The 56,536-nt window shown below is 71.5% G+C and carries 47 protein-coding genes; 30 read left to right on the top strand and 17 right to left on the bottom strand.

The features are described 5' to 3' along the window. Position 1 precedes the first annotated feature (1 nt). Both DY218_RS19010 and hemW read left to right on the top strand, forming a co-directional pair. A complete protein-coding gene (locus tag DY218_RS19010; protein ID WP_128557268.1) occupies positions 2 to 1,843 on the top strand; it encodes a SpoIIE family protein phosphatase in 1,842 nt (613 codons plus the stop codon). Between the two features lie 61 nt (positions 1,844 to 1,904). Beyond that, complete coding sequence (hemW, locus tag DY218_RS19005; protein WP_128557267.1) at positions 1,905 to 3,137, top strand: radical SAM family heme chaperone HemW; 1,233 nt, start codon at positions 1,905 to 1,907, stop codon at positions 3,135 to 3,137. A 100-nt stretch (positions 3,138 to 3,237) separates the two neighbouring features. Here the strand turns inward: hemW and DY218_RS19000 are convergent, their stop codons facing one another. Continuing rightward, on the bottom strand, positions 3,238 to 4,062 hold the full coding sequence (locus DY218_RS19000; RefSeq protein ID WP_128557266.1) for a DUF3097 domain-containing protein: 825 nt from the start codon (positions 4,060 to 4,062) through the stop codon (positions 3,238 to 3,240). A 91-nt stretch (positions 4,063 to 4,153) separates the two neighbouring features. Further along, positions 4,154 to 4,945 (bottom strand): MBL fold metallo-hydrolase, encoded by a 792-nt coding sequence (locus DY218_RS18995; protein ID WP_128557265.1) that lies wholly within the window; start codon positions 4,943 to 4,945, stop codon positions 4,154 to 4,156. Positions 4,946 to 5,096: 151 nt separating this feature from the next. Between DY218_RS18995 and hrcA the strand changes: the two genes are divergently transcribed. The 8 genes from hrcA to DY218_RS18955 all read left to right on the top strand — a co-directional run bounded on the left by hrcA (position 5,097) and on the right by DY218_RS18955 (position 15,105). Next, the gene (gene hrcA, locus DY218_RS18990) at positions 5,097 to 6,113 is read left to right on the top strand and encodes a heat-inducible transcriptional repressor HrcA (RefSeq protein ID WP_128557264.1); all 1,017 of its coding nucleotides are present in this window, start codon (positions 5,097 to 5,099) and stop codon (positions 6,111 to 6,113) included. Beyond that, positions 6,114 to 7,247 carry a molecular chaperone DnaJ gene (dnaJ, locus tag DY218_RS18985; RefSeq protein ID WP_128557263.1) on the top strand — a complete coding sequence of 378 codons (1,134 nt, stop codon included), beginning with the start codon at positions 6,114 to 6,116 and terminating at the stop codon, positions 7,245 to 7,247. 165 nt (positions 7,248 to 7,412) lie between these two features. Then, positions 7,413 to 8,486 carry a nitronate monooxygenase gene (locus tag DY218_RS18980; RefSeq protein ID WP_128557262.1) on the top strand — a complete coding sequence of 358 codons (1,074 nt, stop codon included), beginning with the start codon at positions 7,413 to 7,415 and terminating at the stop codon, positions 8,484 to 8,486. After that, positions 8,483 to 9,220, top strand: a complete 738-nt coding sequence (locus tag DY218_RS18975) for a 16S rRNA (uracil(1498)-N(3))-methyltransferase (RefSeq protein WP_128557261.1) — start codon at positions 8,483 to 8,485, stop codon at positions 9,218 to 9,220. Before DY218_RS18980 ends, DY218_RS18975 begins: the two co-directional genes overlap by 4 nt. 109 nt (positions 9,221 to 9,329) lie before the next feature. Further along, positions 9,330 to 12,614 (top strand): S41 family peptidase, encoded by a 3,285-nt coding sequence (locus tag DY218_RS18970; RefSeq protein WP_128557260.1) that lies wholly within the window; start codon positions 9,330 to 9,332, stop codon positions 12,612 to 12,614. A 139-nt stretch (positions 12,615 to 12,753) separates the two neighbouring features. Next, positions 12,754 to 13,113, top strand: a complete 360-nt coding sequence (locus tag DY218_RS18965) for a histidine triad nucleotide-binding protein (RefSeq protein ID WP_128557259.1) — start codon at positions 12,754 to 12,756, stop codon at positions 13,111 to 13,113. A 48-nt stretch (positions 13,114 to 13,161) separates the two neighbouring features. Then, positions 13,162 to 14,070: a ribonuclease Z gene (locus tag DY218_RS18960; RefSeq protein ID WP_128557258.1), complete on the top strand. Its 909-nt coding sequence runs from the start codon at positions 13,162 to 13,164 to the stop codon at positions 14,068 to 14,070. 12 nt (positions 14,071 to 14,082) lie between these two features. Next, the gene (locus DY218_RS18955; protein ID WP_128557257.1) at positions 14,083 to 15,105 is read left to right on the top strand and encodes an adenosine deaminase; all 1,023 of its coding nucleotides are present in this window, start codon (positions 14,083 to 14,085) and stop codon (positions 15,103 to 15,105) included. A gap of 27 nt (positions 15,106 to 15,132) precedes the next feature. Here the strand turns inward: DY218_RS18955 and DY218_RS18950 are convergent, their stop codons facing one another. After that, positions 15,133 to 15,555, bottom strand: coding sequence for a hypothetical protein (locus DY218_RS18950; protein WP_128557256.1), 423 nt, complete (start codon positions 15,553 to 15,555; stop codon positions 15,133 to 15,135). 160 nt (positions 15,556 to 15,715) lie between these two features. After that, positions 15,716 to 17,026, bottom strand: coding sequence for a family 4 glycosyl hydrolase (locus tag DY218_RS18945; protein ID WP_128557255.1), 1,311 nt, complete (start codon positions 17,024 to 17,026; stop codon positions 15,716 to 15,718). Positions 17,027 to 17,147: 121 nt separating this feature from the next. Between DY218_RS18945 and DY218_RS18940 the strand changes: the two genes are divergently transcribed. The 4 genes from DY218_RS18940 to DY218_RS18925 all read left to right on the top strand — a co-directional run bounded on the left by DY218_RS18940 (position 17,148) and on the right by DY218_RS18925 (position 21,396). Then, positions 17,148 to 18,341 (top strand): PfkB family carbohydrate kinase, encoded by a 1,194-nt coding sequence (locus DY218_RS18940; RefSeq protein WP_128557254.1) that lies wholly within the window; start codon positions 17,148 to 17,150, stop codon positions 18,339 to 18,341. Between the two features lie 160 nt (positions 18,342 to 18,501). Continuing rightward, positions 18,502 to 19,554 (top strand): PhoH family protein, encoded by a 1,053-nt coding sequence (locus DY218_RS18935; protein ID WP_128557275.1) that lies wholly within the window; start codon positions 18,502 to 18,504, stop codon positions 19,552 to 19,554. A gap of 31 nt (positions 19,555 to 19,585) precedes the next feature. Next, the gene (gene ybeY, locus DY218_RS18930) at positions 19,586 to 20,083 is read left to right on the top strand and encodes an rRNA maturation RNase YbeY (protein ID WP_128557253.1); all 498 of its coding nucleotides are present in this window, start codon (positions 19,586 to 19,588) and stop codon (positions 20,081 to 20,083) included. Beyond that, entirely contained in the window at positions 20,080 to 21,396 is a 1,317-nt protein-coding gene (locus DY218_RS18925; protein ID WP_128557252.1) for a hemolysin family protein, read from the top strand. The genes ybeY and DY218_RS18925 overlap by 4 nt, the downstream gene beginning before the upstream one ends. A gap of 85 nt (positions 21,397 to 21,481) precedes the next feature. Here DY218_RS18925 and DY218_RS18920 read toward each other — a convergent pair whose 3' ends face one another. Then, the gene (locus tag DY218_RS18920; RefSeq protein WP_128557251.1) at positions 21,482 to 22,933 is read right to left on the bottom strand and encodes an MFS transporter; all 1,452 of its coding nucleotides are present in this window, start codon (positions 22,931 to 22,933) and stop codon (positions 21,482 to 21,484) included. Positions 22,934 to 23,086: 153 nt separating this feature from the next. On the opposite strand from DY218_RS18920, the gene DY218_RS18915 reads away from it, so the two are divergent. From DY218_RS18915 to era, 4 genes are all read left to right on the top strand, one after another. After that, the gene (locus tag DY218_RS18915) at positions 23,087 to 23,980 is read left to right on the top strand and encodes a helix-turn-helix transcriptional regulator (RefSeq protein WP_233521704.1); all 894 of its coding nucleotides are present in this window, start codon (positions 23,087 to 23,089) and stop codon (positions 23,978 to 23,980) included. Between the two features lie 27 nt (positions 23,981 to 24,007). Next, positions 24,008 to 24,361 (top strand): cytidine deaminase, encoded by a 354-nt coding sequence (locus DY218_RS18910; protein WP_128557250.1) that lies wholly within the window; start codon positions 24,008 to 24,010, stop codon positions 24,359 to 24,361. 416 nt (positions 24,362 to 24,777) lie between these two features. After that, positions 24,778 to 25,254, top strand: a complete 477-nt coding sequence (locus DY218_RS18905) for a hypothetical protein (RefSeq protein WP_128557249.1) — start codon at positions 24,778 to 24,780, stop codon at positions 25,252 to 25,254. Positions 25,255 to 25,443: 189 nt separating this feature from the next. After that, entirely contained in the window at positions 25,444 to 26,400 is a 957-nt protein-coding gene (era, locus tag DY218_RS18900; protein ID WP_128557248.1) for a GTPase Era, read from the top strand. 26 nt (positions 26,401 to 26,426) lie between these two features. Here era and DY218_RS18895 read toward each other — a convergent pair whose 3' ends face one another. Continuing rightward, entirely contained in the window at positions 26,427 to 26,693 is a 267-nt protein-coding gene (locus DY218_RS18895) for a protealysin inhibitor emfourin (protein ID WP_128557247.1), read from the bottom strand. 50 nt (positions 26,694 to 26,743) lie between these two features. Beyond that, positions 26,744 to 27,817, bottom strand: coding sequence for a M4 family metallopeptidase (locus DY218_RS18890; RefSeq protein WP_128557246.1), 1,074 nt, complete (start codon positions 27,815 to 27,817; stop codon positions 26,744 to 26,746). A gap of 295 nt (positions 27,818 to 28,112) precedes the next feature. On the opposite strand from DY218_RS18890, the gene leuA reads away from it, so the two are divergent. The 6 genes from leuA to DY218_RS18855 all read left to right on the top strand — a co-directional run bounded on the left by leuA (position 28,113) and on the right by DY218_RS18855 (position 36,606). Further along, a complete protein-coding gene (leuA, locus tag DY218_RS18880) occupies positions 28,113 to 29,843 on the top strand; it encodes a 2-isopropylmalate synthase (RefSeq protein ID WP_128557245.1) in 1,731 nt (576 codons plus the stop codon). 265 nt (positions 29,844 to 30,108) lie between these two features. Next, positions 30,109 to 30,819: a TerB family tellurite resistance protein gene (locus DY218_RS18875; protein ID WP_407703655.1), complete on the top strand. Its 711-nt coding sequence runs from the start codon at positions 30,109 to 30,111 to the stop codon at positions 30,817 to 30,819. Positions 30,820 to 30,980: 161 nt separating this feature from the next. After that, positions 30,981 to 33,107 carry an MMPL family transporter gene (locus DY218_RS18870; RefSeq protein ID WP_128557244.1) on the top strand — a complete coding sequence of 709 codons (2,127 nt, stop codon included), beginning with the start codon at positions 30,981 to 30,983 and terminating at the stop codon, positions 33,105 to 33,107. An 89-nt stretch (positions 33,108 to 33,196) separates the two neighbouring features. Continuing rightward, complete coding sequence (locus tag DY218_RS18865; RefSeq protein ID WP_128557272.1) at positions 33,197 to 34,507, top strand: sensor histidine kinase; 1,311 nt, start codon at positions 33,197 to 33,199, stop codon at positions 34,505 to 34,507. Further along, entirely contained in the window at positions 34,504 to 35,172 is a 669-nt protein-coding gene (locus DY218_RS18860; RefSeq protein ID WP_128557243.1) for a response regulator, read from the top strand. The genes DY218_RS18865 and DY218_RS18860 overlap by 4 nt, the downstream gene beginning before the upstream one ends. A gap of 198 nt (positions 35,173 to 35,370) precedes the next feature. Beyond that, on the top strand, positions 35,371 to 36,606 hold the full coding sequence (locus tag DY218_RS18855) for a sialidase family protein (RefSeq protein ID WP_128557242.1): 1,236 nt from the start codon (positions 35,371 to 35,373) through the stop codon (positions 36,604 to 36,606). 92 nt (positions 36,607 to 36,698) lie between these two features. On the opposite strand, the gene DY218_RS18850 is transcribed toward DY218_RS18855, so the two are convergent. Genes DY218_RS18850 through DY218_RS18830 form a run of 5 tightly spaced genes read right to left on the bottom strand, consistent with a single transcriptional unit; the run spans position 36,699 to position 43,339 of the window. Next, entirely contained in the window at positions 36,699 to 37,634 is a 936-nt protein-coding gene (locus DY218_RS18850) for a dihydrodipicolinate synthase family protein (protein ID WP_128557241.1), read from the bottom strand. Further along, positions 37,631 to 38,689: an oligopeptide/dipeptide ABC transporter ATP-binding protein gene (locus tag DY218_RS18845; protein ID WP_128557240.1), complete on the bottom strand. Its 1,059-nt coding sequence runs from the start codon at positions 38,687 to 38,689 to the stop codon at positions 37,631 to 37,633. Before DY218_RS18845 ends, DY218_RS18850 begins: the two co-directional genes overlap by 4 nt. Then, a complete protein-coding gene (locus DY218_RS18840; protein ID WP_128557239.1) occupies positions 38,686 to 40,716 on the bottom strand; it encodes a dipeptide/oligopeptide/nickel ABC transporter permease/ATP-binding protein in 2,031 nt (676 codons plus the stop codon). The genes DY218_RS18845 and DY218_RS18840 overlap by 4 nt, the downstream gene beginning before the upstream one ends. Next, positions 40,716 to 41,675 carry an ABC transporter permease gene (locus DY218_RS18835; RefSeq protein ID WP_128557238.1) on the bottom strand — a complete coding sequence of 320 codons (960 nt, stop codon included), beginning with the start codon at positions 41,673 to 41,675 and terminating at the stop codon, positions 40,716 to 40,718. Before DY218_RS18835 ends, DY218_RS18840 begins: the two co-directional genes overlap by 1 nt. Before the next feature lie 38 nt (positions 41,676 to 41,713). Beyond that, a complete protein-coding gene (locus tag DY218_RS18830) occupies positions 41,714 to 43,339 on the bottom strand; it encodes an ABC transporter substrate-binding protein (protein WP_233521703.1) in 1,626 nt (541 codons plus the stop codon). 339 nt (positions 43,340 to 43,678) lie between these two features. Between DY218_RS18830 and DY218_RS18825 the strand changes: the two genes are divergently transcribed. Then, the gene (locus tag DY218_RS18825) at positions 43,679 to 44,446 is read left to right on the top strand and encodes a FadR/GntR family transcriptional regulator (protein ID WP_128557237.1); all 768 of its coding nucleotides are present in this window, start codon (positions 43,679 to 43,681) and stop codon (positions 44,444 to 44,446) included. After that, complete coding sequence (locus tag DY218_RS18820) at positions 44,443 to 46,365, top strand: beta-galactosidase (RefSeq protein WP_233521702.1); 1,923 nt, start codon at positions 44,443 to 44,445, stop codon at positions 46,363 to 46,365. Before DY218_RS18825 ends, DY218_RS18820 begins: the two co-directional genes overlap by 4 nt. An 18-nt stretch (positions 46,366 to 46,383) precedes the next feature. Here DY218_RS18820 and DY218_RS18815 read toward each other — a convergent pair whose 3' ends face one another. Next, positions 46,384 to 47,337, bottom strand: coding sequence for an ArsR/SmtB family transcription factor (locus DY218_RS18815; RefSeq protein WP_233521701.1), 954 nt, complete (start codon positions 47,335 to 47,337; stop codon positions 46,384 to 46,386). A gap of 180 nt (positions 47,338 to 47,517) precedes the next feature. Between DY218_RS18815 and DY218_RS18810 the strand changes: the two genes are divergently transcribed. The 3 genes from DY218_RS18810 (at position 47,518) to DY218_RS18800 (ending at position 51,370) form a co-directional block, all read left to right on the top strand. After that, positions 47,518 to 49,362 carry a helix-turn-helix domain-containing protein gene (locus DY218_RS18810; RefSeq protein ID WP_128557234.1) on the top strand — a complete coding sequence of 615 codons (1,845 nt, stop codon included), beginning with the start codon at positions 47,518 to 47,520 and terminating at the stop codon, positions 49,360 to 49,362. Positions 49,363 to 49,733: 371 nt separating this feature from the next. Further along, positions 49,734 to 50,522, top strand: a complete 789-nt coding sequence (recO, locus tag DY218_RS18805; RefSeq protein ID WP_128557233.1) for a DNA repair protein RecO — start codon at positions 49,734 to 49,736, stop codon at positions 50,520 to 50,522. 32 nt (positions 50,523 to 50,554) lie between these two features. Beyond that, on the top strand, positions 50,555 to 51,370 hold the full coding sequence (locus DY218_RS18800; protein ID WP_128557232.1) for an isoprenyl transferase: 816 nt from the start codon (positions 50,555 to 50,557) through the stop codon (positions 51,368 to 51,370). Positions 51,371 to 51,499: 129 nt separating this feature from the next. Here the strand turns inward: DY218_RS18800 and DY218_RS18795 are convergent, their stop codons facing one another. The 4 genes from DY218_RS18795 to DY218_RS18780 form a co-directional block, all read right to left on the bottom strand. Beyond that, entirely contained in the window at positions 51,500 to 51,904 is a 405-nt protein-coding gene (locus DY218_RS18795) for a Fur family transcriptional regulator (protein WP_128557231.1), read from the bottom strand. A 122-nt stretch (positions 51,905 to 52,026) separates the two neighbouring features. Then, positions 52,027 to 52,923, bottom strand: a complete 897-nt coding sequence (locus DY218_RS18790) for a metal ABC transporter permease (RefSeq protein WP_128557230.1) — start codon at positions 52,921 to 52,923, stop codon at positions 52,027 to 52,029. Continuing rightward, positions 52,923 to 53,705 (bottom strand): metal ABC transporter ATP-binding protein, encoded by a 783-nt coding sequence (locus tag DY218_RS18785; protein ID WP_128557229.1) that lies wholly within the window; start codon positions 53,703 to 53,705, stop codon positions 52,923 to 52,925. The genes DY218_RS18790 and DY218_RS18785 overlap by 1 nt, the downstream gene beginning before the upstream one ends. 41 nt (positions 53,706 to 53,746) lie before the next feature. Further along, complete coding sequence (locus tag DY218_RS18780) at positions 53,747 to 54,775, bottom strand: metal ABC transporter substrate-binding protein (protein ID WP_128557228.1); 1,029 nt, start codon at positions 54,773 to 54,775, stop codon at positions 53,747 to 53,749. Positions 54,776 to 54,967: 192 nt separating this feature from the next. Between DY218_RS18780 and DY218_RS18775 the strand changes: the two genes are divergently transcribed. Continuing rightward, positions 54,968 to 56,347, top strand: a complete 1,380-nt coding sequence (locus tag DY218_RS18775; RefSeq protein ID WP_128557227.1) for a glycine--tRNA ligase — start codon at positions 54,968 to 54,970, stop codon at positions 56,345 to 56,347. Positions 56,348 to 56,536: the final 189 nt, after the last annotated feature.

Genomic DNA, 56,536 nt, shown 5'->3' with positions numbered 1-56,536 from the left:
CGTGCCCGGCGGCCTCACCGGCGCCCCGGCCGAATCGCCCGCGGCTCCGGAGGCGGAGCCCACCGAAGGGTCGCCGGGTCCGCACGGCGCGGGCCGGCCGTTCGCCGGCCCGGTCGCGGAGTCGCTCCTCGACGACGCCGCCGTGGTCGTCAGTGAGTTGGTCACCAGCGCCGTCGTGCACGCGGGCACCACCGTCGACCTCACCTTCCGGGTCGAGACGGCGGCGGTGCCGGCCGGTGCCCCGGAGCCGCCGCACGTCGCAGGAGCACCCGGGCCCGTCCTCGTCGTCGAGGTGACCGGTCGCCACCCGGCACGCGCCGTGCACCAGGCCGACACGCCCCAACAGGCCGACGACGAGGCCGAGTTCGGGCGTGGTCTGCCTTTCGTCGCGGCCCGCTGCGACTCCTGGGGCACCACCTGCCGTACGGGCTCCAGGACCGTCTGGGCCAGGCTGCCCATGAGCGGGCCGCCGTACCTGGAAGGAGAGGCCGATCCCCGCGTGCCCGGGACCGAGACCGTCGCGCCGCCCCCGTACCCGGCCGGTGGCGCCCAGGGCGACGACGCATGGGACGCCCGCGCGGCACTCGGCCTGCTCGCCGAGGCCTCCGATCTGCTCGCCGGACAGCTCGACGAGGACATGGTCGCCGCCGTCGCCGGACAGCTCCTGGTGCCCGGCCTCGCCGACTGGTGCGCCGTATGGCTGCACGGCGACGGCGGACGCGGTGCCGCACCCCGCCTCGCCCGCGTCCGGCACCGCAGCGAGGACCGGCACGACGCACTGCGGCAGGCCCTCGAGAAGGACCCGCCGAGCCCCTCCGCACCGCCCGCCGGGACCCCCGTACCCATCCCCTGGCCCGACGACGGCTCGGCCGGGACCACCGGCGCGGCCCTGTCCTGCCGGCTCGTCGCCGACGGCTGCGAACTGGGCACGCTGCTCCTCGGCCGCGCAGGGCCGGCCGGCTTCCCGCCCGGGGCGATCGACCTGCTGCGGGACTTCTCCCGGCGGGTCGCCCGCGCCGCAGACACCGCCCGCCGGTACACCCGGCAGGCCACCATCAGCCGCATCCTGCAGCGCGGCCTGCTGCCCGCCTCGGTCGCCGAGGTCCCCGGGGTCGAGACCGCCCTCGTCTACGAGCCGCGGGACAAATCCCTGGCCGGCGGCGACTTCTACGACGTGTTCCCGGCCGGCGACGGCCGTTGGTGCTTCGCGCTCGGCGACGTCTGCGGCAAGGGCCCGGAGGCCGCGGTCGTGACCGGCCTCGCCCGGCCCTGGCTGCGGCTGCTCGCGCGTGAGGACCGTCCCGTCGCCGACGTGCTCGACCGGCTCAACCGCGCCCTGATCGAGGACGCCCTCGAAGCCGCGGAGTCCGCGGCCCGTGCGGTCGCGGCCGCGGGCGTGCCCGGCCTCGCCGCGGCCGCCGACGCCTCGCCCGCCCGCTTCCTGTCCCTCCTCTACGGCGAGCTGGTGCCCTCCGCCGCCGGGATCCGGTGCACCCTGGCCTGCGCCGGGCATCCCCTGCCGCTGCTGCTCGACACCGCCGGCCGGGTGCGTCCCGCGGCCGAGTCACAGGTGCTGCTCGGCATCGTCGACGACGCCGCGTACCGCGCCGAAACCTTCGTGCTCGGCGCCGGCGAGACCCTGCTCTGCGTCACGGACGGGGTGACCGAGCGGCGCTCCGGGAGCCGCCAGTTCGACGACGCCGACGGGCTGTCCCGGGCGCTCGCGGACTGTGCGGGCCTCGACGCGGAGCGGATCGCCGACCGCATCCGCCGGCAGGTGCATGCCTTCTCCGACCTGCCGCCGGACGACGATCTCGCGCTGCTCGTGCTGCGGGCGACCTGAGGGTGCGGGCGGCGGTACGGCCGGGCGGTGGGCACCGTCCGAGGTGCAGGACAATGGCTGCATGCCCTCCGTACTCCCTGACGGTGAACCCGTGCCCGACGACGGGTCGCTGCCCGCATCGGCCCTGGACGGTGCCGCCGGACGGCCCCTCGGGTTCTACCTGCACGTGCCGTACTGCGCGACCCGCTGCGGCTACTGCGACTTCAACACCTACACGGCGAGCGAGCTGCGCGGCCGCGACGGCGCACTCGCCTCCCGCGACACCTACGCCGCGCATCTGATCGAGGAGATCCGGCTCGCCCGCAAGGTTCTCGGCGACGATCCGCGCGCGGTCCGTACCGTGTTCGTCGGAGGGGGCACCCCGACCCTGCTGCCCGCGGCGGACCTGGTGCGGGTGCTCGGGGCGGTGCGGGACGAGTTCGGGCTCGCCCCGGACGCGGAGATCACCACCGAGGCGAATCCGGAGTCCGTCGATCCGCGCTATCTCGCCGAGCTCCGCGAGGGCGGCTTCAACCGCGTCTCCTTCGGCATGCAGAGCGCGCGGCAGCACGTCCTGAAGGTTCTCGACCGTACGCATACGCCGGGGCGGCCCGAGGCGTGCGTCGCCGAGGCGCGGGCGGCCGGCTTCGAGCACGTCAACCTCGATCTGATCTACGGCACCCCGGGGGAGTCCGACGACGACTGGCGGGCCTCCCTTGACGCCGCGCTCGGTGCGGGGCCCGACCATGTGTCGGCGTACGCCCTGATCGTCGAGGAGGGTACGCAGCTGGCCCGGCGGATCCGGCGCGGTGAGGTCCCCGCGACGGACGACGATGTGCACGCGGACCGGTACCTCATCGCCGACGAGGCGTTCCGGGCGGCGGGGTTCTCCTGGTACGAGGTGTCCAACTGGGCGGCCTCCGAGGCCGCGCGGTGTCTGCACAACGAGCTGTACTGGCGCGGGGCGGACTGGTGGGGGGCGGGGCCGGGTGCGCATTCGCACGTCGGGGGCGTGCGGTGGTGGAACGTGAAGCATCCGGGCGCGTATGCCCAGGCCCTGGTGGGTGGGCGGTCGCCGGGGGCGGGGCGTGAGGTGCTCTCCGCCGAGGATCGGCGGGTTGAGCGGATCTTGCTCGAGCTGCGGCTGCGGGAGGGGGTGTCCTTGTCGCTGCTGCGGGCTGCGGGGCTTGGTGCTGCGGATCGGGCGGTGCGGGACGGGTTGCTTTCGGCGGGGCCCTATGAGGAGGGGCGGGCCGTACTCACCCTGCGGGGGCGGTTGTTGGCGGATGGGGTGGTGCGGGATCTGGTCGACTGACGGTATCGGAGTTCCCCAGCCCGCCCCTTCCCGAAAGTCCTGCCGGACGGGCTCCTCAAGCGCCGGAGGGGCTGAAAGATGTCCTGCCGGACGGGCCTCCTCAAGCGCCGGAGGGGCTTGAAGGGGGTGCCGTCACGAAGTCGATCAGTTCTTCCACGCGGCCCAGGAGTTCCGGCTCCAGGTCTCGGAAGGTGTGGACTCGGCCGAGGATGTGCTGCCAGGCGGCGCCCGTGTTCTCGGGCCAGCCGAGGGCGCGGCACACGCCCGTCTTCCAGTCCTGGCCGCGTGGTACCCGCGGCCACGCGCGGATACCGACCGAGGACGGCTTCACCGCCTCCCAGATGTCGATGTAGGGGTGGCCGACGACGAGGGTGTGCTCGTCGGTGACCGCGGCGGCGATCCGGGACTCCTTGCTGCCGGGCACCAAGTGGTCGACGAGCACCCCGAGCCGGGCGTCGGCCGCCGGCCCGAACTCCCCGACGATCGCGGGCAGATCGTCCACGCCCTCCAGGTACTCGACGACGACACCCTCGATGCGCAGGTCGTCGCCCCACACCCGCTCCACCAGCTCTGCGTCGTGCCGGCCCTCCACGTAGATCCGCCCCGCACGTGCGACCCGGGCCCGCGCCCCGGGCACGGCGACCGAGCCGGAGGCCGTGCGGGTGGGGCGGGCAGGTGCGTTGCCCGTGGGGCGTACGAGGGTGACCACGCGGCCCTCGAGCAGGAAGCCGGACGGCTCGAGCGGGAAGACCCGGTGCTTGCCGAACCGGTCCTCGAGGGTCACGGTGCCGGCCTCGCAGCCGATCACCGCACCGCAGAAGCCGGTCGAGGCCTCCTCGACGACCAGGTCGCGGTCGGCGGGGACCTCGGGGACGGCGGCCTGCTTCTTCCAGGGGGGTGTGAGGTCGGGGGAGTACTCACGCATACGCGGGCCCGAAGGGCCTTCGTTGGAAGGGTGGTGGCGGGAGACGGGTGGGCGCATTCGGCCGACGATAGGAGAAGCCGACGACCAGCGGTTACGACACGCCGAACTGGGCGGCGAGGCGGTCGCGTTGGGCGCGGACAAAAGCCGCATCCACCACCGATCCGTGCCCGGGCACGTACCGCGCCTCCGGTCCGCCGAGCGCGAGCAGTCGGTCGAGTGCGGCCGGCCAGCGCGAGCGCACCGCGTCCGGTCCTGCCTGGGGTTCGCCGGACTCCTCGACCAGGTCCCCGCAGAAGACGGTCGCCGGGGAGGACGGGACGAGTACGGCCAGATCGTGGCCGGTGTGCCCCGGGCCGACGTTGACCAGGACCACCTGCAGGCCGCCGCCGAGGTCGACGGTCCACTGGCCGGAGACCTCGTGCCGTGGCCGTACGACGAGTTCGGCCGCCTCGGCCGCGGCGGCGGGGTCCGCGCCGTGCCGTACCGCGTCCGCGGCGAGCGCCTCGCGGCCCCCGGCGAGCACGTCGCCAAGGCCGACCGCGCCGTAGACCTCCGCACCGGCGAACACCGCGCCGCCGAGTACATGGTCGAAGTGCGGGTGGGTGAGTGCGAGATGTGTCACTCGCCGGCCGCCGAGCAGCTGCTCGGCCCGGCGCCGCAGCTCGGCGCCCTCACGCAGCGAGGATCCCGCGTCGATCAGGAGCGCCGCACCGTCGCCCACCACGAGCCCGGCCGTGCAGTCCCAGACCGGGAGCCTGCACCGGCCCACGGAGGCGACGGCCGTGGCCGGACGCACCGGCCCGGCCACGCGCTCCCAGCCGGCCTGTTCCCACGTGATGCCCGAAGTGACGCCCGCTGCCGCGGCGTCGGAAGTGATGCCCATGGGCAGACGCTAACGGCGCCGACCGGCCACGGCCCGGCACCACCCTTGCCGGAGTCGCACCCGACCGCCGTACACTGGGCGCGGCAATGCTGGCACTCACGACCGGTGAGTGCCAGGAGGGCGGCAGCCGGGACGACAGGGAGGTGCGCGGATGCTCAGCGAACGCAGACTCGAGGTGCTGCGCGCCATCGTCCAGGACTATGTCGGCACGGAGGAGCCCGTCGGCTCCAAGGCCCTCACCGAGCGCCACCACCTCGGCGTCTCACCGGCCACCGTGCGCAACGACATGGCGGCGCTCGAGGAGGAGGGCTTCATCGCCCAGCCGCACACCAGCGCGGGGCGCATCCCCACGGACAAGGGGTACCGCCTCTTCGTCGACAGGCTGGCCGGGGTCAAGCCCCTGTCCTCGCCGGAGCGCCGCGCCATTCAGAACTTCCTCGACGACGCCGTCGACCTCGACGACGTGGTCGCGCGTACGGTACGGCTGCTCGCGCAGCTGACCCGGCAGGTCGCCGTCGTGCAGTACCCCTCGCTGACCCGCTCGACGGTGCGCCATGTCGAGCTGCTCTCGCTCGCGCCCGCCCGCCTGATGCTCGTGGTGATCACGGACACCGGACGGGTCGAGCAGCGGCATGTCGACTGCCCGGCGCCGTTCGGCGAGACCTCGCTCGCCGATCTGCGGGCGCGGCTCAACAGCCGGGTCGCCGGACGCCGCTTCTCGGACGTCCCGCTGCTCGTGCAGGACCTCCCCGAGTCCTTCGAGCAGGAGGACCGGGGTACGGTCTCGTCCGTGCTCGCCACTCTCCTCGAAACCCTCGTCGAGGAGACGGAGGAGCGGCTGATGATCGGCGGTACGGCCAATCTGACCCGCTTCGGGCATGACTTCCCGCTGGTCATCAGGCCGGTGCTGGAGGCGCTCGAGGAGCAGGTGGTGCTCCTCAAGCTGCTCGGCGAGGCGAAGGATTCGGGCATGACCGTACGCATCGGTCACGAGAACGCCCACGAGGGCCTCAACTCCACGTCCGTCGTCTCGGTCGGCTACGGTTCGGGCGGCGAGGCAGTCGCCAAGCTCGGCGTGGTCGGACCGACCCGCATGGATTACCCCGGAACGATGGGAGCGGTACGCGCAGTGGCACGTTACGTCGGACAGATCCTGGCGGAGTCGTAAGTGGCCACGGACTACTACGCCGTACTCGGCGTGCGCCGCGACGCATCACAGGACGAGATCAAGAAGGCCTTCCGCCGCCTGGCGCGTGAACTCCACCCGGACGTCAATCCGGACCCGAAGACGCAGGAGCGCTTCAAGGAGATCAACGCGGCCTACGAGGTGCTCTCCGACCCGCAGAAGAAGCAGGTCTACGACCTCGGCGGCGACCCTCTGCAGGGGGCCGGCGGCGGCGCCGGGGGATTCGGGGCCGGCGGCTTCGGGAACTTCTCGGACATCATGGACGCGTTCTTCGGTTCGGCGTCCCAGCGCGGCCCGCGCTCGCGCACCCGCCGCGGTCAGGACGCGATGATCCGGCTCGAGATCGAGCTGGACGAGGCCGCGTTCGGCACCACCAAGGACATCCAGGTGGACACGGCCGTCGTGTGCAACACCTGTGCGGGCGAGGGCGCGGCGCCCGGCACCTCCGCGCAGACCTGTGACATGTGCCGCGGCCGCGGCGAGGTCTCCCAGGTCACCCGCTCCTTCCTCGGCCAGGTCATGACGTCCAGGCCCTGCCCGCAGTGCCAGGGCTTCGGCACCGTGGTGCCCACTCCGTGCCACGAGTGCGCGGGCGACGGCCGCATCCGCTCCCGCCGCACCCTGACGGTGAAGATCCCGGCGGGTGTGGACAACGGCACCCGGATCCAGCTGGCCGGCGAGGGCGAGGTCGGCCCCGGCGGCGGCCCGGCCGGCGACCTCTACGTGGAGATCCACGAACTCCCGCACACCGTCTTCCAGCGGCGCGGCGACGATCTGCACTGCACGGTGACCATCCCGATGACCGCGGGCTCGCTCGGCACCAAGGTGCCGCTCGAGACACTCGACGGCATGGAGGAGGTCGACATCCGGCCCGGCACCCAGTCCGGTCAGTCGATCCCGCTGCACCAGCGCGGCGTCACACATCTGCGCGGCGGCGGCCGCGGCGACCTCATCGTGCACGTCGAGGTGCTCACCCCGACCAAGCTCGACGCCGAGCAGGAGCGGCTGCTTCGCGAGCTGGCCAAGCTGCGCGGCGAGGAGCGTCCGACCGGACAGTTCCAGCCCGGTCAGCAGGGCCTGTTCTCCCGCCTGAAGGACGCCTTCAACGGCCGCTGAGGCACTTACTGGGGCGTCTTGCCCTCGTGCCTCAGCCCTCTCCACACCCCGCCGCGCCCGCTCTGATCCTCACGGACAGTGCGGGCGCGGCTCCGCTACGTCGGGGCACATGCCAGGCGGAATCGCCGATTCGGAGGTCATTCCGCGACGTGGCACGATGCGTTCATGCCCACCGTGCTGACGGATCTCTGCCCCTTCCCGATCGTGCAGGCCCCCATGGCCGGCGGCGCTTCCTGCCCCGCGCTCGCGGCCGCCGTCAGCGAGGCGGGCGGCCTCGGTTTCCTCGCCGCCGGGTACAAGACCGCCGACGGCATGTACGAGGAGCTGAAACAGCTGCGCGGGCTCACCCAACAGCCCTTCGGCGTCAACTTGTTCCTGCCGCAGCCGGCCTGCTCCGACCCCGCCGCCGTCGCCGTCTACGCCGAGCAGCTGGCCGGCGAGTCCGCCTGGTACGAGACACCGCTCGGCGACCCCGACACGGGGCTCGACGACGGCTACGAGGCGAAGCTGGCGATCCTCCTCGAACACCCGGTGCCGGTGGTCTCGTTCACCTTCGGCTGCCCCACCCGCAACGTCCTCGACTCGTTCGCCCGGGTCGGCACGGTGACCGTCGTGACGGTCACCACGCCCGAGGAGGCCAGGACGGCCGAGCGGGCCGGGGCCGACGCCGTCTGTGTGCAGGGCGTGGAGGCCGGCGGGCACCAGGGCACCTTCCGCGACAACCCGGAGAACGACGGCTCGGGCCTCGGCCTGCTCACCCTCGTCACCCAGGTCAGGGAGACCGTGTCGGTGCCGGTCGTCGCGGCCGGCGGACTGATGCGCGGCGGTCAGCTGGCCGCGGTGCTCGCGGCGGGCGCGGACGCGGGACAGTTCGGCACCGCCTTCCTGCCCTGTCCCGAGTCCGGGGCGCACGCACTCCACAAACAGGCCCTGACCGACCCGCTGTTCGCCCGTACCGCACTCACCCGCGCCTTCTCCGGCCGCCCCGCCCGCGGCCTGGTCAACCGCTTTCTGCGCGAGCACGGCCCGTACGCGCCTCCGGGCTATCCCCAGATCCACCACCTCACCAGCGGACTGCGCAAGGCCGCCGCGAAGGTCGGTGACGCGCAGGGCATGGCGCTCTGGGCCGGGCAGGGGCACCGGCTCGCCAGGGAGCTGCCCGCCGGGCAGCTCGTCGAGGTGCTCACGGCCGAACTCGACGCCGCCCGCGCCGAGTTGGCGCAGGGAGGTGCCGCGTGACCGCGCCGGTGTTCGTCGTCGACGAGGTCCCCGTGGGGGAGTCGTACGTACTCGAAGGCGCCGAGGGGCGGCACGCGGTGACCGTGAAGCGGCTGCGCCCCGGCGAGGAGCTCGTGCTCACCGACGGCCGAGGGCAGTGGGCCGCGGGTGTCGTCGACGGCACCGAGGGCAAGGACCGCCTGATCGTCTCGGGACTCGGCGGCGTACGGCAGGAGCCCGAGCCCGAGCCGCACATCACCGTGGTGCAGGCGCTGCCCAAGGGCGACCGCGGCGAACTCGCCGTGGAGACCATGACGGAGACCGGCGTCGACCGCGTCGTCCCCTGGTCCGCCTCGCGCTGTGTCACCCAGTGGCGCGGCGACCGCGGCCTCAAGTCGCTCGGCAAATGGCGGGCCACCGCCCGCGAGGCCGGCAAGCAGTCGCGGCGGCCGCGCTTCCCCGAGGTCGCCGATGCGGCGACCACCAAGCAGGTGGCCGCGCTGCTCGCCGGCGTCGACTTCGCCGCCGTACTGCACGAGGAGGGCAGCTCCCCGCTGGCCTCGGCGAAGCTGCCCGACCGCGGCTCGATCGTGCTCGTCGTCGGGCCCGAAGGGGGCGTGTCCCCCGAGGAGTTGGCGGCCTTCGAGGAGTCGGGTGCCGCTCCGTACCGCCTCGGCCCTTCGGTCCTGCGCACCTCCACGGCGGGTACGGCAGCGGTGGCGCTGCTGCTGGGGCGTACCGGGCGCTGGGGCTGAACCGGGGGATCCGCGGAGTGCCCGAGCAGCGTGCCCGATCAGCGTGTCCCGGGGGAGCAAGTGATCGAAAGAGCTGTGCGTGTGCGGGAGTTGAGCTTAGGGTGACGGGGTGACGCAGACTGCCTATCTCCGGTATCCGCATCCGAGGGGCGAGTTGATCGCCTTCACCGCCGAGGACGACGTCTGGGTCGCCCCGCTGGACGGCGGACGCGCCTGGCGCGTCAGCGCCGACAACATGCCGGTGAACCACCCCCGTATCTCGCCCGACGGCACCCATGTCGCCTGGACCTCCACCCGCGACGGCGCCCCCGAGGTGCATGTCGCGCCGGTCGACGGCGGACCGTCCCGGCGGCTCACCCACTGGGGGAGCGGCAGGACCGCCGTGCGCGGCTGGACCCCGGACGGCTCGGTCCTTGCGATCACCACCCACGGCCAGGCCTCACTGCGCCGCAGTTGGGCGCACGCCGTACCGCTCGACGCCGGCCCCGCCACGGTCCTGCCGTACGGCCCGGTCGGCGACGTGGCGTACGGACCGGCCGGCGAGGTGCTCCTTCAGTCGGTCACGATGGGCCGCGAGGCCGCGTACTGGAAGCGCTACCGCGGCGGCACGGCGGGCAAGCTGTGGATCGCCACCGAGGCGCCCGCGCAGCCGGCCGGCGAGGGCGGCGCCGACGACGGCGCCGAGGTCCGACAGCCCCTCGTACCACCGGAGTTCACCCGCCTGCACGCCGAACTCGACGGGAACATCGAGTACCCGCTGTGGGTCGGCGACCGGATCGCCTTCCTCAGCGACCACGAGGGCGCCGGCGCGCTCTACTCCTCCGCACCCGACGGCAGCGGCCTGCGCCGCCACACCCCACTCGGCGAGCCGGACACCGAGCCCGGCTTCTACGCCCGCCACGCGGCCACCGACGGCACCCGCGTCGTGTACACCCGCGTCGGCGAACTCTGGATACTCGACGACCTCGACGGCGCCGAACCCCGCCGCCTCGACGTCCGCCTCGGCGGACAGCGCGCCGACCTCCAACCGCACCCCGTACGCGCCGACCGCAACCTCTCCGCCGCCGTACCCGACCACACCGGCCGCGCCGGAGCCGTCGCCGTACGCGGCTCCGTCCACTGGGTCACCCACCGCGACGGCCCGGCCCGCGCCCTCGCCGCCGAACAGGGCGTCCGCGCCCGCCTCCCGCGCACCTTCCGAGTCGACGGTGAGGAACACGTCGTCTGGGTCACCGACTCCGAGGGCGACGACGCGCTCGAGTTCGCCCCGGCCGCCGGCGTCGCCCCCGGCGGATCCGTGCGCCGGGTCGCCGCCGGCCGGCTCGGCCGCGTCCTGTCCCTCGCCATGGCTCCCGACGGCAGCCGCGCCGCCGTCGCCTCGCACGACGGCCGGGTCCTGCTCGTGGAGCGCGACTCGGGCGAGGTCCGCGAGGTGGACCGCAGCGAGCACGGCGACGCCTCCGGCCTGGTGTTCTCCCCGGACTCCGGCTGGCTGGCCTGGTCGCACCCGGGACCCGTACCGCTGTCGCAGATCAAACTCGCCAACACCGCCGACCTGACGGTGTCCGAGGCCACCCCGCTGCGCTTCCGCGACTTCTCGCCCGCCTTCACCCTGGACGGAAAGCACCTCGCCTTCCTCTCCGAGCGGGCCTTCGACCCGGTCTACGACGTGCACGTCTTCGACCTGGCCTTCGTCGGCGCCTGCCGGCCGCACCTGGTCACCCTGGCCGCCACCACCCCTTCGCCGTTCGGGCCGCAGCGGCACGGCCGGCCCTTCGAGAGCTCCGAGAAGTCCTCCGAGGTCGCCGGCGACGACGCCCCCGTCACCCGTATCGACCTCGACGGCCTCGCCGACCGGATACTCGCCTTCCCCGTCGAGGCCGCCCGCTACACGACGCTGCGCGCCGCCCGGGACGGACTGCTGTGGCTGCGCCACCCCGTGCGCGGCGCCCTCGGCGTCTCGAGCGCCACCCCCGACGCACCCGGCCCCAGCACCTCCCTCGAACGCTACGACCTCGTACAACAGCGCATCGAGGAACTCGCCCCCGACGCCACCGGGTTCGCCGTCAGCGGTGACGGCAAGCGGGTCCTCCTGCGCACCGACAACACCCTCAAACTGGTCCCCAGCGACCGCCGCCCCGCGCACGACGACGACAGCGACAGCAACATCACCGTCGACCTCGACCGCATCCGCCGGATCGTCGAACCGGCCGCGGAATGGCGGCAGATGTACGACGAGGCCGGCCGCGTCATGCGGGACAACTTCTGGCGCGCCGACATGTCGGGCGTCGACTGGGACGGCGTACTCGACCGCTACCGCCCCGTCCTCGACCGCATCGCCACCCACGACGACCTGGTCGACCTGCTCTGGGAAGTACAGGGCGAACTCGGCACCTCGCACGCCTATGTCACACCCCGCGGCGGCGGCTCGGGCGACCAAAGGCAGGGCTTCCTCGGCGCCGACCTCTCCCGCCACCGGGACGGCCTCTGGCACATCGACCGCATCCTGCCCTCCGAGACCTCCGACCCGCACGCCCGCGCACCGCTCGCCGCACCCGGCGTCGCGGTCCGCCCCGGCGACGCGGTGCTCGCCGTCGACGGCCGCCCCGTCGACCCGGTCACCGGCCCCGCCCCGCTGCTCGCCGGCTCCGCGGGCAAGCCCGTCGAACTCACCATCTCGCCCGCGGGCGGCGGCGATCCGCGGCACGCCGTCGTCGTCCCGGTCGACGACGAGGAGCCCCTGCGCTACCACGCCTGGGTCGCCGACCGGCGGGCCTACGTCCACGAGCGCTCCGGCGGCCGGCTCGGCTATCTCCACGTACCCGACATGCAGGCGCCCGGCTGGGCGCAGATCCACCGCGACCTGCGTATCGAGGTCGCCCGCGAGGGCCTGATCGTCGACGTACGGGAGAACCGCGGCGGCCACACCTCCCAACTGGTCGTCGAGAAGCTCGCCCGCCGCATCGTCGGCTGGGACATGCCGCGCGGCGAACGGCCGCACAGCTACCCCACGGACGCACCTCGCGGCCCGGTCGTCTCCGTCGCCAACGAGTTCTCCGGCTCCGACGGCGACATCGTCAACGCGGCCATCAAGGCACTCGGCATCGGCCCCGTCGTCGGCACCCGCACCTGGGGCGGCGTCATCGGCATCGACAGCCGCTACCGGCTCGTCGACGGCACCCTGGTCACCCAGCCCAAGTACGCCTTCTGGCTGGAGGGCCCGGGCTGGTCGGTCGAGAACCACGGCGTCGACCCGGACGTCGAAGTCGTCACCACGCCCCAGGACCACGCCTCGGGACGCGACCCGCAGCTGGACGAGGCCTGCCGGATCGCGCTCGCCGCGCTCGCCGAGAACCCGGCACGGACCGCGCCCGAACTGCCCGCACTCGACTGACCGGAGCCGCGTGCGCCGGTGCCCCGGGCCCCGTGCACGGGGCCGGATACCATGCCCCACGTACTGATCTTCGCAAGGCGCCGTCCCGCACCCGGCGGGCGCGGGACGGCGCCTCGCAGGCTGTGAGGGAGGCCGCCGTATGGCAGGCGAACCGCAGGCGGACTGCCTGTTCTGCAAGATTGCCGCAGGGGAGGTGCCGGCCACCGTCGTACGCGAGAGCGAGACGACCGTCGCCTTCCGCGACATCAACCCCCAGGCACCCACCCACGTCCTGGTCATCCCCAAGGCGCACTACCCGGACGCCGCCTCGCTCTCCGCCGCCGAGCCCGGCATCGCCGCCGACGTGCTGCGCGAGGCCGGCGAGGTCGCCGCCGGCGAACAGGTCGACGGCAACGGCTACCGCATCGTCTTCAACACCGGCGCCGGCGCGGGACAGACCGTCTTCCACGCCCACGCCCATGTACTCGGCGGCCGCGGCCTGCAGTGGCCCCCCGGATAACGAGCCCCCAGACGAGCCCCCAGACAACGAGCCCCCGGATAACCAGCCTTGTCCACACGCGAACTGGTGGTGCTCGGCACCGCGAGCCAGGTGCCGACCCGCCACCGCAACCACAACGGCTACCTGCTGCGCTGGGACGGCGAAGGCATCCTCTTCGACCCCGGTGAAGGCACCCAGCGGCAGATGCTCCGGGCCGGCGTGGCCGCCCACGACATCAACCGCATCTGCGTCACCCACTTCCACGGCGACCACAGCCTCGGCCTCGCCGGAGTGATCCAGCGAATCAACCTCGACCGCGTCCCGCACCCCGTCACCGCCCACTATCCGGCGAGCGGACAGCGCTTCTTCGACCGCCTGCGGTACGCCACCGCCTACCGCGAGAACGTCCGGCTCACCGAAGCCCCCGTGGCCGCCGACGGCCCTCTCGTCAGCTCCGGCCCCTACACCCTGCGCGCCGCGAAGCTCTCGCACCCCGTCGAGTCCTACGGCTACCGGCTCGAAGAACCCGACGGCCGCCGCATCCTGCCCGAACGGCTGCGCGCCCACGGCATCAGCGGCCCCGACGTCGGCCGACTGCAGCGCGAGGGCGTACTCGACGGCGTCACCCTCGAAGAAGTCAGCGCCCCCAGACCCGGACAGCGCTTCGCCTTCATCATGGACACCCGCCTCTGCGACGGCGTCCACGCACTCGCCGAAGGCTGCGACCTCCTCGTCATCGAGTCCACCTTCCTCGACGCGGACGCCCGACTCGCCGCCGACCACGGGCACCTGACGGCCACTCAGGCCGCCACGGCGGCCCGCGACGCCGGCGTCCGGCACCTCGTCCTCACCCACTTCTCGCAGCGCTACCCGGACCCCGAGGCCTTCGAGCGTGAAGCCCGCGCCGCCGGCTTCACCGGCGAACTCACCGTCGCCGCCGACCTGTTGCGCATCCCCGTACCCTCCCGCACCCCCTGAGCGAGCCCTCCCATGAACCAGCCGACCGACCGCACCACCGGCAACCTCCCCAAGGCCGAACTCCACCTGCACATCGAAGGCACCCTCGAACCCGACCTCGCCTTCACCCTCGCCGCACGCAACGGCGTCCGACTGCCCTACGCCGACACCGAAGAGCTGCGCCGCGCCTACCTCTTCGAGGACCTGCAGTCCTTCCTCGACCTGTACTACGGACTGATGGCCGTCCTGCACACCGAGCAGGACTTCGAGGACCTCGCCGACGCCTACCTCGCACGCGCCGCCGCCCAGGGCGTACGGCACGCCGAGATCTTCTTCGACCCGCAGGCCCACACCGCACGCGGCATCCCCATCGCCACCGTCGTCGAAGGCCTCTCCCGCGCCCTCGAACGCAGCGAGGAACGGCACGGCATCTCCACCCGCCTCATCATGTGCTTCCTGCGCGACCAGTCCGCCGAATCCGCCCTCGCCACCCTCGAGGCCGCCCGGCCCCATCTGCACCGGATCACCGCCGTCGGCCTCGACTCCGCCGAAGTCGGCCACCCGCCCGCCAAGTTCCGCGAGGTGTACGAGGCCGCCGCCGCCCTCGGCCTGCGCCGGGTCGCACACGCCGGCGAGGAGGGCCCGCCCGCGTACATCACCGAGGCCCTCGACGTACTCGGCGTCGAACGCATCGACCACGGACTGACCTGCATGCAGGACCCCGGGCTCGTCGACCGCCTGGTCCGCGAGCGCATCCCGCTCACCCTCTGCCCGCTGTCCAACGTGCGCCTGCGCGCCGTCGACGTCCTCGAGGACCACCCGCTGCCGCAGATGATGGCCGCCGGCCTGCTGTGCACCGTCAACTCCGACGACCCCGCCTACTTCGGCGGCTACGTCGGCGACACCTACCACGCCGTCCACGAGGCCCTCGGACTCGACGAGGAGCAGCTGCGCGCACTCGCCCGCAACTCCTTCACCGCCGCCTTCCTCGACGACGACGAGGAACGGCGCCGCCGCTACCTCGCCGAAGTCGACGCGTACCGCTTCGACACCTGACATCTGACACCTGACACCGCCCGCCCGCTACCGCGGTGTGCGGAGCCTGCGCACCCCCGTCGCGCAGACCCCGCACACCGCGCCCCACAGGGCATTGACCACGAACAGCGGGACGATCGCGAACGGTTGGGCCAACGGCCCCCGCAACTCGCCCGCCACCAGCGGCGACAGAACCCCGCTGAGCACCAGCACGGCCACCGCATAGCCCACCCCGGCCGCCACTGCCGTGAGCAGCGGATCCGCCGCACGGCTCAGGCCGACCACCACGATCCAGACCACCGAGATGCCGAACGTGAGCAGCAGCGGCGTCGCCGGCTTGCCGAGCGCCTCGCTCCAACCGGCCATCGAGAACAACGGCCGCACCAGGGCCACGGCCACCAGGAAGGCGACCAGGCGACGATCGAGACCCCGCAGACGCACGGCGAGCGGTACAGAAGCTTCAGACGACATACGGCCATGCTCGGCCGCCCGAACCGCCCCCGGCATCCGACCACCGCGGACACCTGCACTACCCCCTCGGTTGCGCCTCCCTGCCACCCCGTACCCCAGCAGTTGCGCCCACGGCACGCCGACTCCATCGCACGAAGGAGACACCCGCCCCCCCGGGGGGTCACGCCTCCGCCGACGCCACCCGCTCCAGAATCCGAGCAGCCACCGCGGGCGAATCCACCAGCGGATGCAGCGCAAGCGCCCGCAGCGCCGCATCCCGGTCCTTGAACACCGCCGCCTCCACCGTCGCCCGCTCCACCGCCTTCACCTGCAGCATCAACCCCAACTCCGCCGAGCCCAACGGCTCCGCCGGCAACGGCCGCGCACCCGAGCCGTCCACCTCGCACACCGTCTCCACCACCGCGTCCGCCGGCAGCTCCGGCACCGTCCCGCCATTGCGCACATTCAGGATCAGCCGCGTCCGCTCGCCCGAGGCGATCGCCCGCATCAACGCAAGCGCCACCCCGTCGTACCCGCCCCCCTCCAGATCACCGGCATCCCGCTGCCAACCACCCGACGCCGCACGACTGTCCGCCATGTACGTCTCCTCGCGCTCCCGCCGCGTCGCCTCCCACAACTCGTACGCCCGACCCGGCTCCGCCGCCGCCCGCTCGAAGAACCCGCCCTGCTGCGCAGCCAGGAACTCACCCCGCGTCTCCGCCGCATCCCGCACCGCGGCCAGCGTCTCCCGGCGGAAGTAGTAGTAGTGCAGATACTCGTTCGGCAGCGAGCCGAGCGTGCGCAGCCACTGCGCACCGAAGAGCCGCCCCTCCTCGAACGAACCCAGCGCCGCCTCGTCCGCAAGCAGACCCGGCAACAGCTCACGCCCGTCCGGCGCCGTCAACGACCGCAGCCAGCCCAGGTGGTTGAGCCCCACATAGCCGTACCCCACCCCATCCGGATCCGCCCCCGCCGCCCGCGCCGCACGCCGCACCAGACCCACCGGCGAATCACAGATCCCGATCACCCGGTCACCGAGCACCGACGCCATCGCCTCGGTCACCGTCCCCGCCGGATTGGTGAAATTGATGACCCACGCGCGCGGCGCCAACGCCGCCACCCGCTCCGCGATCCGCAGCGCCACCGGCACCGTCCGCAGCCCGTACAGAACCCCGCCCGCACCCACCGTCTCCTGACCCAGCACACCCTCGGCCAGCGGCACCCGCTCATCCCGCACCCGGCCCGCCGTACCACCCACCCGGATCGCCGAGAACACGAAATCCGCGCCACGCAACGCCTCGTCCAGACCCTCCGCCACCCGCACCACCGGCCCCGGACCGTCCACCGGCAGCCCCGCAAGCACCGACCGCATCACCCCGAGCCGCACCGGATCCGTGTCGTACAGCGTCAGCTCCGCGATCGGTGAACCCACCAGAGCCCGGTACACCAGCGGCACCCGGAAACCGCCCCCGCCGAGAATCGTCAGCCTCATGCCGCGGAAGCTACCCCATCACGCCCCCGGCAGGCATGATGCACACTGTCCTGACCTGCACGCACCCACACCCGCCAGCACCCCACGCACCCGCACACCCACCCCCGGTGATGGAACCGCGATGAGCACGGAACCCGAGCTGCCCGAGCAGCCGCTCGACACCACCCGCCCCGGCGAACACCGACCGGACCACTCCGGGTGCCTCGATCCCCTCGCCGCCAGGCGCACCCCCGACGACCCGCCCTGGGACGTCCTCCTCACCGGCACCGTCTTCCTCGACATCATCTTCACCGGTCTCGACTCCGCCCCCGTACGCGGCACCGAATCCTGGGCCCGCGGCATGGGCTCGAGCCCCGGCGGCGTCGCGAACATGGCCACCGCCCTCGCCCGCCTCGGCCTGCGCACCTCACTCGCCGCCGCCTTCGGCGACGACCACTACGGCGAATACTGCTGGGACACCCTCGCGCACGGCGAAGGCATCGACCTCAGCCGCTCCCGCACCGTCCCCGGCTGGCACTCACCCGTCACCGTCTCCATGGCCTACGAAGGCGAACGCACCATGGTCTCGCACGGCCACGAAGCACCCGCCGACACCGACGGCGCCCACACCGCCGACACCTCCACCGACACGGCGGCCGACGACACCCTCACCCGCCCCCCACGCGCACGCAGCGCCATCGCCCCCCTCACCCCCGGCGCCCCCGAACCCTGGATCGCCCAGGCCGCCCGCCAGAACACCCTCCTCTTCGCCGACGTCGGCTGGGACGACACCGGCCGCTGGGACCTCAGCGGCCTCAGCGACCTCGCCCACTGCGAGGCCTTCCTGCCGAACGCCGAAGAAGCCATGCGCTACACCCGCACCGAAAGCCCCCGCGCCGCCGCCCACGCCCTCACCGAACACGTCCCCGTCGCCGTCGTCACCCTCGGCGCCGACGGCGCCTACGCCGTCGACAGCCGCACCGGCGAAACCGCCGAGGTCCCCGCCATCGCCGTCGAAGCCCTCGACCCCACCGGCGCCGGCGACGTCTTCGTCGCCGGCTTCGTCACCGGCACCCTCGCCGGCTGGCCACTCGCCGACCGCCTCGCCTTCGCCGGACTCACCGCCGCACTCTCCGTCCAGGAATTCGGCGGCTCACTCTCCGCACCCGGCTGGGTCGAGATCGCCTCCTGGTGGCAACGCGTCCGCACCCTCCCCGCCCAGGACCTCGCCGCACTGCGCCGCTACGCCTTCCTCGAACCCCTGCTCCCCGAAGCCACCCGCCCCTGGCCACTGCGCCGGGCCGTCCCCACCATCGGCTTCGGCTCCGGCCGGTGACCGCACGGGCACGCACCGCCCACCGGAGCGCCCCACCCGCCCCGCTCCGACGGAAAAGCTCTCGGCGATGTCCGACCCCCGACGTACGCTGGAACCCACAGAGGCAGCCACGCTGCAGGCGCCCGCGCACAAGGAGGACGAGCAGGCCAAGAGCCGGCCCATGACGCAGACACCCTCAGCTCAGACCCCCGCACAGGGGCCCGCCCGAGCCCACTTCACCGTCCCGGCCAAACACCCGATGGTGACCGTGCTCGGCTCCGGAGACGCCCTGCTGCGCGTGATCGAAAAGGCCTTCCCGGCGGCCGACATCCATGTCCGGGGGAACGAGATCAGCGCGGTCGGCGACCCGGCGGAAGTCGCCCTGATCCAGCGCCTGTTCGACGAGATGATGTTGGTGCTCCGCACCGGACAGCCGATGACGGAGGACGCGGTGGAACGCTCGATCGCCATGCTCAGAGCGGGCGAGAACGGCGAGGGAGCCCCCGAGACCCCCGCCGAGGTCCTCACGCAGAACATCCTCTCCTCGCGCGGCCGCACCATCCGCCCCAAGACGCTCAACCAGAAGCGGTACGTCGACGCCATCGACAAGCACACCGTCGTCTTCGGCATCGGCCCCGCGGGCACCGGCAAGACGTACCTCGCCATGGCCAAGGCGGTCCAGGCCCTGCAGTCCAAGCAGGTCAACCGCATCATCCTCACCCGCCCCGCAGTAGAGGCCGGCGAGCGCCTCGGCTTCCTCCCCGGCACCCTCTACGAAAAGATCGACCCCTACCTCCGCCCCCTCTACGACGCCCTCCACGACATGCTGGACCCGGACTCGATCCCGAGACTGATGGCCGCCGGCACGATCGAGGTGGCGCCGCTGGCGTATATGCGCGGCAGGACGCTCAATGACGCGTTCATCATTCTTGACGAGGCGCAGAACACCAGCCCCGAGCAGATGAAGATGTTTCTGACGCGGCTCGGGTTCGATTCGAAGATCGTGATCACGGGGGATGTGACGCAGGTCGATCTGCCGGGCGGGACGAAGTCCGGGCTTCGGCAGGTGCAGGACATTCTGGACGGGGTCGACGACGTGCATTTCTCGCGGCTCACGTCGCACGATGTCGTCCGGCACAAGCTGGTCGGCCGTATCGTCGACGCCTACGAGAAGTACGACCACGAGAACGGCACGGAGAACGGCGGCCATCAGAACCGCCGCAAGAGATCGTGACCGGGTGAGAGCGGGAGCTGAAAGCAGCACCATGTCGATCGACGTCAACAACGAGTCAGGCACGGGGGTCGACGAGCAGGCGCTCCTCGACGTCGCCCGCTACGCGCTTGCGCGGATGCGGATCCACCCGCTCTCGGAGCTCTCGGTGATCGTCGTCGACGCCGACGCCATGGAGCAGCTGCATGTGCAGTGGATGGATCTGCCGGGGCCGACGGATGTCATGTCGTTCCCGATGGACGAGCTGCGTCCGCCGATGAAGGACGACGAGGAGCCGGTGCAGGGGCTGCTGGGTGACATCGTGCTCTGTCCGGAGGTGGCGAAGCGGCAGGGCGAGGAGGCCGAGACGCAGCATTCGATGGACGAGGAGCTGCAGTTGCTCACCGTGCACGGGGTGCTGCATCTGCTCGGCTACGACCATGAGGAGCCGGACGAGAAGGCCGAGATGTTCGGTCTGCAGGCGGCGATCGTGGACGGCTGGCGTACGGAGAGGGGCCTGACCGGGCCGTCTCCCGCGCCGACGGTCTCGTGAGCGCCTCACTGGCCGTCGGCGCGGTTCTGCTCGTCGTCGTCGCGTGGCTCGCCTCCTGTGCGGAGGCGGGCCTTGCGCGTGTGTCGAGTTTTCGTGCGGAGAAGGCGGAGCGGTCGGGGCGGCGTGGGGCGGCGAAGCTGGCGCAGGTGGCGGCGGATCCGACGCGTTATCTGAATGTGGCGCTGCTTGTGCGGGTGGCCTGTGAGATGGCGTCCGCGGCGATCGTCACGTACGCGTGTCTGCAGGAGTTCCCGGAGACCTGGGAGGCGCTTGCGGTCGCGATCGGTGTGATGGTCCTGGTGAGTTATGTGGCGGTGGGGGTTTCGCCGCGGACGATCGGGCGTCAGCATCCGTTGAACACGGCGACGGCGGCGGCGTATGTGCTGTTGCCGTTGGCGCGGGTGATGGGTCCGATTCCGTCGTTGCTGATTCTGATCGGTAATGCGCTGACGCCGGGCAAGGGTTTCCGTCGGGGGCCGTTCGCCTCGGAGGCGGAGCTGCGGGCGATGGTGGATCTCGCGGAGAAGGAATCGTTGATCGAGGACGAGGAGCGCCGGATGGTGCACTCGGTCTTCGAGCTCGGTGACACCTTGGTGCGTGAGGTGATGGTGCCGCGTACGGATCTGGTGGTGATCGAGCGGTTCAAGACGATCCGGCAGGCGCTGACGCTTGCGCTGCGGTCGGGTTTCTCGCGGATCCCGGTGGTGGGTGAGAGCGAGGACGACATCGTCGGCATGGTGTATCTGAAGGATCTGGCGCGCAAGACGCACATCAGCCGGGATGCGGAGTCGGAGTTGGTGTCGACGGCGATGCGTCCTGCGTCGTTCGTGCCGGACACGAAGAACGCGGGGGATCTGCTGCGGGAGATGCAGCAGGAGCGCAATCATGTGGCGGTCGTGATCGACGAGTACGGCGGTACGGCGGGCATCGTGACGATCGAGGACATCCTGGAGGAGATCGTCGGGGAGATCACGGACGAGTACGACCGTGAGCTGCCGCCGGTGGAGGATCTGGGCGAGGGCCGTTATCGGGTGACGGCGCGTCTGGACATCGGGGATCTGGGGGAGTTGTACGGCTTCGAGGAGTTCGACGACGAGGATGTGGAGACGGTCGGCGGGCTGCTGGCGAAGGAGCTCGGCCGGGTGCCGATCGCGGGTGCGGGTGCGGTGGTGGAGTTGCCGGACGGGCGGTCGTTGCGGTTGACGGCGGAGGCGACGGCGGGCCGGCGCAATCGGATCACGACGGTGCTTGTGGAGCCGGTGGAGGAGGACTCGGAGACGGCGGACGGGGCGGTGGAGGACGAGGGGTCCTGAGCTGTTCCGGCTGGTGAGCCGGCCCCGGCGCTGGTGAGCCGGGGCCGGCTTTTTGGCCGTACGGGTGGGGCTGTTGCGCCGGTGGTCAGCGTGCGGCCCGGGTGCGCAGGCCGGCGGCGATGAGGAGTCCGGCGGCCAGTAGGACGGCGGTTTCGATGACGAGGACCGTGCGGACGCCGGTGAGCAGGTCGCCGGAGGTGGTGGCGAGGACGCCGAGCAGCGGGATGCCGATGGTGGCGCCGACCTGCTGGGTGCTGGTGACGAGGCCGGTGGCCAGGCCCTGTTCCTTGTCGGGTACGCCGGAGGTGACGGTCACGCCGTAGGAGATGATCGCGCCGAGGTGGCCGATGACGGCGAGGCTGACGGCGATGGTGGCGATCCACACGGATGCGCCGCCGGTGCCGATGGCCAGGATCGAGGCGGTGAACACGCCTTGCAGGAGCAGCGATCCGGCGAGGGTGCGGCGGGCGCCGAGTCGGCCGATGACGCGGGGTGCGTTGGCGCCGGTGATGACGGCGACGACGCCTTGGGCGCCGAAGACGAGTCCGGTCTGGAAGGGGGAGAGGCCGAGCACTTCCTGCAGGTAGAGGGTGAGGACGAAGACGACGGTGCTCATCATGGAGAAGGTGACGAGCCCGCCGAGGTTGCCCCAGGCGATGGTGCGGCGGCGCAGCATCGGCAGGGAGATCAGGGGTTCGGCGGTGCGGGACTCGATCGCGGCGAAGGCGGCGAGGAGTGCGGGGCCGGCGAGCAGGGTGACGATGACGTCGGGGTGGCCGAAGCCGCGTTCGGCCGCGGTGGACAGGGCGTAGATCAGGGAGAGCAGGCCGCCGGTGACGGTGACCGCGCCGGGGACGTCGAGCCGTGGCCGGGTGGTGGGGCGCGATTCGGTGAGCAGGAAGGGTGCGAGGGGCAGGACGATCAGGGCGACGAGGGCGAGCAGCCACATCGTGGAGCGCCAGCCGAGGGTGTCGGTGAGGGTTCCGCCGGCCACCATGCCGGTGGTGAATCCGAGCGAGAGCAGGGTTCCGGAGATGCCCAACGCCCTTTCCCGCTGCGGGCCTTCGGGGAAGGTGGTGGTGAGCAGGGCCATGCCGGTGGGGACGACGGCGGCCGCGCCGACGCCTTGCAGGGCGCGGCCGGTGAGGAAGACGGCCGGGTTCCAGGCGAAGGCGGTGAGTACGGACGCGGCGCCGAACAGGGCGAGTCCGGTGAGGAAGAGCCGGCGGCGGCCGTAGAGGTCGCCGACCCGGCCGAAGAGCAGCAGGAATCCGCCGGAGGGCAGGGCGAAGGCGGTGATCGCCCACTGCAGGGCGGACTGGCTCATGCCGAGGTCGCTGCCGAGTACGGGCAGGGCCACGTTGAGGATGGAGAAGTCGAGGGCGACCATGAACTGGGCCGCGCACAGCACGAAGAGGACGAGGCGGTCGCGGGCGCTGAGCGGGGCGGCGCGCTCGGGGTTCTTGGGGGTGGGGGTGGGCGTGTCGTGGGGTGGTGTGGCGGGTGCGTTCTGTCGGGTGGGTGAGTCGATGGGCATGCGGCCAGCGTGGTCGGGCGGGAATATCGCTGGGGAGCGCGTGCTTGTCCTGGTGGCAGCACCACCAGTTGGGGGGAGAGGCGTGTGACGGAGACGGTTGGACGACCTGTTGTGCCGGCCGCGGGCGGGGCGGTTGGGGCCCGGGGTGAGGGTGTGGAGCTGCCCGGTGTGCGGCTGGTGCCCGACGGCAAGGCTCAGCGGCTGCGTGAGTTGCGGGAGTTCCTGCGGGCGCGGCGGGCGCGGGTGACCCCGGCGCAGGCCGGTCTGCCGGACGGCGGGGCCCGTCGGCGTACGCCGGGGCTGCGCCGTGAGGAGGTCGCGGTGCTGGCGGGGGTGGGGGCGTCCTGGTACCAGTGGTTGGAGCAGGGGCGGGACATCTCGGTGTCGCCGCAGGTGTTGGATTCGGTGGCGCGGGTGCTGCGGCTGAGCGACGCCGAGCGGCGCCATCTCTATGTGCTTGCCGGGCTGAATCCGCCGGTGGCGCGGGTGGAGGCGGAGGATCTGCGGATGTGCGACGGCCTGCGCCGGCTGATCGACGCCTGGATGCCGTATCCGGCGCACATCATGGACGTGTACTGGAACTGCGTGATGTACAACGAGGCGGCGGGGGCCGTGCTCGGTATGCGCCCGGAGATCCGGCAGAACTGCCTGATCGACTTCTTCACGGACTCGGTCTACCGTGCGCGGTCGCGGAGTTGGCAGGAGAATGCGCGCGAGGTGGTGGCGCAGTATCGCGCGGCCTGGTCGGAGGCGCCGGAGGACGAGGGCTTCCGGGAGGTCGTGTCGGAGGCGCTGGAGGTGAGCCCGGAGTTCGCCGAGTTGTGGGAGCGGCACGAGGTGCGGCCGGGCGGGCAGATCGAGAAGGAGCTGGAGCATCCGGTGGTGGGTGCCCTGTACTTCGAGGCGACCCAGTTGCGGGTGCCGGTGCGGCCGGATCTGACCATCGTGCTGCACACTCCGCAGCCGGGCACGGACACGGCGGCGCGTACGCAGTGGCTGGCCTCGCCGGAGGGGCGGCGCGGGGCGATGTACCCGGTGGCGGGGTAGCGGGTGGCGGCTTCGTATCCTCGGGGCATGACCGAGAGCAGCGCGCTTGACCCCGAGGACCGCAAGATCGTCACCCTGGCCCGCTCGGCGCGGGCCCGTAACGGCGTGCCGGAGGGCGCGGCGGTACGGGACGACACCGGCCGTACGTATGTGGCGGGCACCGTGGACCTCGACTCGCTGAAGCTGAGTGCGCTGCGCACGGCGGTGGCGATGGCGGTGGCGAGCGGGGCGGAGTCCCTGGAGGCGGCGGCGGTGGTGTCCGCGGCCGCCGAGCTGAGCGCGGAGGACGTCGCGGCGGTGGGTGATCTGGGCGGTGCGGGCACGGTCGTGCTGCTTGCGGGGACGGACGGCGAGGTCCGCGACACGGTGCGGACGGGCTGAGGCGCTCCCGGCCGTCCGTGCGCGCGGCGTCCCCGGGGCCGGAAATCTTCCGCCCGGTCGGCCGGAAAGTCTCTGGCCGTCCTTCAAGTGCCTGAAGAATCAAGGGACTTGCTCTTGCGATCAACGGCGGTCCGCGCATCAATGGGTGGAGTTCATCCGACGGACCGTCAGATCCGCCGGCGGCGTGCGCACCCCGCCGCCGGGGACGGTCCTTCATGTGTATCCCCACACGCACATCACACGCACGTCACACGTACAACTCTTCGGACACGTACATCTCTTCGGCGCCGCACCCCGCTCCGGCAGTCGTTTTGGCATGCGCATGCTAGATCTCATGCATGCCGATCCTGCCGATCCGCGGACGCGGCGCCGTGCAACGGCACACCGACCACGACCCCCACAGGGAAGGTGAACCGATGAAGCGCACCAGAATCGGCATCGGCGCGGCACTCACGGCGGGCGCACTCGCCACGGCGGGACTCGTCTACGCCCCGGCCGCGGCGGCCGTCGAACCGGGCACGGCCACGGTCCAGGCGGACTGCGGGATCTACGGAGGCGGCGAGGCGACCCTGACCGCCACCCAGGACGGCACCACGGCGACCATCACGGTCACCTCCTCCGAGATCACCACCCCCGTCGCCGTCGAGGCGAACTCCGTCGAGACGACGATGACCATGGCGAAGGGCGACGGCGGCACCACCGAGTTCAGCGGCAGCAGCAACCCGGCGATGGAGGCCGGCGGCGGAGTCGACTCGGGACCGCTCACGGGCACCGTCGCGTCCGGCGACAGCCTGGACGCCTTCCCCGGCTCTCTCACCCTGGTCGTGATGGGCATCTCGGTGACCTGCGAGTCGACCGGGCCGCAGTCGCCGGGACCGTTCGTCTTCGACTGATCGCACCGCTCGCGCCCGACCGATCCCGAGGCCGGCGTACGGCTGATCCCCGTGTCCGGACTCCGGCCGAGCCCGATCCGGCGCGGACACCCACCCGTGCGGGCCGCCGCCCAGCAGCGACGGCCCGCACGGGGCACCCCGCCGCGACCGGCCCGGCCCTGGTCGGCCGGGCCCACCGCATCGGGGACAATGGGCCGCATGAGTTCACCCACCTCGTCCCAGGACCGGCCGCAGGCGCACCGCGCGGGCTTCGCCTGCTTCGTCGGCCGGCCGAACGCGGGCAAGTCCACACTGACCAACGCCCTGGTGGGGACGAAGGTCGCCATCACCTCCAACCGCCCGCAGACCACCCGGCACACCGTGCGCGGCATCGTGACCCGCCCGGACGCCCAGCTGATCCTGGTGGACACCCCCGGTCTGCACAAGCCGCGCACCCTGCTCGGCGAGCGGCTCAACGACGTGGTGCGCACGACCTGGGCCGAGGTGGACGTGATCGGCTTCTGCCTGCCGGCGAACGAGAAGCTGGGGCCCGGCGACCGCTTCATCGCCAAGGAACTCGCGAGCATCCGCCGCACGCCGAAGATCGCGATCGTCACCAAGACCGACCTGGTCGACTCCAAGACGCTCGCCGAACAGTTGATCGCGATCGACCAACTGGGCAAGGAACTCGGTATCGAGTGGGCCGAGATCGTCCCGGTCTCCGCGGTGGGCGACAAGCAGGTCCAGCTCGTCGCCGACCTGATCGCGCCGATGCTGCCCGAGAGCCCCCCGCTCTACCCGGAGGGCGATCTCACCGACGAGCCCGAGCAGGTCATGGTCGCGGAACTGATCCGCGAGGCCGCACTCGAGGGCGTACGGGACGAGCTGCCGCACTCCATCGCGGTGGTCGTCGAGGAGATGCTGCCCCGCGAGGACCGCCCGGCGGACAAGCCGATGCTCGACATCCACGCATTCGTCTACATCGAGCGCCCCAGCCAGAAGGGCATCATCATCGGCCCGAAGGGCAAGCGCCTCAAGGAAGTCGGCATCAAGTCCCGCAAGCACATCGAGGCCCTGCTCGGCACCCCGGTCTACCTCGACCTGCATGTGAAGGTCGCCAAGGACTGGCAGCGCGACCCGCGCCAGCTCCGCAAGCTCGGCTTCTGAAGCCTCGGCCGCGGACCTCGAGACCGTCAGGCGCCTTCCTTCAGCACCCGGGAGACCAGTCTGCGCTGCTCGTCGGACAGGCGGGGGTCCGCGCAGTACACCGTCCGGTCGTCCACGGTGATCTGGTAGCTGAACCCGTCGGGGACCCCGGCCGGGGGCGTGCTGCGCGCCGTCGCCACCGCCTCCTCGGCCAGCGCCTGCCAGTCACCGGCGTCGGCCCGCCCCGCGGTGTCCACCTCGGCGTGCCGCTCGATCCCGGCGAATCCGCCGGTACGCCTCACTCGGATACGCATGGGTCCCTGTCTAGTACGGGATCGGGGCGGGCGGTATCCCCCGCGGGCGGTCAGGAGGTCGGCACCCCGACCTGCGACCAGGCCTTGACGACCGCCTCGTGCTCGTCCCCGCTGCCGTACCGGCTGCTCGCGGCGGCCACCGTGGCCTTGGCGAACGCGGCGAAGTCGGTGTCCGGCTCCAGGGTGCCGCCGGTCAGGACGTCGTACCAGATCTGTCCGGCGCGTTCCCAGGCGTTCCCGCCGAGCGCCGTGGCGAAGAGGTGGAAGGCGCGGTTGGGGATGCCCGAGTTGATGTGCACACCGCCGTTGTCCTCGCCGGTGTGCACATAGTCGTCCATCGTGCCGGGCTGCGGGTCCTTGCCGAGGACGTCGTCGTCGTACGCCGTGCCCGGGGCCTTCATGGAGCGCAGTGCCTCGCCGGAGACGCGCGGTGCGAGCAGCCCCGCGCCGATCAGCCAGTCCGCCTGGTCGGCGCTCTGGCCCAGCGTGTACTGCTTGATGAGGGAGCCGAATACGTCGGACACCGATTCGTTGAGCGCGCCGGACTGGCCGAAGTACGCCAGATTCGCGGTGTGCTGGGTGACGCCGTGGGACAGTTCGTGGCCGATCACGTCGACCGGGATGGTGAAGTCCAGGAAGACCTCGCCGTCCCCGTCGCCGAACACCATCTGGTCGCCGTTCCAGAAGGCGTTCGCATAGTCCTTGTCGTAGTGCACGGTGGCGATCAGGGGCAGGCCGGCGCCGTCGATCGAGTCCCGGCCGTACGCCTCGAGGAACAGGTCGAAGGTCGCGCCGAGGCCCGCGTACGCGCGGTTGACGGTGGCGTCCGTGGTGGGCTTGTCGCCCTCGCCGCGCACCTTCTCGCCCGGCAGCTCGGTGCCGTGTCCCGCGTCGTGCACGGTCCGCTCCGGCTCACCGGCCGCGGCGGCGGCCGAGCGCGCGGCGGCGGTGGCGCCGACCACGGTGGTCAGGCGGCGCTGGGTGCGCTCGAAGGCGTCGCGCTGCAGGGTGCGCCGGGCGGGACCGGACAGGGCGGAGTCCCCGGACCGGGCGAGCCGGTCGAGGACATGGGGCGGCACGATCGTGCAGAAGATAGGCTCCACGCCTGCGGTGCTCTCACTCATGTCGGCAATGTGGCACTGCGTCACCGTTCTGTCACTACCGGCGACGAGGATTACCGAAATAGAGGGATCCATCACCTCCTGACCGTTACCGGCCCGCGGTCCCGCATACTGATACGGGCCTTCGCCGGGCGGACCACTCGGTTACGCTACGGACCATCATGCGTTTCGGGCTGCTTCTCCTTAGCTGCCGCGGCGAGGGCCTGTAGTCGAGGCCGACCCCCTCCCCGCGGAGTTCGGTGTTGCGCTACGACCCGTCGGCCGCCCCCTCAGCGGACCAAGAGGAGCCCCACGCATCATGCCGAACCACCAGCAGCCTTCCGGGATGCCGATCCACAAGTACCGCGGCTACGACGCCGTGGACATCCCCGACCGCACCTGGCCCGAGAAGCGCATCACCAAGGCTCCGCGCTGGCTCTCCACCGACCTGCGGGACGGCAACCAGGCGCTGATCGACCCCATGTCGCCCGCCCGCAAGCGCGAGATGTTCGACCTCCTGGTACGCATGGGCTACAAGGAGATCGAGGTCGGCTTCCCGTCCTCCGGACAGACCGACTTCGACTTCGTACGCTCCATCATCGAAGAGGGCGCCATCCCCGAGGACGTGACCATCTCCGTCCTCACCCAGGCCCGCGAAGAGCTGATCGAGCGGACCGTGGAGTCGATCGTCGGCGCCCACCACGCCACCGTCCACCTGTACAACGCGACCGCGCCGGTCTGGCGCGACGTCGTCTTCCGCGGCTCCCGCGACGCCGTCAAGCAGATCGCCGTCGACGGCACACGGCTGGTCATGGAGTACGCCGAGAAGCTGCTCGACGAGCGCACCGTCTTCGGCTACCAGTACTCGCCGGAGATCTTCACCGACACCGAGCTGGACTTCGCCCTGGAGGTCTGCGAGGCCGTCTGCGACGTCTGGCAGCCCGGCCCCGACCGCGAGATCATCCTCAACCTGCCCGCCACCGTGGAGCGTTCGACCCCTTCCACGCACGCGGACCGCTTCGAGTGGATGAGCCGCAACCTGACCCGCCGCGAGTACGTGTGCCTGTCCATCCACCCGCACAACGACCGCGGCACCGCCGTCGCCGCCGCCGAACTGGCCGTGATGGCCGGCGGCGACCGCGTCGAGGGCTGCCTGTTCGGCCAGGGCGAGCGGACCGGCAACGTCGACCTGGTCACCCTGGGCATGAACCTGTTCTCGCAGGGCGTCGACCCGGAGATCGACTTCTCGGACATCGACGAGATCCGCCGGGTGTACGAGTACTGCAACCAGATGGAGGTCCACCCGCGCCACCCCTACGCGGGCGACCTGGTCTACACCGCCTTCTCCGGCTCCCACCAGGACGCCATCAAGAAGGGCTTCGAGGCGATGGACACCCGCGCCGAAGCACAGGGCAGCACCGTCGACGACATCGAGTGGGCCGTGCCGTACCTGCCCATCGACCCCAAGGACGTCGGCCGCTCCTACGAGGCCGTGATCCGCGTCAACTCGCAGTCCGGCAAGGGCGGAATCGCCTACGTCCTGCAGAACGAGCACAAGCTGGACCTCCCCCGCCGCATGCAGATCGAGTTCTCCCGGCTGATTCAGGCCAAGACCGACGCCGAGGGCGGCGAGGTCACCCCCGAGGACATCTGGCGGACCTTCCAGGACGAGTACCTGCCGGCCGACCCCGCATCCGGCATCGAGCCCTGGGGCCGGATCCAGCTGCGCTCCGGGCAGAGCACGACCGACACCGACGGCGTGGACAAGCTCACCGTCGAGGCCGTGGTGGACGGCGTCGAGACCACCCTGGCCGGCACCGGCAACGGCCCGATCTCCGCGTTCTTCGCGGCCCTGCAGGGCATCGGCATCGACGTACGGCTGCTCGACTACCAGGAGCACACGATGAGCGAGGGCGCCTCCGCACAGGCCGCCTCGTACATCGAGTGCGCCATCGGCGACAAGGTCCTGTGGGGCATCGGCATCGACGCCAACACCACCCGCGCCTCCCTCAAGGCCGCGGTCTCCGCGGTCAACCGCGCCTCCCGCTGACCCCGTCCGCACCTCCGCGTCAGCTGCCGCCCGGCATCGCGCACGCAAGGCTCCGGCCTGCGGCGCGGCGCCGGGCGGCGGCCTTTCCCGACCCGCGCGGCACATCCGGTCTCGGCCAACTGATGTGCAAGGTACTGACGGCACATCATCCATGTGGCTAACATCACGCCAACGCGGGCTGCGCGTCCGAGGATTGGACACGCGGACGCCCGGGGTGCGGGAACGCGGTGCAACGGGGCACCGCGGTGCGTGACGGAGGTGCGACGTGCTGCCAGTTCGTGGTCGACAGACCCGCGGTCATCAGGGCCATCAGCCACGTATCTGCGGCGTTCGTACGGTGTGGACCACCGTCGGGGACGGCGAGTTCTTCTGCCCGGGCTGCGGCGGCGACCGCAACTACCGGCGCCGCACCGGACGCAGGCGCTTCACCCTGCTCGGGCTCCCGCTGCTGCCACGCGGCACCACCGGGCCGATCGTCGAATGTGCCGCCTGCCAGGCGCACTTCGGGCCCGACACCCTCGGACACCCCACCACCACCCGCTTCTCGGCGATGCTCAGGGACGCCGTGCACACCGTGGCCCTCGCGGTCCTCGCCTCCGGCGGCACCGCATCACGGCCGGTGCTGCGGACCGCCGTCACCACCGTGCGCTCCGCCGGATTCGCGGACTGCACCGAGGACCAGCTGACCACCCTCGTGGACGCGCTCGCCGCGGACACCGGCCGCTTCCCCGGCGGCGCGGACGACCCCACCGGGGTCACCCTGGCCATAGAGCTCCACGAGGCGCTCGACCCGCTCGCCCCGCACCTCGCCCCCGCAGGACGCGAGGCGATCCTGCTGCAGGCCGCGCACATCGCGCTCGCCGACGGCCCGTACACCCCCGCCGAGCGCGAGGTGCTCAGCACCGTCGGCGGCGCCCTCACCCTGCCCAGCGGCGAGGTGACCCGCCTGCTCGCCGCGGCCGGCACGCCCTCCTGACCGGGGCCCCCGCGCCCGCAGTACTCCCGCGGGAGTAATCCGGCGCCCCCGCCACCCCTCGCAGTACCCGCCGATTCGCCCTGTCGCCCGACGATTCGCCCTGCCCGCGACGGGAGTCTGGTCAGTGAACCGGACACCGTCCAGGAGGGGAGGACCCCGGCATGGGGCCCGTAACAGAACCACGAGGCAGGCGGCGGGTGCTGCCCTGGGCACTGGTCGGCCTGTGGGTGGCCGTACTCGCGCTCGTGCTGCCGTTCGCCGGCAAGCTCGGTGACGTACAGCGCGACCGCGCCATCGACTATCTGCCGGCCAACGCGGACTCCACCCAGGTCGCCCAGATCCAGGACCAGCTGCCCGGGGGCGAGACCACCGAACTGATCCTCGTCTACCACCGCGACGGCGGCCTCACCGACGCCGACCGCGACACCGCACGCGAGCAGGTCGCCGAGGTCGCCGACGCGCACGAACTGACCGGCACCCCGCGGGCCGTACCGTCGAAGGACGGCACGACCCTGATGTACCCCGTCTCCAGCACGGAACCCGGCCAGGACGAGGAACTGCGCGCCGAGTTCGTGGGCGACGTACGCGACACCGTGACCGGGGACGGCGGACTGAGCGCCGAAGTGGGCGGACCCGGCGGCCTCGCCATCGACGCCGACGAAGTCTACGAATCCCTCGACGGACCGTTGCTGTACACCACGGTCGCGGTCGTCGCGATCCTGCTGATCCTCATCTACCGCAGCCCGTTCCTCTGGCTGGTCCCGCTGATCGTCGCCGGCCTCGCCGACGCCCTGTCGCTGTCCGTCACCTACGGCCTCCACCAGGCCTTCGACATCTCGGTCAGCGGCCAGAGCACCGGCGTGATGACCATCCTCGTCTTCGGGGTCGGCACCGACTACGCACTGCTCCTCGTCTCCCGCTACCGAGAGGAACTCCGGCGCCAGGAACGGCCCTACGACGCGATGCGCAGCGCCCTGCGCGGCTGCGGACCCGCCATCCTGGCCTCCTCCGGCACCGTCTCGGCCGGCATGCTCTGCCTGCTCGCCGCCGACCTCAACAGCAGCAGCGGGATGGGCCCGACCGCCGCAGTGGGCGTGCTCTGCGCCCTGGTCGCCATGACCACCCTGCTGCCCGCGCTCCTGGTGCTGCTCGGCCGGCGGGTGTTCTGGCCGTACGTGCCCGCCTTCGGCAGCGAACCCAAGGCCCGCAGGTCGCTGTTCGCCGCGATGGGCAACTCCGCCGGCCGGCGCCCGATCACGGTGCTCGCCACCGGGGCCGTACTCCTCGGGGCACTCGCACTCGGGACGTTCAGCCTGCCCGGCAACGTCAAGCAGGAGGACAGCTTCACCTCGACACCCGAGGCGATCTCGGCGATGGGCACCCTCGCCCGCGCCTTCCCCGAGCAGTCCACCCAGCCCATCACCGTGCTCGCCCCGACCGCACGGGCCGACGACACACTCGCCGAGACCCGCGACACCGAAGGCGTACGCAGCGCCGAACGGGGACGCAGCGGCGAAGGCTGGACGGAGATCTCCGTCATCGCGGCGGGCGAACCGCAGTCCGCGGCGGAGACCGCCACCATCGAGCGGCTGCGCGCGGACCTCGACGGCGCACATGTCGGCGGACCCAGCGCACAGCAGCTGGACCTGGAGAACACCAACGCCCGGGACACCAAGGTCATCGTGCCCCTGGTGCTCGCCGCCGTCCTGCTCATCCTGGTGGCACTGCTGCGCAGCCTGGTCGCGCCGCTGATCCTGCTCGCGGCGGTGGTCGCGGTGTGGGGCGCCGCGCTCGGCGTCGGCGGACTCGTCTTCGACACGCTCTTCGGGCTCGAGGGGACCGATCCGGGGCTGCCACTCCTGTCGTTCGTGTTCCTGGTCGCGCTCGGCGTCGACTACGGCATCTTCCTGATGCACCGGATGCGCGAGGAGTCCCTGGCCGGCGCGGAGGCCGGCGACGCGGCGCTCACCGCGCTGCGCACCACCGGCGGTGTCATCGCCTCGGCCGGTCTGGTGCTCGCCGCCACCTTCGGGGTGCTCCTGTCGATGCCGATGGTGCAGATGGTCGAACTGGGCTTCGTCATCGCCCTCGGCGTCCTGCTCGACACCTTCCTCGTACGGACCTACCTGGTCACGTCCGCGAGCCTGGCGCTCGGGCGCAAGGTGTGGTGGCCCGGGCCGCTCAGCCGGCGGCCGGCGAGCACGGGGGAGCCGCCGCGGCCGCCCGCACCGGGCGGGGACCAGGGGACCGCACCGGCGGGTGCACCGCAAGGAGCGGGCCGTACGTGAATCCGCTTCTGCTGCAGCAGGATGGGGGCGTGCACACCACACGCCCCCATCCGGCGCGGGACGCCCCGCAGAGCACCGGCGCCCGCATCATGGCCGCGGTCAACCGCGAACCGATGACCGCGCCGCACCGGCACCGCAACGACGCCCTGATCGCGCTCGGCGCGCTGGCCGTCTCGGTCCTGCTCGGCTTCGTCACGCGCGACGGGCGGGCACCCGACGCCGTCGGCTGGGTGCTGCTCGTCGCCTCCGGGCTGCCGGTCGCCGTGCGGCGCCGGCACCCGCTCCTGGCGCTCTGCGCCTTCATCGCGATCGTCCTGCCGTACCACCTGCTCGACTACACGCACACGGCGTCGATGCCGCAGACCGTCATCCTGCTCTACACGGTCGCTGCCACCGGCCGGCCGCTGCGCACCCTGGTCGTCGGCGCCGGGCTCATCTCCCTGCTGCTCACGGTGGTGTTCGGCTTCGACTCCGAGCAGGGGCTCGAACTGCTCAGGATCTCCGGCTGGATCATCGCGGTCCTGGTGTTCGGCGTGGACGCCCGCTACTACCGGGGCTACGTCGCCGCCATCGTCGAGCGCGCGGTGCGCGCTGAACGCACCCGCGAGGAGGAGGCGGCCCGCCGGGTCGCCGAGGAGCGGCTGCGGATCGCCCGCGATCTGCACGACCTCCTCGCCCACAGCATCACCCTGATCGGCGTGCAGACCTCGGTGGCCGCGCACATACTCGCGGTCGACCCGGACCGGCTCGACCGGGCGGCGATCGGCAGGGCGCTCGACGACATCTCCGGCACCTGCCGCTCCGCGCGCGGTGAACTGCGCGCCACACTCGAGGTGTTGCGGGCCGGCGAGAGCGCCCGCACGGGAGAGCAGCAGCCGCCGGCGGCCGGCGGCCCGCTGCCCGGTCTCGACGGGCTCACCGATCTGGCTGCCGCGGCCCGCAGCGCGGGAGCGCGGGTCGACCTCGTGGTGGAGACGCGGTCGCCGCCGCCCGCGGTGGGCGCGGCGGTGTACCGGATCGTGCAGGAGTCGCTCACCAACGCCGTACGGCACGGCGGTTCCTCGGTCGCGGTCGAGATCGGCGTACGGGAGGAACGCCATGCCCTGTCCGTCAGCGTCCACGACGACGGAGGCACCGGCGCCCCCGAGCCCGCCGGGGCGCCCGGCTACGGTCTGGTCGGCATGCGGGAGCGCGCCCGCAGCGTCGGCGGCACCCTGGACGCGGGGCCGCGGGACGGCGGGGGGTTCTCGGTGCGGGCCGTTCTGCCGCTCCAACTGCCCGTGGGATTCGGGGGATCCGGGGGGGCCGTAGGATCTGCGGAGTCCGAGGGGGCCGCGGGGTCCGAAGGAGCTGCGGAGTCCCGAGGAGCTGCGGGGCCCGCGGGAGAGGAGAGCTCATGACCGTGCGTGTGCTGCTTGCCGACGACCAGGGCCTGGTGCGGGCCGCCTTCGCCATGCTGGTGTCCTCCGCGCCCGACATGGAGGTGGTCGCCGAGGCCGGCACCGGCCGCGAAGCGGTCGAACTGGCCCGCAGCGCACGGGCCGACCTGATCGTCATGGATGTACGGATGCCCGACCTGGACGGGATCGAGGCCACCCGCCGGATCGCGGCCGACGAGGACCTGGCCGGGGTCAAGGTGCTCGTCCTGACCACCTACGACACCGACGAGCACGTGGTGGAGGCGCTGCGCGCCGGCGCATCCGGCTTCCTGGTCAAGGACACCAGACCGGCCGAACTCCTCGACGCCATCCGGACCGTGGCCGCCGGCGAGGCCCTGCTCTCGCCCGGGCCGACGGCCCGCCTGATCGCCCGGGTGCTGCGCTCGCCGGACGCACCCGCCCCCACGGCCGGCGGTCCGGAGGGCCTGACCGAACGGGAACGCCAGGTCCTGGCCCTGGTGGCGAGAGGCCTGAACAACACCGAGGTCGCGGAGACGCTGGGACTCAGCCCGCTCACCGCGAAGACACACGTCAGCCGGATCATGGGCAAGCTGGGAGCGCGTGACCGCGCCCAACTCGTCATCGTGGCGTACGAGTCGGGGCTCGTGACGCCGGGCGAGAAGTAGCCGCGCGGCAGCAGGCCGCTGCCGCCTCCGCCACTCGCTCAACTCCCTTTCTGCGCAGACGTATTGCCGTGCATCTCTCTTGCCGTGCGTCACCGGCGTCGATACATTCACCGGACATCCCACGTCCCATGTTCCGCGTTCAGCGCGTCGCACCGCGCCCCGGCACGTCACGTCACGTCCAGCACATCAGGGAGAGCGATGACCTTCACGAGCCGTTCCATGCACGGTCGTTCCTTCGCCGCCGCCGGTCTCGCCGTGCTTGCCGCGGTCGCCCTCGCGGGGACCGCGGTGGCCGCGCCCGGACCCGCGGCGGCGCCCCGCACCGCGGGCGACTGCACCACGTCCGTGCCCTACCGGGCGGGCGAGTCCGGCTACGACACGTACCGGATACCGGCCGCCGTCAGAACCCGGGCGGGCACCCTGCTCGCCTTCGCCGAGGGCCGTGTCGGCGGCGCCGGGGACTCCGGCAACATCGACGTCGTCGTCAAGCGGTCCACCGACGGCGGCTGTACGTGGGGTCCGTTGACCCTGGTCGCGGCCGGCGACGGCGACACCCGGGGCAACCCGGCACCGGTCGTCGACCCGCGCACCGGCAGGATCGTCCTCGTCACCTCGTACAACAGCGGCGAGGTGTCCGAGGCGGAGATCATGCGCGGCGAGGTGACGCCCGAGCAGAGCCGCCGGGTGTTCGTGCAGACCTCCGCCGACGACGGCCGCAGCTTCACCCGGCCACGGGACATCACCGCCGACACCAAGCTGCCCCGGTGGCGCTGGTACGCCACCGGGCCCGGCCATGCGCTGGCCCTCACCCACGGTCCGCACAAGGGGCGCCTGGTGGTACCCGCCAACCACTCCACCTCGCCGCCCGAGGGATCCTCGGACACGGGCGAGGAGGCCAAGTACTACGGCGCGCATGCGATCTACAGCGACGACGGCGGTCGCAACTGGCGGTTCGGGTTCATCGAGGACTCGTACGAGGGCGTGTACAACGCCAACGAGTCGACGGTCGCGCAACTGCCCGACGGGCGGCTGTACTTCAGCGCGCGGGATCAGAACGGGAGCAGTGCGGGGAATCGGCTCGACACGTACTCGCTCGACGGGGGCGAGAGCATCGCGCGGGGGTACGAGGTACAGGCGTCGCTGAACGACAACCCTGTGGTGCAGGGGAGTGTGCTTCAAGTGGCGGGGCGGGGTGGGCCGTTGTTGTTCTCCGGGCCCTCCGTGCCCACGGCCCGGGAGGCGATGGCGATCTGGTCCTCGGCGGATGCGGGGGCGTCCTTCGCGAAGGCTGTGAGTCTGTCCGCGCAGCCGGCTGCGTACTCCGATCTCGTCCAGCCGGACCGGCGTACGGTCGGTCTCCTCTTCGAGACGGGGGTCGACGGGCCCTACGAATCCATCGAGTTCCACCGGGTCGCCGTGGCCGACTTGAGTTGAAATTCCCCAGCCCCGCCCCTTCCCGAAAGCCCTGCCGGGCGGGCCTCCTCAATCGCCGGAGGGGCTCCTATGGGGGCGGGGCCGGGGATCTTTCAAAGGAGTCCGGCAGCCGCCAGATACTTGCCCACGGCGGCGACCTCGGATGCAGACAGCGGAAGCTGAGGCGCGGCCGTCAGGGGACAGGCGATGACCCCCCGGAGGTACAGCGCCGCCTTGAACGCCCCGAGCGCCGAGGACGACCGCCCCATCCGGGCCGGATCCCCGACCCCCACCATCCCGAACAGCCCGCACAACCGCTCCTGCTCGGCCCTGGCAAGGGCCCACTCGCCCGCCACACACAGCCGGTGCAGCCGCACATACCCCGCAGGGTCGACGTTGCCGAGCCCCGGCACCACCCCTGCCGCACCCATCGCGAGCGCACTGTCCACCGTCAGCTCACTCCCGGTCAGCACACTGAACCCGTCCACGTCCGCCCGCGACCGCGCCCCGAGCACCACGGACCGGAACCCGCCCTCGTCCCCCGACGAGTCCTTCAGACCGGCGAGCACCCCCTCCGCGGCCAGCTCGAGCACCAGCTCGGCGCCCAGCTTCGAGTGCACCGACACCGGCAGGTCGTACGCGAAGAGCGGTGCGCCCGTGCGCCGGGCGATCAGCCTGAAGTGCTCGGCGATCTCGGCCGGATGGGTCCGGGTGTAGAAGGGCGCCGTGGCCACCAGCGCGTCCGCGCCCGCCGCGAGCGCCGTCTCGGCATGCCGCACGACCCGCAGGGTCGCGGTGTCGATGACCCCGGCGAGCACCGGCACCTGACCCGCCACATGCCGCGTCACCGTCTCCACCACGAGTCTGCGGTGCGCATCCGGCAGGAACGCCACCTCGGAGGTCGAGCCGAGCACGAACAGGCCGTCCACCCCTGCCTCGAGGAGATGATCGACGAGGGCCACGAGCGACGCCGTGTCCACCTCGCTGTCCGGCGTCAGGGGAGTGCAGACGGGCGGGACGACACCGTTCAGCGGGGCGGGAATGGTCATCGGCACTCCTTCATGGCCGTGGCGGCGGCCGTTTCCGTGGCCGCTGCGGCGGCCTGGCTGACGAGCTCGTGCGTCGACTGGCCGTCGTCCACCGGGTGGTGGCAGCGGAACCGGTGGCCCGCATCCGCCTCGCCGACCTCCGGCATCCGCTGTGCACACACCTCGTCCGCCCGCCAGCAGCGGGTACGGAACGGGCAGCCGCTCGGCGGCCGGGTCGCCGACGGGACCGGACCCACCAGGGGGATCGGGTCGATCGGATCGAGCAGCCCGGGCGTCGCCGAGAACAGGGCGCGGGTGTACGGATGCCGGGCCCGGTCGAGACCTTCGTCGGCCGGCGCCTCCTCCACGATCCGGCCCAGATACATGGTGATCACGCGGTCGCTCATCCGGCGCACGGTCTGGATGTCGTGGGACACGAAGAGCAGGGCGAGCCCGAGCCGTTCCTTGAGGTCGAGCAGCAGATTGAGGATCTGGGCGCGGACCGAGACGTCCAGGGCGCTGGTGGGTTCGTCCGCCACCACGAGTTCCGGCTCGAGGGCGAGCGCGCGGGCGATCGCCACCCGCTGGCGCTGACCGCCGGAGAGCTGCGCGGGCAGCGCCTCGGCCAGCACCTTCGGCAGCCCGACCAGATCCATCAACTCCCGTACCCGCTCCTCCCGTTCGGGTGGATCCCCGCGCCGGTGCACATCGAGCGGATCGCGCAGGATCTGCCGTACGGACAGCCGCCGGTTGAGGGCCGTGGACGGGTCCTGGAAGATCATGCCGGTGCTGCTGCCGACGGCCGTACGGCGCTCCGCGGAGGGCATCGTCCACAGATCGCGGCCGCGGAACGCCACCGTGCCGGCGGTCGGCCGCTGCACTCCCACCAGCACCTTGGCGAGCGTCGACTTGCCGCAGCCCGACTCGCCCACCACGCCGACCGTCTCACCGGCCGCGATCTCCAGGTCGGCGCCGGTCAGGGCGTACACCCGGTCCCGGGAGAAGAGTCCGCCGGAGCGTGCCCGGTGCACCACATGGGCGTCGGACAGCGTGATCAACTGCTCCTGGCCGGTCACTTGACGGCCTCGCTTCCCCTGGGTTCGGGCACGGTCAGGGTGACCGCGGGACGGTGGCAGGCCGCCGAGTGCGCCCGGCCGGCGCCGAGCAGTTCGGGGGCGGTGGTCCGGCAGACCTGCACGGCCTGCGGGCAGCGGTCGGCGAAGCGGCAGCCGGCCGGGAAGTCGGCGGGCGACGGCACCACGCCCTTGATCTGGGTGAGCCTCCCCGGTCCGCTCGACGCTCCCGCGGCCGACGCCTCGAGGGAGAGCACCGAGCCGAGCAGACCGCGGGTGTAGTGGTGCGCCGGGGCCTCCACCAGATCCGCGGTGACGCCGGTCTCGACGATCTGGCCGCCGTACATCACCACCACCCGGTCGGTGACGTCCGCGACCAGCGCGAGGTCGTGCGAGACCAGGATCAGGGCGAAGCCCAGCTCCTCGCGCAGCCGCAGCAGCAGCTCCATGACCTGTGCCTGCACCGTCACATCGAGTGCGGTGGTCGGCTCGTCGGCGACGATCAGCTTGGGGTCGCGGGACAGCGCGAGGGCGATCAGTACGCGCTGGCGCTGGCCGCCGGACAGCTCGTGCGGGTAGCTGCGCAGGGTGCGTTCGGGGTCGAGGCCGACCAGTTGCAGGAGCTCGGCCGGGGTGCGCCGGCCGCCCCTGCGGACGACCTGTTTCAGCTGGGCGCGGATCGTCATCGCCGGGTTCAGGGAGGAGAGCGCATCCTGGTAGATCATCGCCATGTCGTGGCCGAGCAGCCGGCGCCGGGTGCGCATCGGCAGGCCGAGCAGCTCCGTGCCGTCGAAGGTGACGCTGCCGCCGATGCGGGCGCCGCCCGGCTGCAGGCCCATCACCGTCAGGGCGGTCAGCGACTTGCCGCAGCCGGATTCGCCGACCAGGCCCAGGATTTCACCCGGCCGTACGTCGAATCCGATGCCGTCGACCACATCGACGCCGCCGTGCCGCTGGTCGAAGCCGATGGCCAGATCCCGCACGGTGAGGACCGGTGGGCCCGACGGCAGCGGTCTGGCGCGGGCCCGCAGCCGGGCCGCCGCATCGGAGAGTCCCGGCAGTTCGAGGACCGTGCCGGAGCCGGCCTCCGGTGCCTCGAGCCGGTCCTCGGCGCGCGCCTCTTCCGTGGGCAGGTCACGGGCGGCGGGCGCGGCCCAGGCGTCCGAGACCCCCTCGGCCAGGACGTTCAGGGCGAGCACCGTGATCAGCATCAGGAGGCCGGGGAAGACCGTCGCCCACCAACCGCCGATCAGCACCATGTTCTTGCCGTCCGCGATGACGCTGCCCCAGGACGGGTCGGGCGGCCGCACCCCGGCGCCGATGAACGACAGCGAGGCCTCGAAGACGATCGCCTCCGCGACCTGCACGGTGCAGAACACCAGGATCGGCGCGGCACAGTTGATCGCCACATGCTTGATCACGACGTGCGGGGTGCGGGCCCCGATGATCCGCTCGGCCGTCACATAGTCCTCGCCGTACTGGTCGAGCACGTTCGCCCGTACCACCCGCGCGATGGGCGGTACGTAGAGGAACGCGATGGCGCAGATCAGCACCGGGATGCCGCCGCCGAAGACGGAGACGAGGACCGCCGCGAGCGCGATGCCGGGGAAGGCCATCACCACGTCGAGGCAGCGCATCAGGGTCTCGTCGACCGCCTTGCGTGAGGTCGCGGCGATCGCCCCGAGCAGCGCGCCGACGAGCAGTCCGAGCAGGGTGGCGCCGAGCCCGATGGCGAGCGACCAGCGCGCCCCGTACATCAGCCGGCTGAGGATGTCCCGGCCGAGGCTGTCCTGCCCCATCCAGTGGTCGGCGGACGGATGACCGTTGCCGCCGGCCTGGGCGGCCTGGTCCAGCGGATCGTGCGGTGCGAGCAGCGGCGCGAACACGGCCATGAGTACGACGAGGGCCAGGACGGCGAGGCAGATCCGGGAGAGGAGCGGCAGCCGCTTCAGGCCCCGGACGCGCACGCCGGGCCGGGCCAGCTTCTCGGTGAGGCGTTTGCGGGTGAGGAGGGCGGCAGGCGTCGGCATCAGGCGGCACTCCTCAGACGCGGATTGACAAGCAGATGGAGGATGTCGATCAGCAGATTGACGATCACGAAGCCGACCGCCGTGGTGATCACCACGCCCTGGACGACGGCCGGGTCGCCGTTCTTGACCGCGTCGATCATCAGCTTGCCCATGCCGGGCAGCGAGAAGATCGTCTCGATGACGACGGCGCCGCCGAGCAGATAGCCGACTCTGAGGCCGAGCACGGTCAGCGGGTTGATCAGTGCGTTGCGCAGCACATTGCGGCCGACCACGACGACCGGCGGAAGGCCGCTGCCGATCGCGGTGCGTACGTAGTCCTTGTCCAACTCCTCGACGACCGCGGTCCGTACGATCCGGGTGAGCTGCGCGGCCACCGGCAGCGACAGCGCAAGGGCGGGCATCGTCATCGTCTTCAGCCAGCCGCCGAACGAGTCCGCCGGATTGACGTACCCACCGGTCGGGAACCAGCCCTGCCCCACGGCCAGATACTGGATCATCAGCAGCGCCAGCCAGAAGCTCGGTGCCGCGACTCCGGTCAGCGAGACGACCCGGATGATCTGGTCGGGCAGCCGGTCGCGGTGGATGGCGGCGGTGATGCCGAGCACCAGGGCAAGGACGACGGCGATGGCGAGCCCGAGGAAGGTCAGCTGCAGGGTGAGCGGAAGGGCGGTCGTGACCTGGTCCAGGACCGGCGTCCTGACCAGCACACCGGTGCCCATGTCGCCCTGCAGCAGATCACCGACGAACGCCACGTAGCGCACCGGCAGCGGGTCGAGCAGGCCGTTCTCCTCGCGGAACCGCTGCAGCTGCTCGGGTGTCGGGTTGGCGCCCTGGAAGAACGCCGAGGCCGGATCGCTGTCCGAGAAGCGCATGACGAGGAAGACGAAAAGCACGATGCCGAGCATCAGCGGTATCAGCAGGGCGACACGACGGACCAGGATCCTGGCGATCGCGAGCACGTACGGCTCCTTGGACGGGAATCTGAGGACGAAGCGGGTCAGCCCGCGGGCTTGGACTGCAGCACGTTGATGCCGGGATAGGCCTGCGGGCGGACTCCGGTGAGCTGCTCGGGATTCCAGGCCGTGACCAGTTCGTTGTGGACGACCGGATAGATCACCGCCTGCTCGGCGACGAGGTCGATGTACTCCTGCGTCATCGCCTTCTTCTTCGCCGCGTCCGGTTCCCTGGTCGCCTGGTCCATCAGCTTGAAGAGCTTCTTGGCCGCGGAGTTGCCGGCCCAGCGCGCGTACCCCATCCACAGGTTCTCGGGGCCGTAGTTGTAACGCATGATCAGATCGGCGTCGAGGCCGAACTGGTTGGGATTGGAGGCCGCCGCGACCACCTGGAAGTCCTTCTTCTGGTCGAGCTTGGTGAAGACCGCGGTGGTCTCCTGCGGGTCCAGATCGGTCTTCACGCCGATCGCGTCCCAGGAGGCCTTGATGGTCGGCAGACAGTCCACGATCCAGCTGACGTTGACCGCCATCAGGTCGATGGTGAGGCCGCTGACGCCGGCCTCCTCGAGGAGCTTCTTGGCCTTCTCCGGGTCGTGGCCGTAGACCGTCTTCGCCTTGCGGTAGGTGGGGTTGTCCACGTTGAGGAACGAACTGGCCGCCCTGCCCCGGCCCTTGAGCGCGACCTCGATCATCTTCTCGGTGTCGATGGCGTAGTGCAGCGCCTGCCTGACGCGCACGTCGTCGAAGGGTTTGTGTGCGGTGTTGAACAGCAGGAACATGTGGTTCATCCCCGCCCCGCCCTCGACCTTCAGGCCGTCCTTCTTGAGCTGGGCGATGTTGGCGTACGGGATGTTGTCGGCGATCTGGGCGTCCGCGCTGCCGCCGGAGATCTTCGCGACGCGGGGCGCGGCGTCCACGATCGTCAGCCAGTTCATCTTCTTGAAGGCGGCCTTGCGGGGGCCGTTGTACTTCTCGTACGCGGCGAAGGTGGTGTTCGACTTCGGGTTGTGCGCGGTCATCCGGTACGGGCCCGAGCCGACGGCCGTACCGGTGGTCGCCTTGTCCCAGCCGCCCGGCTTGCCGAACACATGCTTCGGCATGATCTTCGCGAGGGTGAGCCGGGGAGCGCCGTCCGGGAAGGGGAACTTCAGGACGAGCTCGACGGTCTGCGCGTCGACCTTCCTGACCTCCTTCAGCCAGGCGGCGAAGAAGCCCTGGGCGAGCGTGGTGGTCCCGGTGTCGAGGATCCGGTCGAAGGTGAAGACCACGTCGTCGGCGGTCACCGGCTTGCCGTCGTGCCAGCTGGCGCCCTCGCGCAGGGTGAAGCGCCAGGTGGTGGCGCCGAGGTCCGCGGGCACCTCGGTGGCCAGTGCGGCGTACGGCTTGCGGTCGATCGGGTCCGTGTCGAGCAGGCCCTCGTAGATGTGGTGATTGGCTGCCATGCAGAAGGCCGAGGCCGTCTGGGTGGGGTCCCAACTGCCGTCGTTGCCATAGCCGATGACCGCGGTGAGTGTCTCGCTGCCGCCCTTGCCGCCGCCGTCGGTGTCCGTGGTCGACTTCGGGCCGCCGGAGCACGCGGACAGGGTCGTGGTGACGGTGGCGGCCGCGCCGAGTGCACCGGTGTACTTGAGGAAGGACCGGCGGGCCGCAACCGGATTCAGGTCGCTCACAGTGCTGCCTCCATGGCGGAAGGGGCGTCCCCGTGCTGCCGGGTGCGGGCGGCGGGGTACGAAGAACGTGTCGAGGGCAGGCAGGCGAGGACGAGGGTGGGTCCGGTGAGCGCCACGCGTGTGCTGCGGCTCGGAGATCCCACGTCCTACGTCTGGAGGTAGCGCGACCATAGGAGGGCGGGCGCGGGCGGTCAAGGGATCGTGCAGATCTGCTGGTTGGCCCTCCACCGCATCGGACTGTCGCCGTACACAAGGCTGTTGGGGCCGTCGTACGTGCAATGAGCATGAGTTGCCGCAGACGTGGGACGTAGGATGTTCACTGCCCTTACGATGTGCCGCATGTCGGACGAGCCGAGGAATGCCACGGTGCCGGCTGCCCGGGAACGGCGCGTGGGCAGCCGGATCCAGCGTCAGGTCATGCAGCTGATCCTCGACCGAAGACTGCGCCCCGGTGAGCCGATGCCCACCGAGACCGAGCTCATGGACACCCTCGAGGTCAGCAGGAACTCGCTGCGCGAGGCCCTCAAGGCGCTCCAGGCGCTGGACATCGTCGAGATCAGACACGGACACGGCACCTACGTCGGCCAGGCCTCGCTCAGCCCGTTCGTGGACGGACTCACCTTCCGCACCCTGGCCCGCGACGCCTGGCGCACCCCGAGGGCCAACTCCAGCGGCGACACCCAGGCGCTCGGTGAGATCCTCCAGGTCAGAGAGGTCCTCGAGGAAGGTCTCATCCGCCGCGTCGCCGAGACCCTGGACGACCGCGAGCTCGACGAACTCGACGCCGTCGTCCGCCGGATGGAGGCCGCGGGCCGGGCCGGCGAGGCCTTCCCGGAGCTCGACCGCGAATTCCACGAGAAGCTCTACCGCTCCCTGGGCAACGCCCTGGTGCCGCAGCTCCTCGCCGCCTTCTGGAACGTCTTCCACCGCGTCGCCGGCGTCCGCGGCTGGACCGAGGACCCGGCGCCCTCCGTCACCGCCCGCCGCCACCGCGAGATCCTCAACGCGCTGCGCGCCCGCGACGTCGAGCAGGCACAGCGCGCGATGGCCGACCACTTCCGCGGCATCGAGGCACGCGCCTGGCAAGAGACCCTGGGGGTCAAGTGAACGACCGGCTCCGCCACTTCCACGACCGGCTCGGCTCCCTCGCCTACGGCGGCGACTACAACCCCGAGCAGTGGGGCCCCGACGTCCACGCCGAGGACACCGAACTGATGCGGAAGGCCGGCGTCAATCTCGCCACCGTCGGCATCTTCTCCTGGGCCAAGGCCGAACCGGCCCCCGGAACCTACGAGTTCGACTGGCTCGACACCCACCTCGACCGCCTGGCCGGCGCCGGCGTCCGGGTCTGCCTCGCCACCATGACCGCGTCGCCGCCCGCCTGGCTGGCCCGACTGCACCCCGAGACCCTGCCGGTCCTGGAGGACGGCACCCGCCTGTACCCCGGCTCGCGCCAGCACTGGTGCCCCTCCAGCCCGGTCTTCCGCGACCGCGCGACGCGCCTGGTCGAACAGCTCGCCGCCCGGTACGCCGACCACCCCGCGCTCGCCCTGTGGCACATCGGCAACGAGTACGGCTGCCACATCTCCCGGCACTGCCACTGCGAGGTCTCCACGGCGGCGTTCCGCAACTGGCTCCGGGAGCGCTACGGCACCGTCGACGCACTCAACGACGCCTGGTGCACCGACTTCTGGGCCCAGCGCTACGGCGACTTCGAGGAGATCCACACACCCCGCAGCGCGCCCTCGTTCCGCAATCCGGCACAGCAGCTCGACTACCGGCGCTTCAGCAGCGACGAGCTGCTCGCCTGCTACCTCGCCGAGAAGCAGGTCCTCGACCGGCTCACCCCCACCGTCCCGGTCACCACCAACTTCGTGCCCGTCGCCCGCACCCTCGACCTGTTCCGCTGGGCACCGCACCTGGACGTCATCTCGTACGACTCCTATCCCGATCCGCACGACCCCGACTCCGCACATGGCACCGCCTTCGCCTACGACGTGATGCGCGGCCTCAAGGACGGACAGCCCTGGCTCCTGATGGAACAGGCGCCGAGCGCCGTCAACTGGCGTCCGCGCAACGGCCGCAAGCCGGACGGCCGGATGCGCCTGGACAGCTGGCAGGCGATCGCGCACGGGGCCGATTCGGTGCTCTTCTTCCAGTGGCGCCAGTCCCGCGGCGGCGCCGAGAAGTTCCACTCCGCGATGGTCCCGCACGGCGGGCCCGACACCCGGATCTTCCGCGAGGTCAGCGCACTCGGAGCCGAACTCGCCGAGCACCCCGGCCTGTTCGGCTCGCTGCCCGAGCGCGCGGACGCCGCGCTGCTGCTCGACTGGCCCAGCTGGTGGGCCCTCGAACTCGACGCGCACCCCAGCTGCGACGTCACCCTCCTGGACACCGCACTCGCCCACCACCGGCCGCTGTACGACGCCTCGGTCGCCTGCGACATCGTGCCGGCCGACGGCGAACTCGGCCCGTACCGGCTGCTGATCGTGCCGAACCTGTACTCCGTGAGCGCCGCCACCGCCGCCCGGATCGCCGACTGGGTACGGGCCGGCGGCACCCTCGTCATGTCGTACTTCTCCGGGATCACCGACGAGCACGACCGGGTGCATCTCGGCGGTTACCCGGCGCCGTTCCGCGAGGTGCTGGGCCTTCGGGTCGAGGAGTTCGACCCGCTGCCGGAGGGCACGACACTGCCGCTCGGCCCCGACGGCGGCACCGCGTCGATCTGGTCCGAGGACATCGTCCTGGAGGGCGCCGAACCGGTGTTCTCGCTCGGCGACGGCCGCCCCGCCGTGACCCGCCACCCGTACGGCGACGGCACCGCCTGGTACCTCGCCACCCGGCCCGATCCGGCCACCCTGCGCACCCTGATGGACCGGATCCGCTCCGAGGCCTCGGTCGAGCCGACCGAACCCGGCCTGCCCGAGGGAGTCCAGGTCCGCACCCGGATCGCCGCCGACGGCCGCCGGCTGCGGATCAGGCTCGACCGCCGGGACGGCTCGGTGACCGTCTCCGACGGCTGAACGGCCCTGCAGCGCCCGTCAGTTGGACCGAAGCAGCGCCGTACCGAGCGGCGTCAGAGCGTGCCGGACCACATTGCGCTGCCGCACGCTCGACACCAGTCCCGCACTGCGCAGCACGGTGGCGTGCTCACTCGCTGTGGACAGCGCGACCCCGGCCCGCTGCGCCAGCTCCGTCGTGGTGCAGTCGCTGCTCAGCGCCTCAAGCACGGCGGCCCGGGTGTGCCCGATCAGCTTCGCCAGACAGGGATTGAGCGACGCCGGCGGTTCGGGGACGCCCTGCTTGCCGTCCGCGGACGCTGCGTAGACGAGCACCGGCGGCAGATCCTGGTCCGCGAGCGCGACCGGCCCCTTGCAGAAGTACGAGGGCACGAGCAGCAGTCCGCGGCCGTCCAGATGGAGATCGCGGTCCACCGGATAGTCGACCTCGAGCACCGGCGACTGCCAGCGCATCGACGGACCGTACGTCCGCAGCATCGCCTCCGCGCCGCCCTGCCACAGCGCGTGCAGCCTGAGGGCGCGGTCGGTGGCGGTGCGCCGGGTGATGCGTGCCCACTGCGGTCCGAGCGCCGTGTTGTGGTACTCGCGCAGTGAGCCGGCGAGACGCCGCAGGGACCCCGGCTCGCCGTCGGCGAGCGAACGGGTCCACGGCGCAGGTCTGTTGCGGCCGGTCAGCCTGGTGAGTTCGGTGCGCAGCCGGGCGCGGGGCGTGCTCAACACCGCGTCCAGGCCGGCGTCGAGCCCGGCGGTGCCGGCTCCCGGCGTGAGGAAGTCCGGGAAGTAGCCGCGCGGTGGTACGAGCGGAAGGAGCATGCTCAGCGGCCGGGTCAGCGCAGCGGTCCGCCGGCCGGCCAGGACCGGGTCGGGACAGCGCTCCTGCAGGCTGTGCAGGCTCAGGACCGTCTCCCAGAGTGGATCGGCTCCGTCCGCGACCTGGGTCCTGGCGAGGTCCTCGGCGGTGAAGTGGATACGCATCACGTGGTGTTTCCCCCGATGGTCGTGCGGTCGCCGATCCCCCGAACGGCGACCACTCGACCGTCCCCCGCCGGTGGCGCTCCTGGCAAGAGGGCGCGCGTCCCCTTGGGACGATGGGACGCCCACCGCCGCACTGCCTGCTATGTTCTGGCCGCGTGGGACGGAGGGAGGTGCCCCGGAATGGACGAGGAAACCGAACTCGCGTACCACTTGCGGCAATTGAAGCAGCGCTGCGGTCGCAGCTACACGGCACTCGCGCACCGGACCGGACTCAGCCGTTCCGCACTGCACCGGTACTGCCAGGGCCCGCACGTTCCGCCGGAATTCGCCACGGTGGAGCGCATCGCCCGGGTCTGCGGGGCCACGCCCGAGGAGCTCGACGCGCTCTACACGGCCTGGTCCCGGCAGCGGGTGACGGATTCGTCCGGGTCGGCGGATACGTCCGGGCCGGCGGACGGGGCCGGCGTACCGCCCGGTGGTGACGGGGAACCGCCCGGTGCCGACGGTGTACCGCCCCGTGCCGACGCCGAGAACCCCGCCGCCGACCGTGAGCCCCGAAGCGCCGCCGCCCCGGACGAGCAGCACCCGGACACCGCCACGCCCACCCACTCACCGGGCGACCAGGACAACCGCCCCCGCCCTGCGGCCCCATGGGCCTCCCCGCGCAGCTGGCCGCGCCGCGCGGTGATCGCCGTCCTGGCGCTCCTCTGCGCCGCGGTCACCCTCTCGCCGCCGGACCGCCCGCCGGCCGGGACCGGCCCGTCTTCCGGGCCGCCGATCCCGCACTACACCGGCGACGCATGGTCGGACACCCCCGAAGCCCTCGACCCCGAGTTCATCGGCATGACGATGAACACCGACACCGGCCGGATGCCGGACTTCCGGGTGGGTGGCGTCCGGCTGTGGGAGAGCGAGACCCGCTGGGGTCAACTGCAGCCCGAGCGCGACCAGTTCTCCTGGACGGTGCTCGAACGCATGGTGGACGGCGCCGAACGCCGGGACCTGCCCGTCCTGTTCACCTTCGGCGGCACACCCGGCTGGGCCGCACCCGAGGGCGACATCACGCCGTACGGGGACGGCACCCGCACCGCACCGCCGGACGACCTGGACGACTGGGACCGCTTCGTACGCGAGATCACCACCCGCTACCGTGGCCGGATCGACGCCTACGAACTGTGGGACAACGCCGGCTCCCGCTCCCACTACGCCGGCGACATGCCGACCCTCGCCGAGATGGTCCGCCGGGCCCACCGGATCATCGCCGACACCGATCCCGACGCACTCCTCGTCTGCCCCTCCTTCGGCCGGCTCTGGCACCGCGAAGGCCGGGCGCTGCTGAGGGAGTTCACCCGCACCGGCGCGTACAAGTACTGCGACGCCGCGGGCGTCAAACTCCATCCGCGCCGGGCCGACGGACCGCCCGAGGAGATCATCGAGCTCGCGGCGCGGGTCGACCGCACCCTCTACGCCGAGGACCAGGCGATGCGGCTGTGGAACACCGGCCCCGGCAAGGACGTCGTCACGGCCCCGCCCCTCGACGACCGCACGGCCCAGGACTATGCGGTGCGCTTCTACCTGGCCGGCATGTACGCGCACCACTACCAGAAGGTCGACCGGATGTATTTCTACAGCTGGGGAGGGAGCACCCGGATCCCCCTGATCGTCCAGCCGGCCGGCGGGGCACCCACCGAGGCCGGCCGCCGGATCGGGCGGCTCGCCGGCTGGCTCTCCGGCACCGGCATCGCCGCCTGCGGATCCGGCCGGGACGTACAGCTGCCGGAGGGTGTGTACGAATGCTGGTTCAGGAAGGACGCCGGTGAGGGCCGCAAGAGCCGCTGGCTCGCGGTCCGCTGGACCCGGGACGGCGTCACGAGCGGCCGCGCCCCGGGCGCGACCACGCTGCGCCGCATGGACGGCAGCACCCGGAGCCTCCGCCCCGGCGACCGCATCGAGTACGGGCCGTCCCCGGTCCTCCTCGAGTACGCCACCGGCCGCGGCCGACCTGCCGCCCGAGACGGAGGCTGATCCCGCCTCCGGCAGCGGGCCCCGCGCACGCGAACGCCCGGCCCCCGCCTGAAGAGGGCCGGACATCCGGAACGCCAAGGATCCCGCCCCGCACAGGACGCGGCCACCTGTTTCGGCCGTGGCCGAAAGACGCAGCGTGGACCGGGTTCCGGCCCCAGGGCCTGTCTTCACATTCCCGCCTGCCCCGCGACGCCTGGCACGTACTCTCGCCGCACCGGCCGAAAGCCCAAGTACGGTCCAGTACGAGTGCTTCCGGCCGGCACGGCGAGAGCACGCACCAGACGCCGCGGGGCCGCCCTCCGGGCGACGGCGGGAATGTGAAGACAGGCCCTGGCCATCGGCCGGCCCGTGCGGCGCGCGACAATGGGGCCATGAGTCTGTTCCGGGACGACGGCATCGTGCTGCGGACGCAGAAGCTGGGTGAGGCCGACCGCATCATCACGCTGCTGACCCGCGGCCACGGCCGGGTGCGCGCCGTCGCACGGGGTGTGCGCCGCACCAAGTCGAAGTTCGGCGCACGACTCGAGCCGTTCAGCCACGTCGATGTGCAGTTCTTCGCGCGCGGCAGTGAACTGATCGGCCGCGGACTGCCGTTGTGCACCCAGAGTGAGACCATCGCTCCGTACGGTGGCGGCATCGTCGCCGACTACGCCCGCTACACCGCGGGTACCGCGATGCTGGAGACCGCCGAGCGCTTCACCGACCACGAGGGCGAGCCGGCCGTGCAGCAGTATCTGCTCCTGGTCGGCGGACTGCGCACGCTCGCCCGCGGCGAGCACGCCCCGCACCTCGTCCTCGACGCCTTCCTGCTCCGCTCCCTCGCGGTCAACGGCTACGCGCCCAGCTTCGGCAGCTGCGCCAAGTGCGGTATGCCCGGCCCCAACCGCTTCTTCTCCGTCGCCGCGGGCGGTGTGATCTGCCAGGAGTGCCGCGTACCGGGAAGCGTCGTACCCTCTGCGGAGGCCGTCGCCCTGCTCGGTGCGCTGCTCACCGGGGACTGGGAGACGGCCGACGCGTGCGAGGCGCGGCACGTCCGGGAGGGCAGCGGCCTGGTGTCGGCGTATCTGCACTGGCACCTGGAGCGCGGTCTGCGCTCGCTGCGCTACGTGGAGAAGGCCGAACGGCCGGAACGGCCCGAGCGGGCCGACAGCAAGCAGTAACGACCATCCAGCACCTGGGAGCGAGAAACCACATGGCAGTACGCGGGATTCTGGGACGCGGGCGTCGCGACTACAAGACCCCCGACCCGCACCCCTCCGGCGCACGGCCGCCCCAGCTCCCCTCGGAGCTCGTGCCGAACCACGTGGCCGTCGTCATGGACGGCAACGGCCGCTGGGCCAAGGAGCGCGGACTGCCGCGCACCGAGGGTCACAAGGTCGGCGAGGGTGTCGTACTGGACGTGCTCAAGGGCTGCCTGGAGATGGGCGTCAAGAACCTCTCCCTGTACGCCTTCTCCACCGAGAACTGGAAGCGCTCGCCCGAAGAGGTCCGCTTCCTGATGAACTTCAACCGCGATGTGATCCGGCGCCGGCGCGACGAGATGGACGAGCTCGGCATCCGGATCCGCTGGGTCGGCCGGATGCCCAAGCTGTGGAAGTCGGTCGTCCAGGAGCTCCAGGTCGCCCAGGAGCAGACGACGAAGAACGACGCGATGACGCTGTACTTCTGCGTCAACTACGGCGGGCGGGCGGAGCTTGCCGACGCGGCGCGGCGGATGGCCGAGGACGTGGCCGTGGGGCGGCTCGATCCGTCGAAGGTCGGCGAGAAGACGATCCAGAAGTATCTGTACTACCCGGACATGCCGGACGTCGACCTCTTCCTCCGTCCCAGCGGGGAGCAGCGCACGTCCAACTACCTCATCTGGCAGTCCAGTTACGCCGAGATGGTCTTCCAGGACGTCCTGTGGCCGGACTTCGACCGCCGCGACCTGTGGCGCGCGTGCGTCGAATACGCTTCCCGAGACCGCCGCTTCGGCGCGGCCCCGCCTCCGCTCTCCGGCGGGGAGTGATCACCCCACCCCGCCCCTTCCCGAAAGTCCTGCCGGACGGGCCTCCTCAATCGCCGGAGGGGCTCCATTGGAGCCCCTCCGGCGATTGAGGAGATTCGGGAAGGGGCGGGCTGGGGAACAAACGCCGGATCACGCGCAGTCCGCACACGTGCCGAAAATCTCCACGGTGTGCGCTACGTTCACGTAGCCGTGTTCCGCCGCGACGGACTCCGCCCACTTCTCCACCGCAGGCCCTTCGACCTCGACGGCCTTCCCGCACACCCGGCACACGAGGTGATGGTGGTGCTCACCGGTCGAGCAGCGCCGATAGACGGACTCCCCGTCATGGGTGCGCAGCACATCGACCTCACCCGCATCCGCGAGCGACTGCAGCGTGCGGTAGACGGTCGTCAGACCGACCGAGTCACCGCGGTGCTTGAGCATGTCGTGCAGGTCCTGTGCGCTGCGGAACTCGTCCACCTCGTCGAGCGCCGCCGCCACCGCGGCCCGCTGCCGGGTCGAGCGTCCGCGTACGGGTGGTCCTGCGGTTGTCACCGTCGTCGCCTCCTCACCTGATGCTGACCGGTCATTGTGCCAGGTCGCCCGGCGACCCGGGGCTGCGTGTTAGGCATGCCTCAGTTCACCGCGCGGAACCGACCGGATGCAACCGGTGTGGCTCAGACCCGTACGTCGTCCGCCGTGCTCCGCGCGGGCGGCAGCGGACAGCTGTCCGGGTCCGGTCCGGACGCCGCCGCGTCCCGCGCCCGCCGCCGGGCCAGCGGCGTGGCGACGGCCGCGAGGACCAGGAACACACCGATGGACAGCAGGACGATCGCGGCACCCGAAGGGGCGTCCACGTAGTAGGTGGTGACCGTGCCGGCCACCGAGACCGCGACACCGATCGCCATCGCGAGCCCGAGCGTCGCCGCGAATCCGCGGGTCACCCGCTGGGCGGCCGCCACCGGGATCACCATCATCGCGCTGACAAGGAGCAGTCCGACGATCCGCATCGCCACGGTCACCGTGACCGCAGCGGTGACGGCGATCAGCAGATTGAGCAGCCGCACCGGAAGCCCGGTCACCCGGGCGAACTCCTCGTCCTGGCAGACGGCGAACAGCTGCCGCCTGAGCCCCACCGTGATCGCGATCACGAATGCGGCGAGCACACAGATCGCCGTGACGTCCTCGGGAGCCACCGTGGTGATCGAACCGAAGAGGTAGCTGGTGAGATTGGCCGTCGAGCCGTTCGGCGCCAGGTTGATGATCATCACGCCGCCGGCCATACCGCCGTAGAAGAGCATGGCGAGCGCGATGTCCCCGCTGGTCTTCCCGCGGGAGCGGATCAGCTCCATGCCCACCGAGCCGACCACGGCGACGAGCGTCGCCATCCACACCGGGCTCGCGTTCATCAGGAACCCGAGCGCGACACCGGTCATCGCCACATGGCCGATACCGTCGCCCATGATCGCCTGCCGCCGCTGCACCAGATACGTGCCGATCGCCGGAGCCGTGACACCGACAAGCAGCGCGGCGATCAGGGCCCGCTGCATGAAGGCGTAGTCGAGGATCTCCATCAGGTCAGCAGCCCCGTCCGGATCGGTTCGGCGCCTTCGGGCGCATGCGGATGTACGTGGTCGTGGCCGGGCAGCGCGTGCTGGCCGACCGCCTCCGGGGGCGGTCCGTCGTGCGTCACACAGCCGTCGCGCAGCACCACCGCGCGGTCGATCAGCGGCTCGAGCGGCCCGAGTTCGTGCAGCACGAGCAGCACCGAGGTGCCGGCCGCGACCTGCTCGCGCAGCGTGCCGGCCAGCACCTCCTGGCTGGCCAGGTCCACCCCCGCCATCGGCTCGTCCATGATCAGGAGTTCGGGTTCGCCGGCGAGCGCGCGGGCGATCAGGACGCGCTGGTGCTGTCCGCCGGAGAGTGCGTTGACCGAGTCGCCCGCCCGGTCCGCCATGCCGACGAGCTCGAGCGCACGGTCCACCGCCCGCCGGTCCGCCTTGCCGGGCAGCCGCAGTCGGGTACGGGAGAGGCGGCCCGCCGAGACCACCTCGCGCACCGTCGCGGGCACACCGGACGCGGCCGTCGTGCGCTGCGGTACGTACCCGACGCGCGCCCAGTCGCGGTAGCGCCGCAGCGGGGTGCCGAACAGCTCCACCGACCCGTCCGTCAGCGGCACTTGGCCGACCGCGGCCCGTACCGCGGTGGACTTGCCCGAGCCGTTCGCGCCGAGCAGCGCCACGACCTCGCCGCGGGCGACCGCCAGATCGATGCCGCGCAGCACCGGCCGCGAGCCGAGCGTTGCCCGCGCACCGGACAGGGCGAGTACGGGCTGCGGTTCGTCCGCTGCGGGCATCGGTGCACCTTTCGTGGCCGGGCGCGCCCCGGGGGAGTGGCTCACTTGGCGCCCAGGGACTTCTCGAGCGCGCTCAGATTGGCCCGCATCACACCGAAGTAGTCGTCGCCGCGCGACTGGTCGTTGATCCCCTCGATCGGGTCGAGCACATCGGTCTTCAGACCGGTGTCGGAGGCGAGGGTCTTCGCGGTGCGGTCGCTGGCGAGGGTCTCGAAGAAGATCGTGGAGACCTTGTCCTCGCGGGCGATCTTCTGGAGCTCCTTCATCCGCGCGGGGCTCGGCTCGGACTCGGGGTCGACCCCGGCGATGCCCACCTGCTCGAGGCCGTAGCGCTCGGCGAGATAGCTGAACGCGGTGTGTGTGGTGATGAAGGTCTTCGTCCGGGTGTTCTTCAGGCCGTCCTTGAACTCCTGGTCCAGGGTGCCGAGTCGGTCGGTGAGCTTCTCGGCGTTCTTCTCGTAGTACGAGGCGTTGTCCGGGTCGGCCTTGCCGAGCGCCTTGCCGACGCCCTCGGCGATCTCGCCGTACTTCACGGGGTCGAGCCACACGTGCGGGTCGGCGGCGTTCTCGTCGCCGTGGTCGTGGTCGTGCTCCTCGCCCTCGTGGGCGTCTGCGTCTGCGTCCTCGTCGTCTCCGTGGTCCGCCTCGCCCTCGTGGCCCTCTTCGCCGTGGTCGTGCCCGTCGCCGGGGCCGTGCTTCTCCAGGGAGGTGAGCTCCGCCGCGTCGACCGGGTGCTTCGCACCGGACTGCTCGACCGCCTCGTCCACGGCGGGCTGCAGGCCCTTCAGATACAGCACGACGTCGGACTCGCCGAGCATGCCGGTCTGCTGCGGGGATATCTCCAGGTCGTGGGGCTCCACGCCGGGCTTGGTGAGGGTCTGTACGTCGACGTGCTTGCCGCCGATCGTCTCGGCGAGGTACTGCATCGGATAGAACGACGCCACCACATCGAGCTTGTCGCCGCTCTTGCCGTCGGCGGCGCCGGCACCCGAGCAGGCGGAGACGGTGAGCAGGCCGAGTGCGCTGATTCCGGCGACGGCGGCGGTGGGTATGAGGCGTCGTACGTTCATGACACTCATTTTCAACTATTTTGGAAACGGTTGTCAACAAGAGCTGATCGGCGCCAAGGGGGACCGATTTGATCCCGGGGGTGGCGCCGCCGGTAACCTGAAGGCTTCGCCCACCCGACGTCCGTCCCCGCTCGGCACGACAGGCGCCGGGCGCCGCACTTCAACATCGTCCGCCGTAATGAAGAGAGCACCGTGGCCGCCGACAAGATCGACACCATCGTCAGCCTGAGCAAGCGCCGTGGCTTCGTATACCCCTGCAGCGAGATCTACGGCGGCCAGCGCGCCGCCTGGGACTACGGACCGCTGGGCGTCGAGCTCAAGGAGAACCTCAAGCGCCAGTGGTGGCGCTACATGGTCACCTCGCGTGAGGACGTCGTCGGTATCGACTCTTCGGTGATCCTGGCGACCGAGGTCTGGGTGGCCTCGGGTCACGTCGCCACCTTCACCGACCCGCTCACCGAGTGCACGGCCTGCCACAAGCGCTTCCGGGCCGACCACCTGGAGGAGGCCTTCGAGGCCAAGCACGGCCGGCTGCCCGAGTCGCTGGCCGAGGTCAACTGCCCCAACTGCGGCAACAAGGGCCAGTTCACCGAGCCCAAGCAGTTCTCCGGCCTGCTCTCCACGCACCTCGGCCCGACCCAGGACTCCGGCTCGGTCGCGTACCTGCGTCCCGAGACCGCACAGGGCATCTTCACCAACTTCGCCCAGGTCCAGCAGACTTCGCGCAAGAAGCCGCCGTTCGGCATCGCCCAGATGGGCAAGTCCTTCCGGAACGAGATCACGCCGGGCAACTTCATCTTCCGCACCCGTGAGTTCGAGCAGATGGAGATGGAGTTCTTCGTCAAGCCGGGTGAGGACGAGACCTGGCACGAGTACTGGATGGAGCAGCGCTGGAACTGGTACACGGGCCTCGGCCTGCGTGAGGAGAACATGCGCTGGTTCGAGCACCCGAAGGAGAAGCTCTCCCACTACTCCAAGCGCACCGCGGACATCGAGTACCGCTTCCGCTTCGGCGGCTCCGAGTGGGGCGAGCTGGAGGGCGTCGCCAACCGCACGGACTACGACCTGGGCGCGCACGCGAAGGCCTCCGGCCAGGATCTGTCGTTCTTCGACCAGGAGGCCGGCGAGCGCTGGACCCCGTACGTCATCGAGCCGGCGGCCGGTGTCGGGCGGGCGATGCTCGCCTTCCTGCTCGACGCGTACACCGAGGACGAGGCGCCGAACGCCAAGGGCGTGCTCGAGAAGCGCACCGTGATGCGTCTCGACCACCGGCTCGCTCCGGTCAAGGTCGCGGTCCTGCCGCTGTCCCGCAACCCGCAGCTGTCGCCGAAGGCGAAGGGGCTCGCGACGGCGCTGCGGCAGAACTGGAACATCGAGTTCGATGACGCGGGGGCGATCGGGCGCCGTTACCGGCGCCAGGACGAGATCGGGACGCCGTTCTGTGTCACGGTCGACTTCGACACGCTGGACGACAATGCGGTCACGGTTCGTGAGCGGGACACGATGAAGCAGGAGCGGGTGTCTCTCGACCAGATCGAGGGGTACCTGGCGCAGCGACTCGTGGGCTGTTAGCCCTCGGCCCGTTCAGGGCCAATCTTTCAGCCGGTCCGGCGTTTGAGGACGAGGCCCGTTCAGGGCCAATCTCAGCCCGTCCGGCGTTTGAGGACAAGGCCCGTCCAGGGCCGTTGCGGTTCCAGGCATCGGCCTGGCGGCCTCGTCCTCAAACGCCGGACGGGCTGGATTTTGGCCTGGACGGCCTCG

Source organism: Streptomyces triticagri (assembly GCF_003429565.1).
Classification (GTDB): Bacteria; Actinomycetota; Actinomycetes; order Streptomycetales; family Streptomycetaceae; genus Streptomyces; species Streptomyces triticagri.
Note: the sequence above shows the minus strand (reverse complement) of the source record. Positions and strands in the feature narration are given on the sequence as shown.

What these genes read in the sequence shown, in the direction of transcription:
- DY218_RS18865 (WP_128557272.1), top strand. Translation starts at nt 33,197, where the DNA reads ATGGCCGCGGTCAACCGCGAACCGATGACCGCGCCGCACCGGCACCGC.
- DY218_RS18780 (WP_128557228.1), bottom strand. Translation starts at nt 54,775, where the DNA reads ATGAACGTACGACGCCTCATACCCACCGCCGCCGTCGCCGGAATCAGC.
- DY218_RS18790 (WP_128557230.1), bottom strand. Translation starts at nt 52,923, where the DNA reads ATGGAGATCCTCGACTACGCCTTCATGCAGCGGGCCCTGATCGCCGCG.
- DY218_RS19000 (WP_128557266.1), bottom strand. Translation starts at nt 4,062, where the DNA reads ATGCGTGAGTACTCCCCCGACCTCACACCCCCCTGGAAGAAGCAGGCC.
- recO (WP_128557233.1), top strand. Translation starts at nt 49,734, where the DNA reads ATGAGTCTGTTCCGGGACGACGGCATCGTGCTGCGGACGCAGAAGCTG.
- DY218_RS18950 (WP_128557256.1), bottom strand. Translation starts at nt 15,555, where the DNA reads ATGTCGTCTGAAGCTTCTGTACCGCTCGCCGTGCGTCTGCGGGGTCTC.
- DY218_RS18860 (WP_128557243.1), top strand. Translation starts at nt 34,504, where the DNA reads ATGACCGTGCGTGTGCTGCTTGCCGACGACCAGGGCCTGGTGCGGGCC.
- DY218_RS18965 (WP_128557259.1), top strand. Translation starts at nt 12,754, where the DNA reads ATGGCAGGCGAACCGCAGGCGGACTGCCTGTTCTGCAAGATTGCCGCA.
- DY218_RS18995 (WP_128557265.1), bottom strand. Translation starts at nt 4,945, where the DNA reads ATGGGCATCACTTCCGACGCCGCGGCAGCGGGCGTCACTTCGGGCATC.
- DY218_RS18785 (WP_128557229.1), bottom strand. Translation starts at nt 53,705, where the DNA reads ATGCCCGCAGCGGACGAACCGCAGCCCGTACTCGCCCTGTCCGGTGCG.
- DY218_RS18800 (WP_128557232.1), top strand. Translation starts at nt 50,555, where the DNA reads ATGGCAGTACGCGGGATTCTGGGACGCGGGCGTCGCGACTACAAGACC.
- DY218_RS18905 (WP_128557249.1), top strand. Translation starts at nt 24,778, where the DNA reads ATGAAGCGCACCAGAATCGGCATCGGCGCGGCACTCACGGCGGGCGCA.
- DY218_RS18945 (WP_128557255.1), bottom strand. Translation starts at nt 17,026, where the DNA reads ATGAGGCTGACGATTCTCGGCGGGGGCGGTTTCCGGGTGCCGCTGGTG.
- DY218_RS18810 (WP_128557234.1), top strand. Translation starts at nt 47,518, where the DNA reads ATGGACGAGGAAACCGAACTCGCGTACCACTTGCGGCAATTGAAGCAG.
- era (WP_128557248.1), top strand. Translation starts at nt 25,444, where the DNA reads ATGGGCCGCATGAGTTCACCCACCTCGTCCCAGGACCGGCCGCAGGCG.
- hemW (WP_128557267.1), top strand. Translation starts at nt 1,905, where the DNA reads ATGCCCTCCGTACTCCCTGACGGTGAACCCGTGCCCGACGACGGGTCG.
- DY218_RS18940 (WP_128557254.1), top strand. Translation starts at nt 17,148, where the DNA reads ATGAGCACGGAACCCGAGCTGCCCGAGCAGCCGCTCGACACCACCCGC.
- leuA (WP_128557245.1), top strand. Translation starts at nt 28,113, where the DNA reads ATGCCGAACCACCAGCAGCCTTCCGGGATGCCGATCCACAAGTACCGC.
- DY218_RS18855 (WP_128557242.1), top strand. Translation starts at nt 35,371, where the DNA reads ATGACCTTCACGAGCCGTTCCATGCACGGTCGTTCCTTCGCCGCCGCC.
- DY218_RS18870 (WP_128557244.1), top strand. Translation starts at nt 30,981, where the DNA reads ATGGGGCCCGTAACAGAACCACGAGGCAGGCGGCGGGTGCTGCCCTGG.
- DY218_RS18920 (WP_128557251.1), bottom strand. Translation starts at nt 22,933, where the DNA reads ATGCCCATCGACTCACCCACCCGACAGAACGCACCCGCCACACCACCC.
- DY218_RS18935 (WP_128557275.1), top strand. Translation starts at nt 18,502, where the DNA reads ATGACGCAGACACCCTCAGCTCAGACCCCCGCACAGGGGCCCGCCCGA.
- DY218_RS18850 (WP_128557241.1), bottom strand. Translation starts at nt 37,634, where the DNA reads ATGACCATTCCCGCCCCGCTGAACGGTGTCGTCCCGCCCGTCTGCACT.
- DY218_RS18955 (WP_128557257.1), top strand. Translation starts at nt 14,083, where the DNA reads ATGAACCAGCCGACCGACCGCACCACCGGCAACCTCCCCAAGGCCGAA.
- DY218_RS18980 (WP_128557262.1), top strand. Translation starts at nt 7,413, where the DNA reads ATGCCCACCGTGCTGACGGATCTCTGCCCCTTCCCGATCGTGCAGGCC.
- DY218_RS18910 (WP_128557250.1), top strand. Translation starts at nt 24,008, where the DNA reads ATGACCGAGAGCAGCGCGCTTGACCCCGAGGACCGCAAGATCGTCACC.
- DY218_RS18825 (WP_128557237.1), top strand. Translation starts at nt 43,679, where the DNA reads ATGTCGGACGAGCCGAGGAATGCCACGGTGCCGGCTGCCCGGGAACGG.
- hrcA (WP_128557264.1), top strand. Translation starts at nt 5,097, where the DNA reads ATGCTCAGCGAACGCAGACTCGAGGTGCTGCGCGCCATCGTCCAGGAC.
- DY218_RS18890 (WP_128557246.1), bottom strand. Translation starts at nt 27,817, where the DNA reads ATGAGTGAGAGCACCGCAGGCGTGGAGCCTATCTTCTGCACGATCGTG.
- DY218_RS18840 (WP_128557239.1), bottom strand. Translation starts at nt 40,716, where the DNA reads ATGCCGACGCCTGCCGCCCTCCTCACCCGCAAACGCCTCACCGAGAAG.
- ybeY (WP_128557253.1), top strand. Translation starts at nt 19,586, where the DNA reads ATGTCGATCGACGTCAACAACGAGTCAGGCACGGGGGTCGACGAGCAG.
- DY218_RS18895 (WP_128557247.1), bottom strand. Translation starts at nt 26,693, where the DNA reads ATGCGTATCCGAGTGAGGCGTACCGGCGGATTCGCCGGGATCGAGCGG.
- DY218_RS18815 (WP_233521701.1), bottom strand. Translation starts at nt 47,337, where the DNA reads ATGCGTATCCACTTCACCGCCGAGGACCTCGCCAGGACCCAGGTCGCG.